Raw genomic sequence first — 57,671 nt, forward strand, 5'->3', positions numbered from 1 at the left:
AATTGTCAAAAAACAGACCACACTAAGCAGTCAATCAATCAATCCCCCAAGGCTCAAAACCCCGGAAACAAACAAGCATTCAGCTCATCTTCTTGATTTATTTAGAACGAAAGACTTCGTCGCCAGCAGCGCCGCCGCCCTCGTTCAGTGAGCGGACTTATAAGAGAACCACACCAAACAAGTCAACACACCTATCGTCAAAAAACTGACATTTTTCGTAAGTTATTGTTATTTAATGAGAGTTTTGAGTTTCATCTAATAAATAGGGTCCAACGGCCTCCTTTACCTGCCGACTGGCCCTGCTTCGGGAAACATGCAATAGGAACGGACAGGAGTTTCAGTCAGATCGGGGCGTCCAACGTCCCTATAAAGCCAAGAATTGGAGAGCCCGTGCGCATTCTTGATGAAGCCGTCATTCCCGAGCTGCCGAATTACTACCGCGGAAAGGTCCGGGAAAACTACGACCTGCCCGACGGTAACCGCGTCATCATATCCACCGACCGCCTGAGCGCCTTCGACCGTATCCTCACATGCATCCCTTATAAGGGACAGGTGCTCACCCAGACGGCGCGCTACTGGTTCGAGCATACCAAGGATATCTGCCCCAACCATGTGGTCAGCTATCCCGATCCGAATGTCGTTATCGGCAAGAGGCTCGACATATTGCCGGTCGAAGTCGTGGTTCGAGGATATCTGGCCGGCACGACGGGCACCTCGATCCTCACCCTTTATAAGAAGGGTGAAAGGCAGATGTATGGCATGAGCCTGCCTGATGGAATGAAGGACAACCAGATTTTGCCCGAACCGGTGATCACACCAACGAGCAAAGCATTCGATGGCGGCCACGACGAGCCGCTGACGCCCACAGAGATCGTCGGGAAGAAACTGTTGACGCAGGAGCAATGGGACACGCTTTCCCGTTACGCCTTGGCGCTGTTCAAGCGTGGACAGGAAATTGCCGCAAAGCAGGGGCTCATTCTCGTCGACACAAAATATGAATTTGGGACGGACGAGAACGGTACGATCATCCTGGCTGACGAAATCCATACGCCGGACAGCAGCCGCTATTGGATGGCTGACAGCTACGAGGAAAGTTTCCGCAACGGAACGCGGCCGGCAAGCTTCGACAAGGATTTCGTAAGAGCCTGGGTCGCCGAACGCTGCGACCCTTATAAGGACGACGTTCCCGAAATTCCGCAGGATCTCGTCCTGCAGACCTCCAAGGTTTATATTGATGCTTATGAACGCATCACCGGACAGCGCTTCGTTCCCGACGATAGCGGCGAAACGCCGCTTGCAAGGATACGCCGGAATCTGGAGCCGTTCTTCCCCGGAGTCTGACCCGTGAGCAAAACGATCGAACAGGCGAGAAAGGGCGACAGGAAGAATGACCTTCCCGTGCGGCGCCGGCCTCGTCGTTCCGCCGAGGAAACCCGGCGGGACATTCTCGCCAAAGCCGAAGAGCTTTTCCGCCAGCGCGGTTTCAATGCGGTGGCGATTGCGGATATCGCCGCGGCGCTCGGCATGTCGCCTGCGAATGTCTTCAAGAATTTCAGTTCCAAGAACGCACTCGTTGATGCGATCGCTTTCGAGCAGATCGGCGCGTTCGAACGGGACATCAAGCCGCTGGATAAAAGCCACGAGCCGCTTTCGAGACTGCGCCATCTAACACGCACCCTGATGGAACAGCACCACCGGGATTTAAACGACAATCCCTACATATTCGAAATGATCCTGATGACGGCAAAGCAGGACATGAAATGCGGCGACTATTACAAATCCGTCATTGCAAACCTTCTGGCCGACATTATCCGTGACGGTGTCGCTGCGGGAATCTATGCCCCCGCCGACATTCCGCCCCTTGCGAACACCGTGCTCCACGCGCTTACAAGCGTAATCCATCCCGTCCTCCTGGCACGGGAAGACATCGGCAATTTAGCAACACGTTGCGATCAACTCGTCGATTTAATCGATGCGGGGTTGCGCAATCCGCTTGCTAAGTGACGATTCCCAATTTACGTCACCTTCTCGCAATTGCTTGCGAAGCGCATAAGCCTGCGCTTCTATGGGCGTGGCGGTCCGGGCAGAATGAGCGAAATGGGTCACTTCCAAGGCCTTCGCCTTTTGTGTCTGTTTCCGGACGCGCATCCGCCGAGCGACATTGCGCTTATAGTTGAATGCGATCGATACGCAGGGAAGAACAATGAGCCGACGTATTTTGCCCCTATTTGCTTCTCTGTGTGTAACCGCCCTTCTGGCGGGTTGCAGCGATGGCGGCGAGAGCAGCCAGAACGCCGCCCAGAATACGGAGCGTCCGCCGTCTCCGGTCAGCGTCATCCTGATGAAGACCGGGGAATACCCCTTGACCACGGTCCTGCCCGGTCGCGCCAGCGCGTTCCAGACAGCGGAAATCCGCCCGCGCGTCACCGGCATCATCCGCGAAATTCCCTTCAAGGAAGGCAGCGAGGTCAAGCAGGGCGATGTTCTCTACCAGATCGAGGACAATACCTATCTGGCAGAAGTGGCGCAGGCCAAGGCGAGCGTGGCGAAGGCGGAAGCAAGCGTTCCGAGCGCCGAGGCGAACCTTGCCCGTTACGAACGTCTGGTCAACAGCGGCGCGACGCAGATCGAATATGAAAACGCCAAGGTGACGCTGCTGCAGGCGCAAGCCGATGTGGCGCAGACCAAGGCTGCGCTGGAAACGGCGGAAATCAACCTCGATCTCACCAAGGTCCGCGCCCCCTTCGACGGCATCACCAGCGCAACAGCCTTCAGCATCGGCAACGTGGTGACGGCCAACCAGACGACGGCTTTGACGACGCTGCGCCGCATCGATCCGATCTATATCGACCTGATGGAATCCAGCATCAATCTTCTGCGTCTGAAAAAAGCGATCTCGTCGGGCCAGCTCGGCGGCGACACGAAGGAGACCGGTATTCACCTGACGCTGGAAGACGGCACCGAATACAAGCATGACGGCAAGATCGACATGTCCGACATGGCGGTGAGCGAAACCACCGGCACCTTCTCCATCCGCGCCCTGTTCGAGAACCCGGACGATCTCCTGCTTCCCGGCACCTATGTTCGCGCCACGTTGACCATCGGCAAGGAAAAAGGCTTCCGCATTCCGCAGCGCGCCGCGAGCCGCAACGCCAGTGGCGAACTGACGGCGAAGTTCGTGACGGCGGAAAACAAGGTGGAAACCCGCACCTTCCCGTCCAGTCAGCAGTCGGGCAACGCCTGGCTGGTGACGGAAAACGTCAAGGATGGCGACAAGCTGATCGTTGATGGCTTCCAGTGGATTGCCGAAGGCGCGACTGTCGCACCGGTTGAAGTGACCATCGACGATCGCGGTATCGTCGTTCTGCCGCAGCAAGCTCCGCCTGCCGCCGCCCCCACGAAATAAGCATGAGCACGAAACCCTCGGTCGAAGCTCGTAAAAGGTAAGGCAGGACTGCCATGGCCCATTTCTTCATCCGGCGCCCCGTATTTGCATGGGTTATCGCCATCGTCATCATGCTGGGCGGCGCCCTCGCGATCTGGACATTGTCCATTTCGCAGTACCCGGATATTGCGCCGACGACGGTTCGCGTCAGCGCGACTTATAACGGAGCCAGCGCCGAAACCGTCGAAAAATCGGTGACGACCATCATCGAGGACGGCATGACCGGCCTCGATGACCTCACCTATATGACATCGTCGTCCTCGACGGGCAGCGCCGAAGTGACGCTGACCTTCGGCAACAGCATTCTGCCTGACATTGCGCAGGTTCAGGTGCAGAACAAATTGCAGCTTGTCCAGTCGCAATTGCCCGATACCGTGCAGCAGCAGGGTATCCAGGTCAGCCGCTCGACATCGAGCATTCTGATGGTCGGGGCGCTGATCTCGACCGATGGCAAACGCAACTCGGCCGATCTCGGCGACGTGTTCTCCTCGCGTGTCGAGGACCAGATCAAGCGTCTTGAGGGTGTGGGCAGCATCAACGTCTTCGGTTCTGAATATGCGATGCGCATCTGGCTGGATCCGTTCAAGCTCAACAAATACCAGCTGACCACGGCCGACGTCACCAGCGCCATCCAGAGCCAGAACACCCAGGTTTCGGTCGGCTCGCTCGGCGCGGTACCGGCCGTCAAGGGCCAGCAGCTCAACGTGACGGTAACGGCGCAGAGCCAGCTCACCACCGTCGCCGATTTCGAGAAGGTCATTCTCAAAGTCGAGAAGGATGGCGCTACCGTTCGCCTCAGCGACGTGGCGCGCATCGAAATCGGCCAGGAAACCTATGGCGGTGATTCCCGTTCAAACGGCCGTCCGTCCGCCGGTTTCGCAGTCAACCTCGCCACGGGCGCCAACGCGCTCGACACGGCGGCCCGCGTGAAAGCGGCCCTGACGAATGTCGAGGGTTCGTTGCCCGAGGGGGTTTCGATTGAATATCCCTATGACACGACGCCCTTCGTGAAACTGTCGATCGAGAAAGTGGTGCACACGCTGATCGAGGCGATCATTCTCGTCTTCGTGGTACTTCTGGTATTCCTGCAAAACCTCAGAGCCACTTTCATTCCCATGATCGCCGTGCCGGTGGTTCTCTTGGGCACATTCGGCGTGCTTGCGTTGACAGGTTATTCGATCAACACGCTGACCATGTTCGCCATGGTGCTTGCCATCGGCCTTCTCGTGGACGACGCCATCGTCGTCGTCGAAAACGTCGAACGTATCATGTCGGAAGAAGGCCTGTCGCCGGTTGAGGCGACGGAAAAGTCGATGGGCGAGATCACCGGTGCTATCGTTGGTATCGCACTCGTGCTGACCGCCGTGTTCATTCCGATGGCCTTTTTCGGCGGATCGACCGGCATCATCTATCGCCAGTTCTCGATCACCATCGTGTCAGCTATGCTGCTGTCGGCTGTGGTCGCCATCGTTCTGACACCGGCGCTTTGCGCCACGATGCTGAAACCGATCGACCATCACAAGAAGCAGCGCGGACCGGGCGCCTGGTTCAACCGCGGCTTCGGCAAAACGACGGACGGTTATGTGTCCTCCATCGGCTATCTGCTGAAGCGTCCGCTGCGCGTGATGATCATTTTCGCGGTCGTTATCGGAGGCTGCGTCTGGTTCTTCAGCAAGCTGCCTAGCTCGTTCCTGCCGCAGGAAGACCAGGGTGTTCTTCTGACGATCATTCAAACCCCGACCGGTTCGAACATCGAACGCACCAACGAGGTGGTGAAGCAGGTTGAAAACTACTTCCGCGAAAAGGAAGCCGCCAATGTCGAATCGGTCTTCGGCGTGCTCGGCTTCAGCTTCAGCGGTTCTGGCCAGAACAACGCCATCGTTTTCACCAAGCTCAAGGATTTCGAAGAACGCACGGCGCCGGATCAACATGCCGGTGCCATCGTTCAGCGCGCCATGGGCACCTTCTTCGGTTTCCGCGACGCGCAGGTCTTCCCGCTTCTACCACCGGCCATTCAGGGCATGGGCACATCGAGCGGTTTCTCGATGTATCTCGTGGATAGCGGCCGCAACGGCACCGAGGCACTAACCGCCACGTCCAAGGAACTGATCGCGCTGGCGACCAGCAATCCGAAGGTCAGCTCGCTCAGAAGCGGCAACCAGGACAATGAAACGCAGATGAAGATCGTTCTCGATCAGGAAAAGATGGGAGCCATGGGGGTCGATCTGTCCTCAGTGAACCTCATGCTGTCGACGATCTTTGCCGGCCGGGATGTCAACGACTTCACGCTCAACGGCGAGCTGAAGCCGGTCTATGTCCAGGGTGATGCGCCCTATCGCATGCAGCCGGACGACCTCAAGTTCTGGTACGCCCGCAATACCAATGGCGAAATGGTGCCTTTCTCTTCCTTCAGCGAAGTGAAATGGATCAATGCGCCTCCGTCTCTCGCCCGCTTCAACGGCACGGGCGCCATCTCGCTCGAAGGCACCGCCGGTGCAGGCGTTGCATCCGGTGACGCCATGGACGAGATGGAACGGCTGACGGCGAGCCTGCCGGGCGGCTACACGGTGGCGTGGCAGGGCATTTCCTATCAGGAACGCCTTTCCGGCTCTCAGGCGCCGATGCTCTATGCGTTGTCGGTACTGATCGTGTTCCTCTGCCTTGCCGCTCTCTATGAAAGCTGGTCGATCCCCTTCTCGGTCATTCTGGCCGTTCCGGTGGGTGTCCTCGGCGCTTTGACTGCGGCCCATTTCTTCGGCCAGACGAATGACGTTTACTTCAAGGTGGGCCTGCTGACGACTATCGGTCTCGCGGCGAAAAACGCGATCCTGATCGTCGAGTTCGCCAAGGAGAGGCAGGAGCACGGGTTAAGTCTTGTGGAAGCGGCGCTGGAGGCAGCCAAGCTGCGCCTGCGTCCGATCATCATGACGTCGCTGGCTTTCATCCTGGGTGTCGTGCCTCTGGCAATCGCAACTGGAGCGGGTTCCGCCGCGCAAAATGCAATCGGAATCGGGGTTCTGGGTGGTATGCTTTCTGCAACACTGCTCGGAATTTTCTTCGTTCCGTCCTTTTTCGTCATCATTCGCCGCCTTTCAAGGCGTTAACAAAACAAAAATGGGCTGTGCCAACCGTTAATACGCTGCTAGAAATGTTGCCGATTTGGCTAATGCACGTTTCTAGGGCATATCGACCGCGCAGCCCGTTTGTCAGCAAGCCGCGCTCGGTAAGCCAACCTAAGAATTGGGAAAATTACATGCTGTCTATTCGCGCTACTCTTCCCCTGACAATGCTGCTGCTCTCAGGCTGCGTCGTCGGGCCCGACCACAAAACGCCGGAAATTCAATTGCCGGGAAAGTTTGCGGAAGCCGGAAAAACCAGTAATGGCGACATCAGCACCGTGGCATGGTGGAATGCATTCAACGACAGCCGCCTCAATGGTTATGTTTCCACGGGCCTCACGCAGAACCTGACGGTCCTGCAGGCGATCGAGCGTATCAATCAGGCTCAATCCAACATCACCGTTGCTGGCGCCGGCTCTCTGCCGAGCCTGACCTCCACATTCCGTCATCAGACACAGGGCAGCGGTGGCAGCCTGCCTTCCACGAACGATAACGTCACCAACACGACGAGCAATGCTTTTAACGTCGGCTGGTTGCTGGACCTGTTCGGCCAATACCGCCGCGCTCAGGAAAGCGCGGGCGCATCGCTCGATGCCGCCTATGCAACGGCCAACGTTCAGCGCTTGACCTTGATCTCCGCTGTTACGTCTGCCTACATCGACGTGCGCTATTATCAGGAGCGCCTTGAGATCGCCCGTCAGAACCTGGGATCCCGTCGCGAGACGCTCAGCCTGACGAAGCTGCAGCTGGACGCCGGTGCGGCTTCGCGCCTCGATGTCGTTCAGTCCGAAGGCCTCGTAAATTCCACCCTGGCTCAAATGCCGGCGCTGGAAACGAATTTCCGGCGGGCGGCACACCGCATCGCAACCTTGCTTGGCATGCCGGCCGACTCGCTTGTCATGGAACTTCAGAGAGGCGCGCGCCAGCCTGTTGCCCGAACCATTCCGCGCACGGGTGTACCGGCCGACCTTATCCGCAACAGACCGGATATACGCGTTGCTGAACGCCAGCTTGCGGCTGCCGTTGCCGATATCGGCGTTGCCGAGGCACAGCTTTATCCCAGCATCACGCTGAGTGGTTCGATCACGCCGAGCTTTAGCAAGATCAGCAATGGCGCGAGCGGCACGGCCAATGGCTGGGGCTTTGGTCCTTCGATCACGCTGCCGATCCTTGATGGCGGAAGACTGCGCGCTGGCGTCGACATTCAGAAGTCCGTTGCCCGTGAACAATACCTTGCGTGGAAGGCAACCGTTCTGAATGCGGTGGAAGAAGTCGAAAACGCTTTGACTGCTCTTAATCGCGACCAGCAGACGGTCAGTGCCTATCGCAGAACCGTTTCCTCCTATCAGGAAGCGCTCTCGCTCGCGACGGCCAGCTATCGCGATGGCGCGTCCTCGCTCCTCGATGTTCTCGACGCCCAGCGTAACGTCTCCGACGCCCAGTCCCAGCTTGCAACGGCCATCCAGCAGGCCGCGCAGGATTACGTGGCATTGAGCGTTGCACTCGGTGGTGGTTACGCCGTCGGCCAGACGACCACATCGAAGGGCGGTCCGACGATCGCCGCCGCGGTTGCTGCCAAGCGCATGTAATCAGATCAAAAAGACAAACAAAAACCCGCGTCTTGACGCGGGCTTTTTTGTTGCAGACATAAAAAAGCACCGGTCACCCGGTGCTTTTTGTCTACCCTGTCGTCAGGCTCAGTTCTTGGCGCGCTCGACGTAGGAATTGTCTTCGGTCGCGATGACCACGCGGATACCGGCATCGATATGCGGTGGCACCATGGTGCGGATGCCATTGGAGAGAATTGCCGGCTTGTAGGAAGAAGACGCCGTCTGGCCCTTGACGACCGGTTCGGTTTCCGTGATTTCCAACGTGACGTGACGCGGTAGTTCAACGGCCAGCGGATTGCCTTCGTGGATGGAAAGAACGCAGGTCATGCCTTCCTGAAGATAGGCCTTCTGGTCACCCATCGTCTCGACATCGACCACGACCTGATCGTAGTTTTCCGGGTTCATGAAGTGGAAGCCTTCGCCGTCTTCATAAAGGAACTGGAAGTTCAGGTCTTCGACGAAAGCCCGCTCGACCTGCTCGGTGGTGCGCCAGCGCTCGGAGACCTTCACGCCGTCAACGATGCGGCGCATGTCCACCTGCGTGACCGGCGTGCCTTTGCCGGGGTGAAAGTTCTGCGCAGTGAGAACGACGTAAAGCTTGCCGTCCACGTCGAGAACATTGCCCTTGCGGACGGATGAGGCGATAACCTTGACCATATGACTTCCTTGTAACTCGATGAAATGCGTCGTAAAGGACTGCGTGGCAGCACCGGCCCCGGCAGACGTTTTGTCTTTTTTCTGGGGCGCAACTACCTTAAATCCGCACGAATTGCCAGCCTTCTACAGCAATTCGCGGAAGAGTGCCTAGCGGTTTTCCGCCCGGAAATGCTTTAAATGATGCGATCAGGCGTTTTGCGGGCCATTTATCCGCAATTGAGCGCCGCAGAGAAGACGGAAAAGAACTGAGAATGCGCGCAAGCAAAGAGACAATGTCGCCATGGTGGACGCCTGATGTCCACTCGGATCGACGCGCGTTTCTCATTGGGCGCAATGCGATCCAGTCGGCCTTTCGCGGCTATTTCGCCAGCGCCGATTTTCTTGAGGTCGATACCGCGACATTGCAGGTTTCCCCCGGCAACGAGGCTCATCTGCATGCTTTCGCTACGCAAGGCCTGACGCCGGCCGGCGACGCCGCGCCGCTTTATCTTCACACTTCTCCCGAATTTGCCTGCAAGAAGCTGCTCGCCGCAGGTGAAAAACGCATCACCTGTTTTGCCCATGTTTACAGAAACCGGGAAAGAGGCCCTCTGCACCATCCGGAATTCACCATGCTGGAGTGGTATCGGGTCGGCGAAAACTATGAGAGCCTGATGAAGGACAGCGCCAATCTTCTGGCGCTGGCAGCTGAAACCGCAAAGGCGAAGAGTTTCACCTATCGTGGTCGCAGCGTCGATCCGTTTCTCGAACCTGAGCGGGTAAGCGTCGCCGAAGCCTTCGAGCGATATGCCGGTGTGGACCTGCTGGCCACCATCAGCCGAAACGGCGAAACCGACAGTCGCCATCTTGCCGCGAGCCTCACCAATGCCGGCATTCGCGTGGCCGATGACGATACCTGGGCGGATATGTTCAGCCGTGTCATCGTGGAAAGGGTGGAACCGGAACTGGGTTTCGGCAGAGCGACCATTCTTGACGAATATCCGACCGCAGAAGCGGCCCTTGCCCGCAAGTCCTCTGGGGATGCGCGGGTGGCGGAGCGTTTCGAGCTATATGCCTGCGGCGTTGAACTCGCCAACGCCTTTGGTGAATTGACCGACGCGACTGAGCAGAGACGGCGTTTCGAAATGGAAATGGCCGAGAAGCAGCGCATTTACGGCGAGACCTATCCGCTGGACGAGGATTTTCTGGCCGCACTCGCCATCATGCCGCCTGCAAGCGGCATAGCACTCGGGTTCGATCGGCTGGTGATGCTGGCGACAGGCGCGCCCCGTATCGATCTCGTCATGTGGGCCCCAGTCGCGGAATATGGACGATGACAGGGCTTGAGATCATCAACACACCCGAAGCGCTTCTCGAAGCGGGGCTGATTGAAGCCGAAGCGCTGGAGAACCTGCGCGCGGTGACGCAGCGTTACGCACTCGCCATCACGCCATCGATTGCCGGGCTGATCGACAGCCGCGACCCGCAGGATCCCATTGCCCGGCAATTCGTACCGGACGCGGCCGAACTCGTTCACCTTCCCGAAGAGCGCGACGACCCGATTGGCGACGACGCACACAGCCCCGTCCACGGCATCGTCCACCGTTATCCCGACCGGGTTCTTCTAAAGGCGGTGCACGTCTGCCCCGTCTATTGCCGCTTCTGTTTCCGCCGGGAAATGGTCGGACCGCAGGGCAATGGCATGATGAGCCCGGCTGAGCTTGACGCCGCATTCGACTATATAAATGCGAACCCCGCCATCTGGGAGGTCATCCTGACCGGTGGCGATCCGCTGGTGCTTTCCCCCCGGCGCCTGTCTGACCTGATGACGCGCCTGAAAAACATACCGCATGTGAAGATCGTCCGATTCCATACCCGCGTGCCGGTGGTCGATCCCGACCGTATCGACGTGGCACTGATCGATGCGCTGAAGGCCAGCGGCAAAACCACCTATGTGGCCCTGCACGCGAATCATGCCCGTGAACTCAGCGAAACCGCAAGGCGCGCCTCGGCGCGCCTGATCGACGCCGGCATCGCGATGGTCAGCCAGACCGTCCTTTTGAAAGGCGTCAATGACGACCCGGCGGTTCTTGCCGAGTTGATGCGCGCCTTTGTCGAGACCCGTATCAAGCCCTATTATCTGCATCATCCCGATCTTGCGCCCGGCACCAGCCATTTCCGGCTAACGATCGACGAGGGCCAGCGAATCGTTTCGGCGTTACGCGGAAACGTCTCCGGGCTCTGCCAGCCGACCTATGTTCTCGACATTCCCGGCGGTCACGGCAAGGCCGCTATCAGCCGAAATGCGGCCGAAAAGACCCGCGATGGCTGTTACTCCGTTTCCGATTTCAACGGAAACGATCATATTTACCCACCGCCCGATACCGGCGGCAATTAAAACAAACATAAAAAGCCCGCTGCACCGGGCTTTTCGTGGCGGCCTCGGCCGAAAACAAAAATTTCACAATTCCGCCCCTCTCCTGTCATCATAAAGAAAAATATTCTACCTATAACAATCAGCATTGATTTTAGTGCTGGTCTGGATTATCAGTGTGGAACTGGAGAACGAGTCTCCTGATTCTGGGCCAACACCAATACAGGGAGTGTGTCATGTCAAAACATATCAACATCAACGCAATCCTTGGTCTTGAGTCCTGGAATGCTGGATTTAAATCCACGTGTTCCCGCTGCTGTCGAATGTGACCTGACGGTCTCAATTTCCTAAAAATCAGTTCGACAACATGCTGTGTAAATAAGCCACAGCGGGAGTATACCTATGCAAAAGCAAGTTATTGAATTCGCTGGCGAACCCGTCGGCATCGTCATACCGGACAACGACCGGCTGAAGTTCATCGCGGTGAAGTTCCACGTTCACGATCTGGACGAACAGAAGTTCGACAGCGCCGACGACGTGCGGATTGCCATCCGCGATCTCGTGCGCAACCGGAATCTGGCCGCAGTCGCCTGATGCGGGAAAACTTTCGCCCGCTCACAGAACCGTCAAAATTAGGCCGCGCCAAATATCGGACCCCGAACAGCGGTCCGATGGCGCGCTCTTCTCTTGCATGCCTCTTCTCTTGCATGTCTTGCGCGATAATCCGGCTGCCTGCATTTCGCTGACCGCAGATCGCCAAATCTGCCCTGAAGAATAGAGCATAAAGGCACCCCACCTGCTTCCCATCCTCAGGCAGAAAACATTCCAGCAAAATCAAAGTGGCGCATGGCCCCCGTGCAAAATGGCACTCCTGGGGCTCTACCCCGCGGCCCGCATGTATCGTCAGATAGGCTGCATCAAAACGCGGTAAACGTCAGCGTCGTCAGCGAGCGCACGATTCCCGGAATATTGACGATGTTCTGGTTGATGAACTTGCCGATATCCTCTTCCTGCGGCAGATAGATTTTCAGCAACAGATCATATTCACCGCTGGTGGAATAAAGCTCGGAAACCAGTTCCGTTTTGTAGATAGCGTCGGCGACATCATAGGTCTTGCCGGGCTCACATTGAAGCTGAACAAAAATGGGCTTCACGGACATCTCCCGTATTTGAACTTTCGGTGCATGGCTGCTCGTGCCACGCGTCATGGCGCACTATTGGCTGAGCTGCGTCCGTCTTGCAAGGCCGGTTACCGGATTACGCCGAAAACTGGCCCGGCATGCCGTTCGCCCCAATTGCGGCCTCGGAAACGATCCATCGCCGAAAACTCTCAAGCGGAGCATAACCAGCGCGATCCGGCATACAAGCGAGATAATAGGCTTCCTCGCTCTCCACTTCCCCCGCGACAGCCGCAACCAGACGACCGCTTCGCAACTCTTCCTCGATCATGAAGGACGGAATGAGCGACGCCCCGACACCGGCGCTCGCCGCCTCGGCAATCGTCGTGAACTGATCAAAAAGCATGCCATGCACATTGTCGAAACTGACGCAATGACTGCGAAACCATTGTTCCCAGGCGTCCGGCCGGGTCGTCATGTGCAGCAACGGGACATGCAGCAGATCGTCCGGCTTTGAAAGTCCGTGTCGCTCCTTGAAGGCCGGGCTGCAGACCGGAATGACCTTTTCATGCATCAGGAAAACCAGCTCGGTGCCCGGCCAATGCGGCAATCCGAAATGGATCGCCGCATCAACAGTGTCCGTGCGGAAATCGAATAGCGATGATCGCGTCAGAAGATTGACCGAAACGCCCGGGTGTCTGGCAATGAAATCGGGAAGACGCGGCACCAGCCAGCGCGTGCCGAAGCTCGGCAGGACGCCGAGATTGAGCGTGCCGCCATCCGGATTGGCGCGCAGGTTGAGTGAAGCCGTCGATATTCGCCGCAGCGCCTCGCGGATTTCCCTTGCATAACCCTCCCCGGCCCTTGTCAGCCGGATCGTCTGCCTCTCGCGCAGGAATAGCGCCGCGCCAAGCTGCTCTTCAAGCGCCAGAATTTGGCGGCTGACCGCACCCTGCGTCAGCCCCAGTTCCCTCGCCGCGGCGGTGACGCTGCCCGTGCGAGACGCAGCTTCGAAAGCCGCCAGCAGCGAAAGCGACGGCAGAAAACGGCGTGGCGGCAGCACCATATTCCCTCACGGAATGAACTCTTGACGATATGTCGATATTCAACAGGCAAGACCGCTTGTAAAGTCCTATAAACAAGGGCTTGTCACTCATACGAAGAACAAATGAACTGGCCCGGAACATGGTGGAACGATGTATAATGACCCCCGCTCGCATGGCCTCTGGGAAAAGACCGCGCCACAGCCGCCCGTAACGCCCGCCTTGGAGGGCGCAACGGTTGCTGATGTCGTCATTGTCGGAGGTGGCTTCACCGGCCAGTCCGCCGCCCTTCATCTTGCCGAATGCGGTGTGGATGTCGTTCTTCTCGAAGCAAGGGAAATCGGCTTCGGCGGCGCCGGCCGCAATGTCGGTCTCATCAATGGCGGCATGTGGGTCATGCCGAAAGAACTGCCCGGCGTGCTGGGTTCGACTTACGGCGAACGGCTTCTCGATCTTCTGGGCAATGCGCCCCTCCTCGTTCGCGAGTTGGTGGAGAAACACGCGATTCCCTGCGAAATCGAAAAAAACGGCACGCTGCATTGTGCCGTCGGCGACAAAGGGCTCGCCGAAATCCGCGAGCGCTGCGAACAATGGGCTGCGAGAGGCGCACCTGTCCGCATTCTTGATGCCGAGGAGACAGCGAGACGTACCGGCAGCACGGCCTATTCCGGTGCGCTTCTGGATACACGCGCCGGTACGATACAGCCGCTCGCTTATGTTCGAGGCCTTGCCGCAGCCGCCCGGAAAGCGGGTGCACGTCTGCACACCGAAAGCCCCGTGGTAGCGACCGAACGCAGCAACGGAAAATGGGTGGTGAAGACGCCGCAAGGGTCTGTAACCGCCAACTGGATCGTTGTGGCCACCGAAGCCTATAGCACCGGCCCATGGCAGATCGTTCGCGATGAACAGATCTACCTACCCTATTTCAATTTCGCGACGAGACCGCTCGGCGACAACCTGCAAAAGAGCATCCTGCCCGGCCGTGAAGGTTGCTGGGATACGAAGGAGATTCTCTCATCCTTCCGCATGGACAAAGCCGGCCGGTTGGTTTTCGGCAGTGTCGGTGCGCTACGCGGCACCGGCGCCGCCATTCATCGTGCCTGGGCAAAACGATCGCTGAAGCGGCTTTTCCCGCAGCTTGGAGACACGGAATTCGAATGTGAATGGTATGGCCAGATCGGCATGACGGACAATGCCGTTCCACGGTTTCACAAATTTGCGGAGAACGTCGTCGGCTTCTCGGGCTATAACGGCCGCGGCATTGCGCCGGGCACGGCCTTCGGCACGGTGATCGCGCAGTATATTCTCGGTGAGATTGCTGAAGCCGAGTTGCCCCTACCCGTGACGGAGCCGAAAGCGCAGAATTTGCGGGGGATTAAGGAAGCCTATTACGAGGCAGGCGCACAGATCGCCCATTTCGCCGGCGAGCGTTTTTGATCGGACTTCCAACGCACGACACGAACGTTCGGGCCGATGCTTCATTACGACGTTCGCCGTTATCAGATGCGCTCACCGTCCCTCATCCCTATGCTTCTCACCAGGATTCAGCCAGCCCGCTAAGGGCTTTTTTCCACCCCAGCGATATATCCTTGAAAATATAATGATTGCCCTATAGGCCTATCGATATATTCATAGGAATATTTTGAAACGGGGTAACACACCATGAGACTTTTGCGTCGCAGCTTTCTCAAAACCATTGCCGCAGCCACATCCTTCTGGATGGCGGCCTCACTCGCGGCCGTTCCGACCCATGCAGCCGAAAAAGTCACGGTGTTTGCCGCCGCGAGCATGAAAAACGCCCTCGACGCCATCAATGCCGAATGGGCAAAGGAAAGCGGTAACGAAGCAACCGTTTCTTATGCAGCAAGCTCGGCGCTGGCCAAGCAGATCGAGCAGGGCGCACCGGCGGATATCTTCATTTCCGCCGACCTTGCATGGATGGACTATATCGCCGAAAAGAAGCTGATCAACGCTGACAGCCGCTCCAATCTTCTCGGCAACCGCATCGTTCTCGTCGCTCCGGCTGACAAGGCAAAGCCGGTCGAGATCAAGCAGGGCTTCGATCTTGCTGCTCTGGTGGGCGACGGCCGTCTGGCCATGGGCGCAGTCGATTCCGTACCGGCGGGCAAATACGGCAAGGCCGCTCTGGAAAAACTCGGGGTCTGGTCCTCGGTCGAACAAAAGGTCGCCGGCGCGGAAAGCGTGCGTGCCGCGCTGCTGCTCGTCTCGCGCGGCGAAGCCCCCTATGGCATCGTCTACCAGACCGATGCCGCCGCCGATCCGGGTGTGAAGATCGTCGGCGCCTTCCCGGAAGACAGCCATCCGCCGATCATCTACCCGGTCGCCATTCTTTCGGAAGCCAAGTCCCCGGCAGCAAAAGCCTATCTGGATTTCCTGAAATCGGCCAAGGCAACGCCCTTCTTCGAAAAGCAAGGCTTTACCGTTTTGAAATAAACTGCCTTTCGTGAGCCCAGCCTATTGGCCGCGAGAGATGACGATTGCAGGATATGGCATTGCCTTGGTGGACACTCAGCCCTGAAGAATGGACGGCAATCAGGCTCAGCCTGTGGGTGTCCTCCATCGCCATGCTCGCCAGCCTGCCTTTCGGCATTGCGGTTGCCGTGGCGCTGGCGCGCGGCCGCTTCTGGGGCAAGTCTCTCCTCAATGGCATCGTCCACCTGCCGCTCATCCTGCCACCCGTCGTCACCGGCTTTCTGCTACTCGTCCTGTTCGGGCGCCGGGGCGCGATCGGGCAATTTCTCGATAGCTGGTTCGGCATCGTCTTTTCCTTCCGTTGGACCGGGGCGGCGCTCGCCTGCGCCGTGATGGCCTTTCCGCTGATGGTGCGTTCCATCCGGCTCTCCATCGAAGCGGTGGACCGAAAGCTGGAGGAAGCGGCGGGCACATTGGGGGCAAGCCCGTTCTGGGTTTTCCTTACTGTCACGCTTCCTTTGACATTGCCTGGCATCATCGCCGGCATGATCCTGGCTTTCGCCAAGGCCATGGGCGAGTTCGGCGCGACCATCACCTTCGTGTCCAATATTCCCGGCGAGACCCAGACTTTGTCCGCCGCCATCTATACCTTCACCCAGGTTCCGGGCGGCGATGCCGGTGCGTTGCGGCTAACCATTGTCTCCGTCGTGATTTCCATGCTCGCTTTGCTCGTCTCGGAGTTTCTGGCCCGCATCATCGGCAAACGGGTGAGCATGGAATGACACTTTCGGTCACCACCCGCCATCGCCTCGGCTCCTTCGAACTCGATGCGTCATTCACCTCGCAAGGCGGCGTCACCGCGCTGTTTGGACGCTCCGGTTCCGGCAAGACCTCAATGATCCGTATCATTGCCGGCCTGCTGCAACCGGATGAGGGGCAGGTTTTGCTGGACGGCGAAGTGCTGGCCGATAGCGAAAAGCGACTGTTCGTGCCGGCCCATAAACGCCGTTTCGGTTATGTCTTTCAGGAGGCGCGGCTTTTCCCGCATCTCAGCGTGGCGCAAAATCTGCACTACGGTAGCTGGTTCACCGCAGACAAAACGAAGGTCGCGCAGGAAGACCATATCATCGACATGCTCGGCATCGGCCATCTCTTGCAGCGGCGTCCAAACAAACTCTCGGGCGGCGAAAAACAGCGCGTTGCCATCGGCCGCGCACTGCTTTCTTCCCCCAGACTGCTGCTGATGGACGAACCGCTCGCCTCGCTGGACGAGCAGCGGAAAGCCGAGATCATTCCTTATCTCGAACGGCTGCGCGACGAGACGAAAATCCCTGTTGTCTATGTCAGCCACTCTATTCAGGAGGTCGCCCGCCTCGCAGACCGCATCGTGGTGATAAAGGACGGCAAGGTGGAGGCGCAGGGAAAAGCGGCCGACGTGCTTTCTAGACCGGATTTCAGCACGCATCTCGAACGGCGCGAGGCGGGTAGCATTCTTTCCGGGCACATTGAAAGCTTTGATGAGCGGCACGGACTTGCCGCTGTGCGGCTAAAGACCATGCTGCTCCATGTTCCGGCCAAAAGGGGAACATCCGGCAGCCCGGCGCGCGTGCTTATACCGGCGCGTGACGTGATGCTGGCAACCGTAAAACCCGAAGGCTTGAGCGCCCTCAACATTCTCGAGGGTCGTGTCGCAACTGTCTCAGCCAGTGAAGACGGCATGGTCACGGTTCAGGTGGATTGCGGCGGCGACATCATCCAGTCGCGCATCACCGATCTGTCACGCGAGAGGCTGCAGCTGGAACCCGGAAGACCAGTGCATGCGATCATAAAGTCGGCGGCGCTTGATCCCTATTGAGGGCCGCGTCGGGATTACGATTGGCCTCCAGCCAGTCGATATCGGCGCGCAAGGCCTCGTTCATCCGTTTTTCCATGCCGCGATAACGCTCCAGCACCTCAGTGCCGAAAGCGGTCAGCGCCGCACCGCCGCCCTGTTTGCCGCCGCGCTGCGATTCAATAACCGGTTTCCGGAACATATGGTTCAGCGCATCCACCAGCAGCCATGCGCGACGATAGGACATATCCATCGCCCGCCCGGCGGCAGAGATGGAGCCGGTCTCGACAATCCGCTCCATCAATTCGATCTTGCCGTGCCCCAATCGCTCTCCGGGCGGAAAATCGATACGAAGAACAGGTTTCAGTGGAGCGAGGGCCTCACTCATTGTTCAAAGACTCCGTCCATGAAGATCGCGATAGGCCTTTTGCGCTCCATCCACCGGCAAGGCCGTCGCCTCATAGACGCCACGCGCCACCGCGCGCGCCATCACGATGGTGGCAAGATGGCAAAGTTCGGCGAAATGAACGCCGCCCTCAAGCGGCTTTTCACCGGTCGCGGCCGCGAACATGGTGTCGCCGTCGCTTGGCAGATGGGCGGGCAGAACGGCGCGCGCCAAACCGTCATGCGCCATGATGGAAAGGCGATGCGTCTGCGCCTTGGTGAGCGCGGCATCCGTCACCACCGCACCGATGGTCGTTGCCGTGAGATTGACCCCCTTGAGGCGCAGCGCGGTATGATCCCGCTCGAAACGATCGGGAAAACCGCAATCGCCATATTCACTCCGCACTTCAAACGGCGCGGACCAGAAATGGCGGCTCGTTCCAACCGTTGCGGAGCCGAGCGCATTGACGGCAACGATGGCCGCCACCTTATAACCGCCGGAACTGACGGTGCTTGCGGAGCCGAGCCCGCCCTTGAAGGTGGCGGTCGTCGCACCCGTTCCAGCACCGGCTGTTCCGAGTTCGAAGGGCGTCGCACGCGCCGCCTTGAAGGCCGCATATCCCATCTCGCGATAGGGTGAATGCAGACCCCAGCCCTTATCACCGCCATTCAGCAGATCCATCAGGATCGCCTGCGGCACGATGGGAACGCGGGTGGACCCCACCTGCAGGCCACGCCCGATTTCGCGCAGCCCGGCCTGAACGCCGCCCGCCGCATCCAGTCCGAAGGCAGAACCGCCCGACAGCACGAAGGCGTCCACCGTTTCCACCGTCATCGCGGGGTCGAGCAGGCCGGTATCGCGCCCGCCCGGCGCACCACCCAAAACAGAACCGGAAGCGATGACGGGCTTTTCGAAAACAATCGCCGTAACACCGGAGCCAAGGGCAAGATCGGTGACATTACCGACCGAAACGCCGCCTATGTCAGTCAGAAGATTGGTGAGTGCCGCCATGCCGTTTCCCTTTTCTCCCGGTATCCCGCCACCATCAGGCACTGTCAACGCAAAACGTGACGTGCCTGATGTCGACGACAAGCCGCGATCAGGAAAAAACAGCCGTTCCGATCACCGGCGTCGAGGGAACGGCCATGTCCCTCGGCTCCAGCGGCCCGGAGAGATATGCCTGATGGCCGGCTTCTATGGCGCGAGCGAAAGCCTCCGCCATGCCGACCGGATCACCCGCGCCCGCAACCGCCGTGTTGAGCAGAACGGCATCGTAACCAAGCTCCATCACCGTGACCGCATGGGACGGGCGGCCGATACCGGCATCGACAATCATCGGCACATCCGAAAAACGCGCCCGCATGGATTTCAGCGCCGTTAGATTGAGCGGTCCCATGGCGCTGCCGATCGGCGCGCACCAGGGCATCAGTACCCTGCAACCCGCCTCCAGCAGCTTCTCAGCGACGACCAGATCGTCCGTCGTATAAGGAAAGACCTCGAAACCATCGTCGCAGAGGATTTTCGCCGCCTCGACAAGTGCGAAGACATCGGGCTGCAACGTATCGTGATGGCCGATAACCTCCAGCTTGATCCAGTTAGTGCGGAACACATCGCGGGCCATCTTTGCCGTCAGCACCGCTTCCTTGACCGTGTGGCAGCCGGCGGTATTAGGCAGAATTTGGCAATCCAGCTCGCGGATAAGCTCGAAAAACTGACCGCCCTTCTTGCCGCCCGCCGTTTCCCGGCGCAGCGAAATTGTCAAAATATCCGTGTTGCTCGCCCGCACGGCGTCGGCAAGCACGGCAGGAGACGGATAGCGCGCGGTGCCGAGCAGGAGACGGGATGAGACCTCGCGGCCATAGAGCGTCAGCATGGTTTCAGCCTCCCTGCATCGGCGAGAGGATTTCGATACGGTCAAAGGCCTTCAACCTATAATCGGCGCGCTCTTCCGAATGCACCAGGTCACCGTTCACCGCCGTCGCCAGCCACTCACCCTCGTATTCGAGGCTGGCAAGCAGGCCGGCCAGCGTCTCGGCGGCGAGATCAAGCTCGTCGCCATTCACCAGAAGTTTCATGATCCCGTTCCTTTTGAGAGAGAGTTTGGCAAACGACTTCAGCCGCCTGCCGCGCCATCGCCGGCGACAGCAGAAAGCCGTGCCGGTGCGCGCCGTTGATGAAAATGGTCCGGCCATCCTGCGTGACATCAGGCAGATTGTCAGGATAGGCGGGGCGCACGCCGGTGCCCGTCTCGATGATTTCCGCCTCCGCGAAAGCCGGATGCACGGCGTAGGCGGCATTCAGGAACTCCATCATCGAGCGGGCGGAAATGGCGCCCGCATCTTCCGTCTCGATCATCGTTGCGCCCACCATGAAACGACCCGGCTCGCGCGGCACGATGTAAAGCGGAATGCGCGGATGCAGCAGCCGGACAGGACGAGACAGGGAAACCTCCGGCGTGGCGAGATAGAGCATTTCTCCCCGCACACCGCGAAGATCGGAAATCCCGCCGATTGCCGCAGAGCCAGTGCAATCCACCACGCGGTCGAACGGCTCTTCATCCAACGGGATACCCATATGGAACCGTACACCCATGGTGCAGAGCCGCTCATGCAGCGATTTCAGTGCAAGACGCGGATCGAGGTGCCCCTCGCCCGGGAAATAAAGCCCAGAACGAAATCGCCCGGCAAGATCAGGCTCCAGCGCGGCGATTTCGCCCTCATCCACCCAGCGATAGCCAGCGGTCCGCGATGCGAAACGCGAAAGCTCCACCTTGTCGCGGGCTAGCGCAACGACCAGCGTACCGTGCCGCACGACAAGGCCGGGTGTCGCGTCATCCCACCAGTCGAGCGCCGCCTGACCGAACGTCAGAACCGCCGCTTCAGCGCTTTCACGCTCGCACCAGGGCGCCAACATGCCGCCCGCATACCAGGATGCACCGCGAGAGGGTTCGGCATTGCGCTCGCAGACCTCGACAGTAATGCCGCTCCGCGCCAGTTCGAAGGCCGCCGTCAAACCGGCGACCCCCGTTCCCTTGACTAGAATGCGCATGCTATTCGGTATTCGCAGGCGTTGCGAGCGGCATATAGAGTTCACCGCCTTCCTTGAAGCGTGCGGCCATGGCCTCCAGCCCCTCCTTCTGCGCCTCGGCGCGGATATCGTGGGAAATCCGCATCGAGCAGAATTTCGGCCCGCACATGGAGCAAAAATGCGCGACCTTGTGCGCTTCCTTTGGCAACGTCTCGTCATGGAAGGAGCGCGCCGTATCCGGGTCCAGCGACAGGTTGAACTGGTCCTCCCAACGGAACTCGAACCGCGCGCGCGACAGCGCATCGTCCCGCACCTGTGCTGCCGGATGGCCCTTGGCGAGATCGGCGGCGTGGGCAGCGATCTTGTAGGTGATGACGCCGACCTTCACGTCGTTACGGTCAGGCAGGCCGAGATGTTCCTTGGGCGTGACGTAGCAGAGCATCGCCGTTCCGAACCAGCCGATCATCGCAGCACCGATGCCCGACGTGATGTGATCGTAACCGGGCGCAATATCGGTGGTAAGCGGCCCGAGCGTATAGAAGGGCGCCTCGCCGCAGGTCTTCAACTGCTTGTCCATGTTTTCCTTGATCTTGTGCATCGGCACATGGCCGGGGCCTTCGATCATCACCTGGCAATCCTTCCCCCAGGCGATCTGCGTCAACTCGCCGAGCGTCTCCAGCTCGGCAAACTGAGCCGCGTCATTGGCATCGGCAATCGACCCGGGACGCAGGCCATCACCAAGCGAGAAGGAGACGTCATAGGCGCGGCAAATGTCGCAAATCTCGTCGAAATGCTCATAAAGGAAACTTTCCTTGTGGTGATGCAGACACCATTTGGCCATGATCGAACCGCCGCGCGAAACGATGCCGGTGACGCGGTTGACGGTGAGCGGGATGTAATGCAGCCGCACGCCGGCATGGATGGTGAAATAATCCACGCCCTGTTCCGCCTGCTCGATCAGCGTGTCGCGGAACACTTCCCAGGTGAGGTCCTCGGCAATGCCGTTGACCTTCTCAAGCGCCTGATAAAGCGGCACCGTGCCGATCGGCACCGGCGAGTTGCGGATGATCCATTCGCGGATATTGTGGATGTTGCGGCCGGTCGACAGGTCCATGACGGTATCCGCACCCCAGCGGATGGCCCAAACCATCTTCTCCACCTCTTCAGCCATGGAGGAGGTGACGGCGGAATTGCCGATATTGGCGTTGATCTTGACGAGAAAATTGCGGCCGATGATCATCGGCTCAAGTTCCGGGTGGTTGATATTGGCCGGAATGATGGCGCGGCCCGACGCCACTTCCTGACGCACGAATTCCGCCGTGACATAATCAGGAATATGCGCGCCAAAGCTTTCGCCGTCACGCGCGAGCTTTTCTTTCACGGCCTCGCGCCCGAGATTTTCGCGGATGGCGATGAATTCCATTTCCGGCGTGATAATGCCCGCCCTGGCATAGGCAAGTTGCGTAACCGCCTTGCCCGCCGTCGCTTTCAGCGGCTGGTGACGCACACCGAATTCAGGCGTCAGGCGCTCGCCTGTGGCAAAGCCGTTATCCTCCGGCTTGACGTGTCGCCCCTCATAAGCCTCGACATCACCGCGGGCCACGACCCAGTCTCGACGCAGGCGCGGCAGACCCTTTTCAATCAAAACGGCATGGGCAGGATCGGTATAGGGGCCGGAAGAATCATAGACCGTCACCGGCGGTTCGCCGGCTGTGGGATGAACGGCGATCTCGCGCATCGGCACACGAATATGGGAATGTAGAATGCCGGCTTTGTGGATTTTCGTGGAGGCGGCATGCGGCCCGGTGGTGACCGTAAGCGGGATAGTCTTGGCAGCGATATTCATCTTGAGGCTCCAAAGTTTGACAGTGGAGACCCAGTTCGAGCCGGAATGATGGAAAATACCGAATTGCCGAAACGCAACGTCATGCGCCCGCCCGACATCAGGTCTTTGCACCGTCCCTACGCCAGTATGAACTGGATCAGGTTCAACGGGTCACTGCGCATGAAAGCAGAATCTCAGCCCCTTGACGGGACACCCCTGGTGAATGATCCCAGCAAAAAACACCGCCCGGCATTTGTCAAGGCCGACGATCCGTACTTGGCAAAGGTGCGGGAATGTCGCATGCTGCCGTTAGTTGTAATTAACCTAACGGTTTAGGCGAATATTATCGTTTGCGGCATAACGATAAGCACAAACCTACCTAATGTTGATTTCATTGGAGATACGTCGGAATGAATGCGACTATTCGTGAAATACTGGCAAAATTCGGCCAGCTTCCAACCCCCGTCGATACGATTGCAGACGAAGCCGATCTTTATGCAGCGGGCCTTTCTTCCTTTGCGTCGGTACAATTGATGCTCGGCATCGAAGAGGCATTCGACATCGAATTCCCCGACAATCTCCTGAACCGCAAATCCTTTGCGAGCATCAGGGCGATTGAAGACACCGTTAAGCTCATTCTGGATGGTAAAGAGGCAGCCTGATGAACGTCACCGTAGCGCCGCAGGATGAAACGCTGTCCGCGCGCGCGGGCCGTGTCGCGGCAATTGCCGCCAGACATGCGGATGCGGTAGATGTCACCGGCCGCTTTCCGCAGGAAGCTGTTGATGCGCTGCGACAGGAACGTCTGCTCGGCATTCAGGTCCCCTCTTCGCTGGGCGGCGAAAGCGCTTCCTTACAGGAAATCGCCGATATCTGCGCCCGGCTCGGGCAGGCATGTTCGGCAACCGCGATGATTTTCGCCATGCACCACATCAAGCTGTCAAGCCTTGTGGAACATGGCGTCGAGAGCAACTGGCATCCGGGCTTCATGCGTCGCGTTGCCAACGAACAGCTCCTGCTCGGCTCCGCCACCACGGAAGGCGGCATCGGCGGCAATCTGCGCAACTCCATCTGTGCGATCGAAGTCGAAGGCGATAGCTGCCGGCTGGAAAAGGATGCCACCGTCATTTCCTATGGCAGCAATGCCGATGCGATCCTCATCACCTCGCGCGCCCACAAGGATGCCGCGCCCGCCGACCAGGTGATGACCGTCTTCCTGAAAAATCAGTACACGCTCGAAAAGACCCATGTCTGGGATACGCTCGGCATGCGTGGCACCTGTTCGGACGGCTTCCTGTTCCGCGGCGAAGCGCCGGCGGCGCAGATATTCCCGAAACCCTTTGCCGAAATCGCCGCACAATCCATGCTTGCAAGCTCGCATCTCCTGTGGAGCGCCGTCTGGTACGGCATCGCGTCGGACGCCGTGCTGCGCGCCCAGTCTTTCGTCAGAGCCGCGGCGCGCAAATCGCCGGGCACCGCTCCTCCCGGCGCAATCCGCCTTGCTGAAGTTTCCACCAAGCTGCAGGTCGTGAAATCCAACATCATCGCCGGCATCAAGGCTTACGAGGACACCAAGAGCGACCCCGAAAAACTGATGTCGATGGCCTTTGCCGTCGCCATGAACAATGTGAAGATCTGCTCTTCGGAAACCATTCTCGAGATCATCGACCACGCCATGCTGGTCTGCGGCATCATGGGCTACAAGAACGGCACACCCTACAGTCTCGGCCGGCATCTGCGCGACGCACATTCCGCCCGATTGATGATTTCCAACGACCGCATTCTCGGCAATTCCGCCAATCTCCTGCTGGTTCACAAGCAGGACACCAGCCTCTTGGGATAAGACCATGGACATGCAAACATCGTTTCTCGATCGACTGTTCGAAGAAGGCCTGCTGATTGAAACCGGTGTGGACGGTCTTTATGGACGCAGCGGCCAGTTCGAGGATGTGATTGCCGCCTTCGAGCGGCTGATCGACCGCACCGGTGGCGCTGACGGCGCCGAAGCGATCCGCTTCCCGCCCGGCATCAACCGCGCCTATTTCGAAAAGAGCGGTTACATGAAGAGCTTCCCGCAGCTCGCCGGCACGGTCCATTCCTTCTGCGGCTGTGAGCTCGACCATGTCAGCCTGCTGAAGACGATGGATGAGGGCGGCGACTGGACCAAGGACCAGAAAGCAACCGACATCGTGCTGACGCCGGCGGCCTGCTACCCGCTCTATCCGACGATTGCCAAGCGCGGCGCGCTACCTGCCGGCGGCGGCCTCTATGACATCCAGTCCTATTGCTTCCGCCATGAGCCTTCCAAGGACCCGGCCCGCCAGCAGCTTTTCCGCATGCGCGAATATGTCTGCATGGGCACCGAATCCGACGTCACCGAATTCCGCCAGACCTGGATGGATCGCGGCGTGGAAATGATGAAAGCGGTCGGGCTCGACGTCACCATCGATATCGCCAACGATCCCTTCTTCGGCCGCGCCGGAAAAATGCTCGCCAACAACCAGCGCGACCAGAACCTGAAATTCGAACTCTTGATCCCGGTCACATCGACGACGAACCCAACAGCCTGCATGAGTTTCAACTACCACCAGGATGCCTTCGGCCAGAAGTGGGGCCTGAACCTCGATAATGGCGATGTTGCCCATACCGCCTGCGTCGGTTTCGGCCTTGAGCGCATCGCGCTGGCGCTGTTTGCGCATCATGGTCTCGATGTGAAGAAATGGCCTGCGAAGGTCGTGGAAACGCTCTGGGGCTGATCATTCATGCGGCAGATTTTTCCCGGTCTCGATCCCCAAAATTATGTGCAGCATCCGCTCCATTCCTCCGAGAGAATGTGGCCGGAAACCAATTGCTACATCGATTTGTGGATCGAAGTGCTGGCCTCGAAGGGCCTGCCGCCAGAGGCCATGTTCGGTTTCACGCTGACGCAGGATTTCGAAGGCGACCAGTTCACCTTCTTCAAGGTGCCGCTGGAAGACCTCGAGGCGCTTTATGGCGTTCGCACCACCGAGCTTGCGATCTTCGACAGGGTGGAAAATCACATCGACGCGCAGCTCGCACGCGGCCGCATCTGCCTGATCGAGATGGACAGCTTCTATATGCCTGATACCCATGGGGTGGGCTATCGGAAAGAACATGGCAAGACCACCGTCGCCATCAACCGGCTCGACCTCGAAAACCGCGAACTCGACTATTTCCACAATGCCGGCTTTTTCCATCTTGCAGGCGAAGATTTTGACGGTCTGTTCCAGCATCATCTCGCCGAGACCGACCCACCCTTCCTGCCCTATACCGAATTTGCAAAATTCGCGGATAGCAGCCCCTCGCCCGCACATATTCGCAAGACGGCCGAACGGCTCCTGAAGTTCCATTTTTCCAGACGGCCCTCCACCAATCCGGTCCGCGCTTTTGCCGGCGTTTTTCCGACGCAGGTGGAAAAGGTCGCCGACCGACCCTTCGGTTTTTTTCACAAATACGCGTTCAACACGCTGCGCCAGCTCGGCGCCAATTTCGAACTGGCGGCAAGCCACTTCGAATGGCTGGACGCGGACGGTTTTTATGAAGCAAGAGACCACGCGCTCAAGATTTCCGAGGTTGCCAAGACCGTGCAGTTCCAGCTTGCCCGCGCCGTCACCCGCCGCAAATTTGATGCGCTGGCCACCGTGCTCGATCCAGCAGCGGATGCATGGGACGGCGTAATGGAAGCGCTTTCGACTAAACTCACTGATGCCAGCGAGGCCGCGTGAGGACTTATCTTCCCGGCGAAAGCGAGGAATCGCTGAGTGAAGGCTGGACGCTGACGCTGACACCGGCCGATGCCTATGAGACGCCGGCCGATATTCCCGCATCGCTCGAAAGCCTTCACGTTTCCGTTCCCGGCACCGTGGCGCAGGCTCTGGAGGCGGCCGGAAAATTCGACCGTCTCGCTCCGCGCCCCCTCAATGACAGGGATGCCTGGTACCGACTGACAATGATTTCCGATGCCCGGGAGCGTGCCGCCCTGCGCTTCGATGGTCTCTCCACCATTGCTGAAATCTTCTTCAATGGCGAGCTGATCGCCGCGAGCCAGAGCATGTTCGAAAGGCTGGAAGTGCCGGTCGAACTCACGGGCGCGGACGAGCTTTGCATCTGCTTCCGGGCGCTTGCGCCGAGACTTGAAAAAACCGGCCCCCGCGCCCGCTGGCGGCCGCAGATGATGAATACCCAGGGTTTGCGTCTGATCCGCACCACCGCACTCGGTTACATGCCCGGCTGGTGCCCGGAAATCCACGCCGCCGGCCCATGGCGGCCCATCAGTCTGATCAGACAGGAAGCTGTACTTTGCACGCTCCGATCTTCACTGGACGAGGCTGGAACGGGGATTGTCGCCATCTCGCTGGAAACCAGCCGGCCCATACAATCGGCACGGCTTGGCTGCGCGGGTTATAGCGCCGATCTTTCCAAGGATGAGAACGGCAAGTTTTCCGGCGAGCTCCACATACCCGATGTCGAAACATGGTGGCCGCACACCCATGGCAGGCCTGCGCTGCACGACACGCTTTTGGAACTGGACGGCGAACAACATAGGCTGGGGCGCACCGGCTTCCGGCGGGTCGAGATCGATCATGGCGAAGACGGTAACGGTTTCGGCCTCAAGGTGAACGGTCAGCCGGTCTTCAGCCGCGGTGCGGTCTGGACGACGGCCGATATCGTGCGCCTGCCGGGAACACGGCCGGACTACGAGCCCTGGCTGAAAAAAGCCGCGGAAGCCGGCATGAACATGATCCGCATCGGCGGCACCATGGCTTATGAGACGCCGGATTTTTTCGCGCTTTGCGACGAATTGGGCATTATGGTCTGGCAGGACGCCATGCTCGCCAATTTCGATTACCCGGCAAAGGACGAGAGCCTGCGCCAGCATATCGTCACGGAAATCTCGCAGTTCCTCGAAGCCACCGCGCTTTCTCCATCGCTCACCGTCTTTTGTGGCGGCAGTGAAATGTACCAGCAGGGCGCGATGCTCGGTCTGCCGGAACAGATATGGAAGGGAACGCTCACCGAGGAGGTTCTGCCGGAACTCCTTGCCGAGAAACGGCCGGATGCAGCCTATGTCGCCAATTCCCCCTCCGGCGGTGCATTGCCCTTCTTTCCCAACGCCGGGGTCGGCCACTATTACGGCGTGGGCGCGTATTGCCGCCCGCTGGAAGATGCGCGCCGCGCCGATCTGCGCTTCGCCGCCGAATGCCTCGCCTTCGCCAATATTCCCGAACAGGAAACACTGGACAAATATCTACCCGGCGTGGCCGTGCACGATCCGCGATGGAAGGCGTGCGCGCCGCGGGATCGTGGGGCATCCTGGGACTTCGAGGATGTTCGCGGCCATTATCTGAACCTGCTCTACGGCGTCGAACCGGATGTTCTGCGTCGCGAAGACGGCGGCCTTTATCTCGACATGTCCCGGGCCGCCACAGCCGAGGTCATGGAGGCGACTTTCGCCGAATGGCGGCGCAGCGGCTCCTCCTGTCAGGGCGCTCTGGTCTGGACCCTGCAAGATCTCGTTCCCGGCGCAGGCTGGGGTGTCATCGATGCCACCGGCCGGCCCAAATCTGTCTGGCACGCGTTGAAAAGGGCGTTCCGTCCCATTCAGGTTACTTTTTCCGATGAGGGCACGAACGGGCTGGATATACACCTCATCAACGAGACCGGCGGCGGCCTCGAAGCCATGCTGGAACTGAGCTGCCTGCGCGAAGGTGTGCAACCCGTTGTCCACGCCAAACGACCGCTCACGCTTTTACCCCGACAGAGCCAGACCATTGCCGCAACAGATTTGTTCGGCGCCTTTTTCGACACGACCTATGCCTATCGTTTCGGCCCTCCATCCCATGACGTTACCGTCGCCCGGCTTCGCGACGTTGCGACAGGACATGTGATCGCCGACGCATTCCATTTCCCTCTCGGCCGTAAAAAGGCGCTGCACGCCGCAAACCTTCAGGCCGCGATCAGTGAAACGAGCGGCAACTGGTCTCTTGAAATCGGCACGGACCGACTGGCGCAATCCGTCCATGTCGAAGTGCAGGGTTATTACGCCTCGGAAAACTGGTTCCATCTCGGCCCCGGCGAAACCAGAAAAATCAGCCTCCTGCCGGAGACCCCGGCGACGGAAGCTCCTCCTTCCGGAGAGGTCGTCTCACTGGGTTCCAGCCGGCGATTTTCCTTCTAGGGGATGACGGCCAGGCATTTTACTGCAAATGCTCGAGAGCCAGCCGCTTCACCGCGTCGATATAGACTTGTCTGGCTTCCGGCGTTGAAAGATTGTGATCGGCATCGGGAATAATGGTCAGCGACACGTTCTTATAGGCCGCCAGTCCTTCGCCATTGGCGTCGAAGTAATATTGGAAGTGCTCCAGACCATCGTCGTTGTCGCTGTAGAGCAGATGAACGGCGGTATCATTCGCTTTCAATTTGTCGAATGCGCCATAGACGGCACGCCCTTCCTCGCTGCCCCTGCGGAACAGCCTCGCCGTTTTTGTCGAAAGCCTCTTGATCGTCGCCTTGACGATATTCAGCCCCGCACTTGCCACATCGACATCACCGCTGATGAGACGCCTGAATGTCGCGCCCTGTCGAAAGCGCTGGCTGTATTCCCCGAAGGAACGCGGGCGTTTATGCAGGGCCTCATCCACCGAGCGGCCTTTGCGCCAATGGAAGACAACCGGATTGACCGCGACCACGGCGCCGATCCGCTCATCGGCGATTGCGCTGTTGAAGGCGAGATAAGCGCCGCTGCACCGGCCCGCCGCAATGAAAGGTCCCTTACCACGCTTGCCGAGAAAATCGAGTGCGGCGGCCACGTCGTCATTTTGCGCGGTATCGTAAAGAACCTGCTCGGGCACGTTTTTGACCGGAGGGCTGTCGGCAATATTGGCGGCGTCGAAGCGAAGAGATGCCACCCCCTCGCGCGCCAATGCACGGGCCATCTGCACCGAAAGCCTGCCCCAGCCCGCATGCCGGTCATAAGCGGCGCCAAGCAGAAGAACCGAAGAAACCACCTCCCGACCATCCGGCCCGCAAAAAACACCGAAAAGCCGCCCGCCTTCGCCAAATTGCACCGGCTGCTCGATAAAACCGCGCCCACGCTGCGGAGCATTGACGGTGAAATCCTCCTCGGGGGTCACCGCACTCTCGGCATGGGTCTGGGAGAGGATCCAAACGACGAGCCGGTTGACCACATCGTCGGATATTTTCGAGAGCGTGGGGCTGGAGACGAGATCGTCGTAACCTGAAAACTCCGCCTCCTCCACCGAACCGCCAATCGCAACGAGATGCCTGGTGAAATCGGCATCCGTTACGCGGCCTGGCCGGGAGAGCACCAGAATGGTGCGCGCCGGAGCAGCGGTCAGACTTGAAAGATTGGCCTTCCTGATCGCATCCGCAACACCGGCGGGCATGGCCATGCCGGCAATCGATCCCGCCTCCGCCATGCGTTGCGTAGGCAGAAGACCGAGGCCGTCATCGATCATGGAGGACCACATCGCCAACTCACGCAGATAGGCGCGGCCGGAAACGACCGGCGCCAGAAGCGCCATGGAACTCACAGCGGGGACATCGGCAAACGCCTGCGCAGCGATAAGGCAGCCGAGGCCCTGAGCGACAACGACCACTTCGGCGCAGCCGGAAAGACGCTTCAGACAGTTGAACGCCGCGCGCGCGTCGGAAATCCAGTCCGCTGCACGGCCCGCATCATCAGGATCGAAAGCGTCGCCCGCGCCCAAATAATCGAATCGCAGGCTGGCGACACCGCAAGCGGCCAACCGCTCGGCCAGCAGCCGTTGAAACTTGCGGCTGCACAGCTCCTCCATGCCCCACGGGCTGACGAAAAGAACGGCATGGCGCTGTCTGACGTCCTTGCGCGCCGGATGGAAAATCCCTGTAAGCCCATCAAAAGAGACCGGATGCGCAACCGCCCCGTTCGAGGCAATGCCGGAAAGCGACAATGCATCAAGAGACGGATCGCTTGCTGTACGCTCTGAAATATCTATCGCCATCGACCTTGCCATCATTGCGCCAGTGTCTGGCTCAACCATTACGGGATCCTTATATCGAAACGTCTTACCGCCTGATCTACAATAAAAACAACAACATTAGAGAAGTCTAAAAATATAGTCGCATTTATATCCATTGCCGCCCACCCGTTGTAAAACCGAACGCCGGGATGGCGGGCTAGTCGCGACGGGGCCGCTATTTCGCTCGAAACCGCTTGAATATACTGATAAATAGCGAGTCCCATACCTATTTGCAGGAGGAGGTTGCGCCACCCAGCCGCAGGATCGTCTAGACACCGCGCAAACCAACACCCCGGGCCACGCCCGACAGGTCATAGAAGTTTTATATGGAACAAAGCCTTACGCGTTATATCTGGTCGCACACGAGGCGGCAGCAGCTTTTCATTCTGCTGATCGTGGCTCTGTCGATGATTCCCTATTTCCTCGCCTTCGATCTGCCCAAGCAAATCGTCAACGGCCCAATTCAGGGGGATGGTTTCGAAGGGGCGAATGCGACACAGCTTTTCATGCATCTCACGGTCGATATTCCCTATTGGGGCACTGTGACATTATTCCCCGGGCTCGAACTCGACCGCATGTCGATGCTGATGGCGCTAAGCCTGACGTTTCTTGCGCTTGTTATCGTCAACGGGCTCTTCAAATATTACATCAACACATATAAGGGCCGCCTTGGCGAACGGCTCCTGCGACGTATCCGCTTCGAGCTCATAGACAAGATTTTGCGTTTCCCGCCCTCGCATTTCAAGCGGGTCAAGGGCGCTGAAATCTCCAGCATGGTGAAGGACGAGGTGGAGCCGCTCGGTGGATTTACCGGTGACGCCTTCGTGCAGCCGGCCCTTCTCGGCGGCCAGGCGCTCTCTGCGCTCTTCTTCATTCTCGTTCAGAATTTCTGGCTGGGCCTGATCGCGGCTTTCATGGCGGCGATCCAGGTGGGTATCATTCCCAAAATGCGCCGCCGCCTTATCGAACTCGGACGTCAGCGGCAGCTGAGTGCGCGCCAGCTTGCCGGACGCATCGGCGAAATGGTTGACGGTATCGGCACCATCCACGCCTATGACACGTCCAATTACGAGCGCGCGGATGCTGCGCACCGGCTCGGTGACATTTTCAAGATCCGCTACGATCTCTATCAGTGGAAGTTCCTGGTCAAATTCATCAACAACTTCCTCGCCCAGCTCACGCCGTTCTTCTTTTATGCGCTTGGCGGTTATCTGACCCTCAAAGGCAGCCTTGATGTCGGGCAGCTGGTCGCCGTCATCAATGCCTACAAGGAATTGCCGGGGCCGCTGAAAGAACTGATTGACTGGGATCAGGCGCGTCAGGACGTGCAGGTGAAATACGAGCAGGTCTTCGAGCAATTCGACGCCCCGAACATGATCGACGAAAAGGTGCAGAAACTGTCTCCCGGCGCAGTCGCGGCGATCACCGCCCCGATCGTCGTCGCCAATCTGACGCTCGAGGACGATAGCGGCAGCCGGCTTCTGGAACAGGCATCGCTGAAGGTCGAGCCGGGCGAGGTTATCGCCATCGTCGGCGGCTCAGGCGCCGAAGCGCTGGCGGATGCAATCGGCCGCACGCTCTGGCCGACCTCGGGCAAGATCAGCATCAACGACGTCGATATATTGGAACTGCCGGAATCGCTGACCGGAAGACGCATTTCCTATGTCTCCTCGGACAGCTATTTCTTCCACGCCAGCCTGAAGGACAATCTGCTTTACGGCCTCAAACACGCCCCCCTTGCGGACAAGAACTATGAGGGCGCCGCGTTGGAACACCGTAAGTGGGAAATCCGTGAAGCCAGGATGGCGGGCAATCTGCTGATCGATATCAACAGCGAATGGATCGACTACGCCTCAAGTCCTGCAGGTGATGGCAAGCCGGAGAATCTCATCCAGGCCATTCTGGCCGTCCTCGACAGCGTGGAACTGTCGCAGGATATTCTCGAATTTGCGCTGCGTTCGTCTATCGATCCTTTGACCGACCTGCATCTTGCCGCCCGCATGGTGGAACTCAGGCATGTCCTGCGCACCGAGCTGGAAAAGGAAAATCTGAGCGGTCTCATCGCACCTTTTGAACTGGAGAGCTATAACAGCGAGGCGACGGTCGGCGAAAACCTGCTGTTCGGCACCATGCGGGACTCCTCCCAGACAATCAGAACCGTCATCGAGAGCGACTATTTCCGTTCGCTGATGCGCGAAACCGGCCTCGTCAAAACCCTGTTCGAAATGGGCTACACGATTGCCGAGAACATCGTGGAAATCTTCGCCGACCTGCCGGGAGACCACCCCTTCTTCCAACAGCTCACCTTCATGACGCCAGACGACATTCCGGTCTATCAGCAGATGCTGCAACGACTTCAGGGAAAGGGTTTCGACGAGGCCAATGAAAGTGAAAAGCGCGCAATGTTGCGGTTGAGCTTTTTCTACATAGAACCTCGCCAGCGTTTCGGCCTGCTGTCACCGGAAATCATGGAGCGGATCGTCGAAGTCCGGCACATGTTCCACGAGAACCTGCCCGACAGCCTGAAAAACGTAATCGAAATCTACGATCCGACCAAATATATGAGCGCCACCAGCCTGCTGGACAATATTCTCTTCGGCAAGGTCAGTCACCGCTATACTGACGCCTCGCGGCGCATCACCCGCATTGTCGCAGATGTCATGCGCAAGCAGGGTGTCTATGAACGTGTGCTGGCCGTGGGGCTGGACTTTAACCTCGGCGCCGGCGGCAAGCGCCTTGGCCCGCTGCAGCGCCAGAAACTCAACCTTGCCCGCGCATTGATCCGCAAATCCGATTATTACGTCTTCAACCGCCCCCTCCCCGGCCTCGACCCCCGACAGCAGGAAGAAATTGTCGAACGGGTCATCACACTCCTGAAACAGAACAACAATAACCCCTCGATCATGTGGGTTCTCTCGAATGCACATCTTTCACGCATGTTCGAGCGGGTGATCGTTGTTCACCAGGGCCTGATCACGGCTGACGGAAGTTACGAGACTCTCGCCGAGGAAAACGGTACATTCAAGGACATGGTCGCGACATAAATCCAAGAATGTGACCGAGGTGGAACAAGAACAGGGTAAGGCAATGCTGTTTAAAGACGAAATTCAGATGTTGAAGAGGGTCCCGTTTTTTTCGGAAATGGAACCGTCCAAACTCAAGCTGCTCGCATTCGCATCCGACCGGGTGTCCTATCACGCCGGGGATATACTCTTCCGCCAGGGAGATGTCGGCGATGCGGCCTATGTTCTCCTGACCGGAAAAGTGGATGTTCTGGTCGATTCTCCATCGGGCACACTGAAAGTGGCCGAAATGACCGGTAACGCCATTGTCGGCGAAATCGCCATCCTCTGCGACAGCGTCAGAACCGCAACCGTTCGCGCCTCCACCAATGTCGAGGCTCTGCGCATCGGAAAAGAGCAATTTTTCAAGCTCATGTCAGATTTCCCCGACATCACAATCAAGGTCATGCGCGTTCTGGCGGAACGCCTCACCCAGACGACGACCGAACTGACCAAAGCACGGGCGAGCGCCAAAACATAATCAACAATTCCTTGCTACCGTGAATGGCGATATTGGAAAAATAAATGTCGTACTATTGCAATATAAATGAAATGCTGACTGAATAAGGGGTAAAGGCAGCCGCTCCTACGAGGGCGGATAATAAGAATCTATAGAGACAACGGGCTTCATGGGAGGAAGCGTGCAAGATTCCGTTGTTATTGGGGTGTGCTATGGCGTTGGATTCCGACACAACACGTCGGGAAAGTAATAGAAATTTTCGGGTAAAGATCTGGGGTGCGCGGGGAACGCTTCCTGTTTCAGGTGAAAACTTCCGAAAATACGGCGGGAATACCATCTGCATTGAGGTGAGATGCGGCGATCACGTTCTTTTGTTCGATGCGGGTTCGGGCTTGCATCCTGCCGGCCTTGCTCTGCGGGCGGAAGGCATTACTGACGTCAACCTGTTTTTCTCGCATTGCCATTACGACCACATTGTCGGCTTCCCCTATTTCAAGCCCTTTTATAACAGCTCCAACGATGTCGCCATCTGGTCTGGTCACCTCGCTGGCACCATGACCACCCGGGAAATGCTCAAGGACTTCATGAGCCCGCCTTGGTTCCCCGTGCCGCTGGAAATTTGCTGCGCAAAAATCGACACGCGGGACTTCATGCCGGGTGACGTGCTCGATGTGCATCCCGGCCTTTCGATCAGGACCGGAATGCTCAATCATCCAGGCAACGCCATCGGATACCGGTTGGACTGGGAAGGAAAGTCCCTCGCCATCATCACCGATACCGAACATGAGCCGGGCAGCATCGACGAAACTGTGCTCGATCTGATCAGGGACGTCGACCTTTTCCTTTATGATGCCATGTTCACCGATGAGGAAATGGGCCTATACCGTGGTTACGGCCATTCCTCCTGGCAACAGGCGATCCGCCTCGCCAAGCTTGCAGGTGCAAAAAATGTCGGCTTCATCCATCACGCCCCAAGCCGCAGCGACGAAGAACTGGATAATATCGAAAAACAGGCGAAAGCCGAGTTCAGCGGTGCGTTCGCGGCCATGGACGGGCAGATCATAGTGCTTTGACGCAATCTGGCTCCGGCGAAGTCAACTTGCGAGACCGCCTTCTCGAAATCCTGATTTCAATATCCTATGCGACGCGGGCATTCGAACACGCACAATTGACCGTTCCCGATCGATTGCTCCACGATATTGCCACGAGACGGCCTGCAATAAGGGTGCCACCACTTACGACATGATGATTCTGCGCCGAATGACCACATGATGGGATTTGCATGATCCGTTTCTTTTCGGAGACCAATTTGAGACGCGCCCGGATTTTGTCCGGCCTCATCATATTTGCTTTCGTATTTTCCCACCTTTTCAATCACTCCCTCGCACTCATCTCCATCGATACCGCCGAACGGGCGCGAAAATGGTTCAGCCTGATCTGGCTCAATCCCGTCAGCAGCCTGCTTTTTTACGGTTCGGTCGTGCTGCATGTCTGTCTTGTTCTACGCTCGCTTTATTTGCGCAGAACACTGCGAATGCCGCTCCGCGAAGCACTTCAGATCATCTTCGGTCTGTCTATCCCGTTCCTGATCATCGGCCACGCCGTCAATATCCGTGTGTCGCATATGCTTTATGGCATTGATGTCGGCTATTATTCGGTCATCCGCAGGCTGTGGATCAACAACCCGATACAGGGCGCCTGGCAAAGCCTCGCCTTGATCGTGATCTGGGTCCACGGATGCATTGGCCTCTATTTCTGGCTGCGTTATCGAGACTGGTATCCGCGAATAGCCGGGCTGTTCATGACGGTGGCCGTGATGCTGCCGCTTCTGGCGCTGCTGGGCTTCAGCGATGCCGGTCGATGGCTGGCGGAAATAGACAAAAAATACGCGCTTCCGCCCGGACTTGTCGACAATACGATTCAAAAGGACGAGCTGCCACTGCAGCGGGAAATGGAAACACGGATCCGTTTCATCACCGGCACAGCGGAGACGCTGTTCGTCGGCGCGGTGATGCTGGTCTTCGCCATGCGTGGCGTACGCAGCTTTCGGCAACGATTGACGGCGATAGAAATCCGCTATGAACACGGCGCGCAGGCGCATGTACCGGCCGGTCTCAGCATTCTGGAAGCGAGCCGCCTTGCCGGAATTCCGCATTATTCCGTCTGCGGCGGCAAAGGGCGCTGCTCAACCTGTCGTGTCAAGGTTCTGAACAGCAAAGGCCCGCTGCCGCCACCGGGAGACATTGAGCAAACCACATTGAGGCGCATCCATGCCGATTCCGATGTCCGGCTCGGCTGCCAGCTACGCCCCACCAGCGATATTGATATCGCGCTTCTCGTTTCGCCGCCCCAGCAGAGCGACCTGCCAGCCGATGCACAACCGGCCCGCCCCGGCCGGGAAGAAGAAATAGCCATACTTTTTTGCGATTTGCGCAACTTCACCACGCTTTCCGAAGCGAAGCTGCCCTATGATGTCGTCTTCCTTCTGAATCGCTATTTCACCATCGTCGGGCAGGCGGTAGAGCAGGCGGAAGGCCATCTCGACAAATTCATCGGCGATGGCGCCATGGCGCTTTTCGGACTTGGCGAGGACGCGGAACATGCCTGCCGCAAAGCCATGAAGGCGGCCGCAACCATATTGCGGGATATCGCAATCCTGAACGAGGGGCTGGAGAAACAATTCACCGTCCGCCTGGAAGTCGTCGTCGGAATTCATTCCGGTCCGAGCATCGTCGGCGTCATGGGATATGGCGCGGCCAAAACCCTCACGGCCATCGGCGATACCGTCAACGTGGCAAGCAGGCTCGAATCCAAGGCCAAGGAATTCGGCGCCGCCATCGTTGTTTCCGAACCGGCCATCATTCAGGCGGGACAGGAGATTGCCGATCTCAGAAGCGAAGAAATCGCCATCCGCGGCCGCAACTCGCAAATGAAGGTCTTCCTGCTCTCGAAAGAAGAGAGCGAGCGCTATTTATGAGATAGCCCAGACACGAGTGTCGGAGCGTCCAATCTCAAATCTTGCGATACAGAAAATAGCGGTCCGTCGGTACGCTTGCCGGCACCGGCAAAGGCTTCAGCATGGGATGATCCAGAGGCAAGCCGCTGACCGCGATGCCGCCTTTCGCCAACATGCCCGCCGCAAGATCGGGCAACCATGTGAGGGTGACAGCATCCTTTTCCGGATAACCCGTGCCGATATCGGCATGCACGAACGCCGCTTCCTTGCCAATGAAAGCTGGAGCGGTTTGCGATATTTCACCGATCACCAGATCTTCCTGCACCGGAACGGAGGAAGCGTGCGCACCCATGGCCCTGTCGAAAGCGACAATGCGGCGGTTGGGAAACAGCTCCCGCAGATGGTTGAAAGTGCGCCCGTTGCCAAGGCCAATTTCCATAAGCGCGCCTTCACCCGGCAGATCAAGATCAGCTGCAACATGGTTGAGAATATCCCGCTGCGCGGTCAGCCGGCGGATGAAACTATCGAGTCTGCTCATATTATCAGGCCTTGATGATGTGTTTTGCAGCCATATCCCGACGCGCGAAAACATTTCGCGTGTCAATGATAAGCGGCGCCCATTCGCTTAGAGCGGCATAATCGACGTTGTCATGGTCGGTCGCAACGAGAACGGCGTCGAAAGCGCCGATCGCCTCCCTTTCCCACGGCACGGATTTCATGCCCATCAGATGGCTATACTCCCGGGTTTTCGGGATTTCTGCAACAAAGGGATCGAAGTAGGCCGCTTCGCCGCCACGCTCCTGAATAATCTCGATGAGCTTCAGCGAGGGGCTTTCGCGAATGTCAGGCACATTCTTTTTATAGGCGAGCCCGACGACCAGCACCTTCGAGCGGCTGAGCGCCTTGCCGGAATGAATATCGAGCGCCTCCGCGACCCGCCCGATGACATGACGCGGCATGCCGGTATTGATCTCTCCGGCCAGCTCGATGAATCGCGTCGGCAATTCATATTCACGCGATTTCCAGGTGAGATAGAACGGGTCGATCGGTATGCAATGGCCGCCGAGACCCGGACCGGGATAAAACGGCATGAAACCGAACGGCTTGGTCTTCGCCGCATCGATCACTTCCCATATGTCGATGCCCATTGCCTCGTAGACGACCTTGAGTTCGTTGACCAGCGCGATATTCACGGCCCGGAAGACGTTTTCGGTAATTTTTACCGCCTCGGCCGTGGCGTTTGTCGAGACGGGGACGATCTTTTTGACCACCGAACCGTAAAATGCCGCCATCAGCTTTCCGGCCGCCTCGCCATCGCCAGCGACAACCTTCGGAATGGTCGAGGTCTCGAAATCGCGATTGCCGGGATCTTCCCGTTCAGGTGAAAAGCCGATGAAGAAATCGACGCCGGAGACAAGCCCGGCACTTTCCAGAATGGTCTTTACCACCCCGTCAGTCGTACCGGGATAGGTGGTCGATTCCAGAACCACGAGCTGCCCCTTGCGCAGATGGGCGGCAATATCGCGGCAGGTCTTTTCGACATAAGAAAGGTCCGGCTCGCGATATTTCGTCAGGGGCGTGGGCACGCAGATGGCGATGACATCGCATTCGGCCAGCTTGGAGAAATCCGAGGTGGCGACAAAACCTTCATCCTGTCTCACACTCGCCAGCACCTCATCGGAAACGGCCTCGATATAGCTGCGGCCGGCCTCGATCGCGGTAATTTTGCCGGGATCGATATCGAAACCGACAACCTTGAAACCGCCCCTGGCGATCGTCATGGCAAGCGGCAGACCGACATAGCCGAGGCCGATCACCCCCGCTTTGGCGCTTTTGTTTTCAATACTGGAAAGCAGGTTCCGGGAGATGTCTGGGGAAGTCAAAGCGTGTCACGCTCCGCGCATGTGCAAAAGATGCCTCTCAGTTGGGCAAGAATGACGGACCTGTCAAGGCTCGGGCCTTTCAAATTCCGGTTGACGCGCGAGCCCCCGGCAACGCACAACCTTCGCCATGAAGATCGCCTTTTATGCGCCGCTCAAATCTCCCAACCATCCGGTTCCCTCCGGCGACCGGCTGATGGCTCGCCTGTTGATGAAAGCGATGACGATTGGCGGTCACGATGTTTCCGTTGCCTCGGAATTGCGCAGTTTTCTGAAACAGGCGGATGCCCCGGCAAGAGTCTTGCTCGCCGATGAGGCAGAGCGGGAAATCGAGGTCATCACGCGACGCTGGGAGCGGGAGGGCGTGCCGGATCTCTGGTTTTGTTACCACCCCTATTACAAGGCACCGGACTTGCTTGGACCGGAACTGGGCAGACGTTTCAGCATCCCCTATGTCACTGCCGAAGCGTCCTACTCACCGAAGCGAAACGGGATGGGATGGCAGGCGGTCCAGGATGGGTTGCTGGCCGCATGGAACGCCGCCGCCATCAATATCTGCTTCACCGCACGGGATCGTGAAGGCCTCTTGCGGGCCTCGCCCGCCCTTCGCTGGGCCATGCTGCCACCTTTCATCGATGCCGAGGCCTTTCTCAGAAACTCACCCCAGCCGACACCTGCAAGGCTCATCACCGTCGCCATGATGCGGGCGGGTGACAAGCTCGACAGCTACCGCGCCCTTTCCGAAGCGCTCGCCCTGTTGCCGCAGGATCTCGACTGGACGCTGGATATCGTCGGCGACGGACCGGAACGCACGGCCGTGCAGGCCATATTCAGCGCGTTTCCCAATCGCCGTCTCGTCTGGCACGGGGAAAAAACCGCGACCGAGATCGCCATGCTTCTTTCAAAAGCCTCTCTCTATGTCTGGCCGGGCCATGGCGAGGCCTATGGTCTCGCCTATCTCGAGGCGCAGGCTGCCGGCTTGCCCGTTGTGGCCGAAGAAGTGGCTGGCGTCCCCGAAGTGGTAAAATCCGGCGCCACAGGATTACTGACACCAGAAAATGATAGAGCCGCCTATGCCGACGCGATTAAAACCCTGCTCGGCGACGACACACAGCGCAAAGAACTGGCGCAGACGGCCCGGCAGTTCGTCAGGAATGAACGGTCTCTGGAAAACGCCGCAAAAGAACTGAACCATATACTGCTGCAAGCAAAGGCGCGAACATCATGAGTCTGGAAAAACTCGTTGCGGCACTCGACGAATGCGGGCGGCGCGGCATATCCGCCGATCTCTGGCTCCGCGACGACGATGCGGTGGAGCCGACGCCCGCGCTCGACACGTTGCTCGATCTTTGCGGCGGCTTTTCCGCTCCGGTCACGCTCGCGGTCATCCCCGAGATGACGACCGATAAGCTCGCACGGCATCTGGATGTGTCGGACATTGCCCAGGTCGCCGTGCATGGCTGGTCCCATACGAATTATGCCAGCGAGAAGGAAAAGAAACAGGAACTCGGATCGCATCGCGATCCCGCTGTCGTTCTCGATGAATTGCAATCCGGCCTGGATAAACTCCACGACCTGCATGGCGGGCGTTTGGTGCCGATGCTCGTGCCGCCGTGGAACCGCATAGATCCCGGTATCGTGAAGGCACTCGCGGGCCTCGGATATCGCGCCCTATCCGTTTTCGGGCCGGAGAAAAGCACCTTGCCGCCCTGCCTGAACACCCATGTCGATGTGATCGACTGGCACGGCAGCCGCGGTGGCCGCGACGACGACGTGCTCTTTGCGGAAACCGCCGCCCGCATCCTGATGACCGCCGAAAACGGCGGCACGACCGGCATCCTCACCCACCATCTCGTCCATGATGACAATGTCTGGCGCTTTCTGAGACGGTTTTTCAAGGTGACCACCGATCATCCCGCCGCCCGCTGGCGCTCTTCAAGAGACCTCATCGACGAAATCTCACCATGATTTCCAGGCAATCAGCAACCCGCTCGCCTCGGTAGAAAGTTCCCGCCTGACCGCTTCCACCGCCTCAAAAGGCGCGCGATCGGGAAGGGACGCGGCAACGAACCCCGCCGGCGCGAGGCTGATGCTCCCTGCCCGGGCGATGACGGTGAAGATCAAGGGGCCGGTCGACCACCAGGCGGGCGCGCGCGGCATGTCTTCGATAATTCCGGGGAAGGCTTCCAGCATCCTGCTGAAAACAGGATGTCCGGCAGGCGCTGCTATGAAGGAATTGGCAAGCAGCATGCTACCCTGCCCCGTGTCCCGCGGGGTTTTTTCGTCAAACGCCGTCAGCCCCGTCAGAGGCAGGAATGTATCGAAACTCGCGTCGTCCCGTGCCGGATACCAGTCGCAATCGAGATAGATTCCGCCAAACCGCTCCAGCAGCATATAACGGGCCACATCCACCGCGCCCGGATAATCGCCCTTTTCCAGCATGATTTTGAAGACGCCGTTGGAAAACACGCCTTGCCGCTCAAGATCGGCCTCCCGCCAGAGCCGATAGCCGTAACCGTGGTTCGAAGCGTGGGCGGCCCATGCCTCAACCGACACTGGCGGAGCTTTCTCCCCGATCCATATCTGGTGGATGAGCCTTGGCACATCTTCACGGCTTTTGACACTGATCGCGCGACGGTCTTGCGTGGAAAACCGCGCATATTTCTCCAGCACCTGCGGCGGTGGAACCAGCGTATATTGATAACCGATCTTGGCGATCACATCGCCCTCGGCCTTGGCGAGGCGCAGCCTCGCCGCATGCAAGCGGCGCGGCAGGCCGAGCACCGTCCGCTCACCCATCAGGTGGCTGTCCTTTGCTGCAACCAGCGATAAGAGAAGCGCATTGGCTTCTACATACTGGCCGCCATTTTGCAACTGCCGGGCTTTATCCAGCTGGGCGTCGTAATATTTCTTGTCGGACATGGACCCTCATCCAGAAACGCACGTTAACATATCGCCAAACAAAAGGCGTCAGGCAAGCCGTCGTGTTTCGGAAGCCGGCTTCGAATTTGCTAAACAATTCGATGTTTCAGAGGCATAGACAGACAACAAACCCTGCGATAACGTTGATTTAAGCCCTCCTAAGCAAATTGTCACAACGCAACGATAAAGAGACGGCAAGGAACCCTTTGGCATGAGCGCAGGCGCAGATTTGCTCCGTATTGAAAATCTGCAGGTCTCGTTTTCTCTCATGGGCGGCACCATCAATGCCGTCAGGGGCACAAGCCTTCGCATTCTTCCGGGGAAAGTCACAGCGCTCGTCGGCGAGTCCGGTTCGGGAAAATCCGTCATCGGCCAGACCATCATGGGCATCCATCCCAAGACGGCGCGTGTGAATGGACGCGTGCTATTCACCGATCCGGAAAATGGCGCGGCCGGCCCTGTCGATCTGCTGCAATTGCCGAAGGACGGCCGAGAAATCCGTTCGATACGCGGAAATCGCATCGGCCTGATCTTTCAGGAGCCGATGACATCTTTTTCGCCGCTGCACACCATCGGCAACCAGATCGACGAGGCGCTCAGGATTCACAGCATCCTGTCACCGGCCGAACGCGCGGAAAAAATGCATGAAACGCTCGACCTTGTGGGGTTTTCCAACCCCAAGAAGGTCGTGAACATGTATCCCTTCGAGCTGTCGGGCGGCATGCGCCAGCGCGCCATGATCGCCATGGCGCTCATCTGTCGGCCTGCACTTTTGATTGCCGATGAGCCGACGACGGCGCTGGATGTGACGATACAGGCGCAAATCCTCAAGCTGCTGCGCGATCTCCAGAGCCGGCTGAACATGAGCATGCTGCTCATCACCCACGATCTTGGTGTTGTCGCCAACATCGCCGACGAAGTCGCCGTGATCTATCAGGGCGAGATCATGGAAGCAGGCACCGTCGATGACATTTTCAAGGCGCCGGCGCACCCCTATCTCAAGGGCCTGATGGCCGCCGTACCGCATTTCGACATGAAGCCGGGCGAAAGACTGAAGGCGCTGCGCGAAATCAAGGTGGACCACGAAAGCCTCGTTGGCAAAAAAACCGCCGCGGTCAACAAAACCCCCGGTCCGCTTCTGACCGTCGACAACATCAGCAAGACCTTCACGACCCGCAAATCCAGCTGGTTCCGCAAAAGCGACGCCAACGCCACGAAGGCGGTCAACAGCGTCAGTTTTGAAATCCGTCGCGGCGAATGCCTCGGGCTGGTCGGCGAAAGCGGCAGTGGCAAGACCACCGTGAGTAAAATTCTTATGCGCGCCGTGCGGCCGGATGAGGGTTCGATAACCTTTCACCGTAAAGAGGGCGATATCGACGTCCTCAATGCGAAGGATGGTGATCTCAAAGAACTGCGCTCGAAGATACAGATGGTCTTCCAGGACCCGATTTCATCGCTGTCCCCCCGCATGACCGTCGGCAATATCCTGAGCGAGCCACTCGAAATCCACGGGCGGGGAGATGCGAAATACCGCGCGGAAAAAGTCCGCGGTCTTGTCAGGGCGATCGGCCTCGGCGAAAGCGCGCTGAACCGCTACCCCCATAGTTTCTCCGGCGGCCAGAGGCAGCGTATCGGCATTGCCCGCGCCCTGGCGCTCGGCCCCGAACTTCTCATCTGCGACGAACCCGTTTCCGCCCTCGATGTCTCCGTACAGGCGCAAATCCTCAATCTTCTTAAGGATTTGCAGCAGGATCTCGGGCTGACCTATCTCTTCATTTCGCACAATCTCGCGGTGGTGGACTATATGGCCGACCGCGTGGCCGTGATGTGCGAAGGCCGTATCGTGGAACTGGCGCCGCGCGAAATCCTGATGCGCTCTCCGGTTCATCCCTATACCAAATCCCTGCTGGCGGCCGTGCCTTTCCCCGATCTCGACCGCCCGCTCGATTTCCGCACCATCGGCAAGATCAGCGCGACGGGCAAATTCGACTGGGGTAAACAGTTTCGTGACGAGGGTGATGGCGACATGATTTCCGCCGATCTCGGCGAAGGCCATTTCGTCCTTGCAAACGGCAATGCCGATATCCGGGAGCTTCGCCCTTGATCACGCGTCGCACCACCCTTGCCCTCTTGGCTTCCGTCTTCCTGCCGGCCTATGCGCGGGCCGCCTACACCGACCCCAGCTATTTCAAGGAAAAACGGGAAAAGGGTGAATTGCCCGACGTGGCCGAGCGCCTGCCGAAAAAACCGCGCGTCATTGACATGAAAGCGCTTGGCCGCGAGCCGGGAAAACATGGCGGCTCGGTGCGTATGCTCATTGGCGGCCAGCGCGACATTCGCCTGATGCCGATCAGCAGCTATGCCCGTCTTGTCGGTTATGACGAAAAATTCGAACTGCATCCGGATATCCTCGAAAGTTACGAGGTTCAGGAAGAGCGCATCTTCACCTTCAAGCTGCGCGAGGGCCACAAATGGTCCGACGGCAGCGATTTCACCTCCGAGGATTTCCGCTATTTCTGGGAGGACGTCGCCCTCAACAGGGAAATCCACAAGGGCGGCCCGCCGATCGAACTTCTGGTCAACGAGAAGCCGCCGCTTATCGAAGTCATCGACCGGCAGACGGTGCGCTACACCTGGGATGGCCCCAATCCGGATTTTCTGGCGAAACTCGCAGCGGCCTCACCGGCGCGGCTGTTCCTGCCCGCCGCCTATATGAAACAGTTCCACATCAAATATCAGACGGCGGAAAAGCTCGCCAAGCTGATCAAGAAAAACAAGACGGATGACTGGAGCGGGCTGCATATCAAGATGTCGCGGCAGGTGCGGCCCGAAAATCCCGATCTGCCGACCCTGGATGCTTGGCGCAACACCACCGCGCCGCCCTCTGAGCAGTTCGTGTTCGAACGCAACCCCTATTATCACCGGGTCGACGAAAACGGCCTGCAGCTGCCCTATCTCGACCGTTTCCTGCTCAACGTCACCTCCTCCGATATCATCTCGGCCAAGACGGCATCGGGCGATAGCGACCTGCAATATTTCGGCCTCGATTTTGCCGACTACACCTTCCTGAAGGATGCCGAAAAGCGGTTCCCCCTGAAAGTCAATCTCTACAAGCGCTCCCAGGGTTCACGCATCGCGCTGCTGCCCAATCTCAATTGCGCCGACGCGGTCTGGCGCAGCGCTTTTCAGGATGTGCGCGTGCGCCGGGCGCTGTCGCTCGCGATAAACCGGCACGAAATCAACATGGTCTGCTTTTACGGGCTGGCAAAGGAAAGTGCCGATACCGTGCTCCCGGAAAGCTCGCTTTACCGGCAGGAATTTGCCGATGCCTGGAGCGCTTTCGACCGGGCGGCGGCCAACAGGCTGCTTGACGAAGCAGGTCTCGACAAGCGCGACGATGCCGGCCTTCGGCTTCTGCCGGATGGTCGTCCGGCCTATATCATCGTCGAGACGACAGGCGAAAGCACGCTCGAAACCGACGTGATGGAACTGGTGACGGATCACTGGCGACATATCGGTATTGCGGTTTCCGTCCGCCCCACCCAGCGCGATGTCTTCCGCAAGCGCGCCATGGGCGGCGAAGTGCTGATGTCCGTTTGGATGGGCATGGACAACGGTGTTCCGACACCAGACATGCTGCCTTCCGGCCTCGCCCCCACCGGCGATGACCAGCTGCAATGGCCGGTCTGGGGTGTGCATTATCTTTCGGGCGGCCGCGAGGGCAAGGAGCCCGATCTGCCGGAGGCGGCGCACCTGCTCGATCTGCTGAAAAAATGGCGCAGAAGCGTCACCGAGGAAGAGCGCGAGGCCATCTGGCTGGAAATGCTGGAGATTTATACGCAGCAGGTATTTTCCATCGGCATCGTCAACGGCGCGCTGCAACCCGTCGTTCACGTCAAACGCATGCGAAACGTGCCGGAAAAAGCGCTTTTCGGTTACGAGCCCACATCCTATCTCGGCGTCTATATGCCGGATAGCTTCTGGTACGACGGAGACGCCTGATATGCTGCGGTATATTTTAAAGCGCGTCCTCGTCATGATCCCCACGCTAATCCTGATCTCTATGCTGGTTTTCACCATCATCGAGCTGCCGCCGGGCGATTATTTCGAAAGCTATGTCGCCGAGCTACGCGCCATGGGCGAAACGGCAAACCTTGCCGAAATCGAGGAGCTACGCGCCCGTTACGGTTTCGACCAGCCAGCCCCGATCCGTTATTTCCGCTGGGCAACCGGCATGCTGGTCGGCGATTTCGGTTATTCCTTCGAATATCAGCTGCCGGTCAGCGATGTGGTGGGAGACCGCCTGTGGCTGACGGTGCTCGTCTCCTTCGTCACCATCATCGTCACCTGGCTTATCGCCTTCCCGATCGGCATCTACTCCGCCACGCATAAATATAGCTGGGGCGATTATGGCCTCACCTTCCTCGGCCTGCTCGGCATCGCCATTCCCAACTTCATGCTGGCGCTGATCCTGATGTATTTCGCCAATATCTGGTTCGGCATCTCCATCGGCCATCTGATGGACCGGGAATATCTGAACCAGGCGATGAGCTGGGCGAAGTTCAAATCGATCCTCGAACATATCTGGATTCCCGTCCTCATCATCGGAACGGCGGGCACCGCCGGCATGATTCGCCGCCTGCGCGCCAATCTGCTCGACGAATTGCAGAAACAATATGTGGTCACCGCCCGCGCCAAGGGGCTGCACCCCTTCAAGGTGCTGACCAAATATCCGCTGCGCATGGCGCTGAATTTCTTCATCTCAGATATCGGTTCGATCCTGCCCGCTATCATATCAGGCGCGGAAATCACCGCTGTCGTCCTATCACTCGAAACCACTGGCCCCATGCTCATCAGGGCGTTGCAGAGCCAGGATATGTATCTGGCCGGTTCGTTCCTGATGTTCCTGGCATTCCTGACGGTGATCGGCGTTCTGGTGTCGGATATTGCCCTTGCCATACTCGACCCGAGAATCCGCTTCGGAGGTGGTAACGTCAAATGACTTCGTCCATTCCGAAACCCGGCGAAACGCTGCCCCATTACGTCTCGACCGCACCCTTCGATCCTTCGCTGATCGAACCCAACACATCTGGAATGGCCGCCTTCAGCAAGGCCTCGCAGCTGCGCCTCATGTGGTGGCAGTTCCGTCAGCACAAGATCGCCGTGTGGTCCGGCGTCTTTCTGGTGGTGCTTTATCTTTCGATCCTGATCTGCGAGTTTCTGGCGCCCTATAATCTCCACACCCGCAATATTGAAAATATCTACGCCCCTCCGCAGGCCATTCACCTGTTCAATGATGGAAAATTTGTCGGCCCCTTCGTTTACGGCCGGGAAATGACGCTCGACATGGACAATCTGAGACGGATCTATCGGGATGTCCCGACGGATATCCAGCCGCTGCGTTTCTTCTGCAAAGGCGATACCTATCGCTTCTGGGGCATGTTCGAGGGCAGAACCCATCTCGTCTGCCCAGCGGAGGGTGGTGAATTGTTCCTGCTCGGCACGGATCGTCTCGGGCGTGACGTGCTGTCGCGCATCATCTATGGTGCGCGCATTTCGCTGACCATCGGCCTTCTCGGCGTCGCCATGAGCTTCGTTCTCGGCATTGTGATCGGCGGTCTGGCGGGCTATCGCGGCGGCACGTTTGACCTGATCGTCCAGCGCATCATCGAAGTGCTGCAATCCATTCCCAGCATTCCGCTGTGGCTGGCGCTTGCCGCAATCATGCCGGTGACCTGGAGCCCGATCCTTGTCTATCTCGGCATCACCATCATTCTCGGCATGCTGGACTGGACGGGCCTTGCACGCGCCGTGCGCTCGAAACTTCTGGCGCTTCGCGAAGAAGACTATGTTTTGTCTGCACAATTAATGGGTGCCGGCACGCCGCGCATCATCGGCAGACACCTTATTCCCGGCTTCATGTCACACTTGATCGCATCGGCCACTCTGACGATACCCGGCATGATTCTCGGCGAGACCGCACTGAGCTTCCTCGGCCTCGGTCTCAGACCACCGATCACAAGTTGGGGAATTCTGCTCACGGAGGCGCGCAGCGTCAGCGTCATTGCGCTATATCCATGGCTTCTCATCCCGACGATCCCGGTCGTTCTCGTCATTCTGGCCTTTAATTTCTTCGGTGACGGACTACGTGATGCTGCGGATCCCTTCAGATAAAATGGAACACCCTTTGATAAACTGCCCTTCCGCCATCGCCTTTTTTGTGAAAGGCAAAAAGAGGTGTGGCCCATGACCTCCCGTTTGAATGACGCGCGTATTCTCATGTACAGCCACGATTCCTTCGGGCTCGGGCATCTGCGGCGGTGTCGCACCATCGCGCATGCGCTGGTGGAGGATTATCGCGGCCTCAACGTCCTCATCATTTCCGGCGCGACGATTGCCGGCGCTTTCGATTACCGCGCCCGCGTCGATTTCGTGAAAATCCCGAGCGTCATCAAGCTGCGCAACGGCGAATATACGTCCATGGACAGGCATATCGATCTTCAGGAAACGTTGAAGATGCGCCGCTCCATCATCTACCACACCGCCGAAAGCTTCCAGCCGGATATCTTCATCGTCGACAAGGAGCCCATGGGCCTGCGCGGCGAGGTGGAGGAAACGCTTGCCTATCTCAAGGGACAGGGCACCAAGCTCGTCATCGGCCTGCGCGACGTCATGGATGCGCCGCAGTTGCTCGAGGCGGAGTGGAAGCGCAACAATGTCATGACAAAGATCGGCCAGTTCTATGACCACGTCTGGATTTATGGCCCACCCGATTTCCACGATCCGCTGACGGGACTCGACGTTCCGCACACCGTTCGCGACAAGATGGATTTCGTCGGGTTTCTGCAAAGGTCCAAGACCCAGGCCGAAACCGTATCGCATCGGCCGGAAGGCGATTATCTTCTCGTCACCACGGGCGGGGGCGGCGATGGCAGCGAATTGATCGACGACGTCATCAACGCCTATCGCCATGACAGCGAACTGACGCACAAGGCGCTGGTGGTGCTCGGCCCCTATATGCCAGCGGATCAACGCCAGCGCTTCATGAGCAGTGTTGCCGACATTCCGCATATCGAGATCATCGAATTCGACAATCGCATGGAAGATCTCGTCGCCGGCGCACAGGCCGTCGTCTCCATGGGCGGATACAACACCGTCTGCGAGATATTGTCCTTCGACAAACCCGCCCTCGTTGTACCGCGCACGGTGCCGCGCGAAGAGCAGCTTATCCGCGCCAGTCGCGCCTCGGAGCTTGGTCTTTTCGACATGCTTCTGCCGGAAGATGCCGAAAACCCGGCAAAAATGGCCGCGGCTCTGAAAGCCCTGCCGCACCGCGCGCCGCCCTCCGTCAATGCGTGCGGGCTGAAGCTGGACGGTCTTGAAAACATATCGCGCCGGATAGCCGAATGGCTGCCGCCCGAAAGCGATAAGGCACCGATTACGCTCTCCGCGTGACCGGTTCCCCGACAAACACGGCTTCAAAAGAGACACGCGCAACGTGACCGATACAAAAAAAATCGTGGTGCTCCTCAAGGGCTATCCGCGCCTGTCCGAGACTTTCATCGCCCAGGAACTTCTGGGACTGGAGAAGGCCGGGCTGAAGCTCGAACTCATGTCGATGCGCCGTCCGACGGATAAAAAGCGCCACCCCGTTCACGATGAAATCCGCGCGGCCGTGACATACTTGCCGGAATATCTGCATGAGGAGCCGCTACGGGTTTTGAAGGCGCTTTGGGCGTGCCGCGGGAAGCCGGGCTTCACCAAGGCGCTTCGCCGCTTTTTCAACGATCTGCCGCATGATCTCAGCCGCAATCGCTTCCGCCGTTTCGGGCAGGCTGCGGTGCTCGCGCATGAATGGCCTGAAGATGCCGAATGGCTGCATGTCCATTTCATCCACACCCCCGCCTCGGTCGCCGCCTATACTCACCTCATCACCGGCACGCCCTGGACGATTTCAGCCCACGCCAAGGACATCTGGACCTCCAGCGACCGCGACCTTGCCGCCAAACTGCAAAGCGCACGCTGGGCGGTGACCTGCACCGCTGGCGGCTTCCAGCATCTGCAAACCCTTTCCGGGCCCCGTCGGAACGTGCATCTGAGCTATCATGGCCTCGATCTCACCCGTTTCCCGCATTTCGACACGCCGCGAACGGCAAGAGACGGTTCAGACGCCAAAGATCCGGTGAGGATTTTGAGCGTCGGCCGGGCGGTCAAGAAAAAGGGCATCGATATTCTCCTGCGTGCGCTCGCCTCGCTGCCGCAGGATATGCATTGGCGCTTCACCCATATCGGCGGCGGCGATGAACTGGGCGGACTGAAGAAACTCGCAGACGAACTCGGCGTCGCCGACAGGATCGTCTGGACCGGGGCCATGGACCAGAAACAGGTGCTGGAGAACTATCGCGAAGCGGACCTCTTCGCTCTAGCTTGCCGCATCACCAGCGATGGCGACCGCGACGGCCTGCCAAATGTGCTGGTCGAGGCCGCGAGCCAGGCGCTGACCTGCATCTCCACCAATATTTCCGGGATACCGGAGTTTTTTGTCAGCGGTCAAAACGGCCTGCTGACGGAACCGGAAAATCCGGCCGCTTTCGCAGAGGCGCTGCGCATGGCCATCACCGATCCGCAATTGCGCCAGCGTCTTGGCAGCGCCGCCGAAGACCGTGTGCGCACCGCCTTCGACCATCGCACCAGCATTATCGAGCTGAAGGCCCTGTTCGAGAAAGAGTGGGAAAAAACGCCATGACCGATACGGAAAAACGCCCCTGCGTCTTCTTCTACGTCCAGCACCTTCTCGGCATCGGCCATATCGCCCGCGCCAGCCGCATTGCCAACGCCCTTCAGGCGAACGGTTTCGATGTCGTGCTGGTCACGGGCGGCACGCCTGTTCCGGGCTTTCCGGGCGAGGGTATCCGCCATGTCGAATTGCCGCCCATCGCCGTCAGCGACGGCAGCTTTGCTGGCCTGGTCGACAGCTCCGGCAAACCGGTGGACGACGACTTCAAGAGGCTGAGAACCGATATGCTGATCGGGGCCTATCACGGCGCCAAACCCGATATCGTTATCATTGAAGCCTTCCCGTTCGGCCGCAGGCAGGTGCGTTTCGAATTGCTGCCGCTTCTCGATGAGATAGAAGGCAGCGAACCGCGCCCGCTCGTCATGGCGTCGCTGCGCGATATCTTGCAAGAAAAGACGAAACCGGGACGGGATGAAGAGACCGTGTCGCTGGTTAAGAAACATTTCGATGCGGTGCTCGTCCATGGCGATCCGGATTTTGCCCGGCTGGAAGACACTTTTCCCCTCGCAGGCGAGATCAGGCAGCGCATCGTCTATACCGGCCTCGTCGCTCCTCTTCCGCCGCCGGAACCGGCGGAAAAATTCGATATCGTGGTTTCCGCAGGCGGAGGCGCCGTTGGCGCCGAACTCATCCGGGCCGCTCTCGAGGCTGCCCCTCTACTGGATGGCATCAAGAACTGGTGCCTCGTGACCGGTCCCAACATGCCGCAGGCGGATTTCGATGCAATCTCGGCGCAGGCGGCGGGCAATGTGTCCGTCTTCCGTTTCCGCAAGGATTTCGCAAGTTTGCTCGCCGGCGCACGGCTTTCGATTTCACAGGCCGGCTACAACACCGTCTGCGATATTCTTCAGGCAAAATGCCGCTCGCTTCTGATCCCCTTCGCAGCCGGAGGCGAAACCGAACAGAGCGCCCGCGCCGAACGGCTGGCGCGGCTGGGGCTGGCGTATGTGCTGGAGGAGAAGGATATTTCGGCGCAAGCGATGGCCGATGCCATCAAGACGGCATTCTCCCTACCGGCGCCCGGCACGATCGCGCTCGATCTCGATGGCGCGGCCGGAACAGCTAGAGCGCTGCGCCGCCTTTATGATGAGCGGTGAGGATCGTCTTCAACTCGCGAACCGCCGCCTCATCGGTAATCTTGCGCCCTGCGCCGGTGAAACCGAGCTTCGCCACCCTGCTGTCTAGATCATAGGATGGAACGGCGGAACAGGATGCGTGGATTTCCGTTATCGGAAAGCGATCCAGCAATGTCTGAACGCTCTGCGGACGCACCCCGGCGCCGGGCATGATGACGATCCGGCTTGCCGCCGTCTCGGACAGGTGGGCCAGAGCCTCAATCCCTTCAAGCGCCGAACGCGCCCCGCCTGAGGTGAGAATTCTTGAGAACCCCAATGCGATGGCGGCTTCCAGCGCCTCTTCCATGTCAGGCACGACATCGAAAGCCCGGTGCAGCGTAACATCCAGCCCGTCGGCATGACGACGCAGTTCTTCAAGTAAGCCGATATCGAGCGAACCATCGCCATGCGACGCGCCGAGCACCACGCCGGAAAGGCCGGCGGCACGCGCCGCGTCGATATCGCGTTTCATCACATCCGCTTCGTCGCGGGTGAAGACAAAATCACCGGCGCGCGGCCTGATCATGACGCTCACCGGCAACCCGCAGGACGCCGCACGCTGCATGAAACCCGCCGAGGGCGTCACACCGCCGCCGGAAAGAGCCGCACAAAGTTCGATGCGATCGGCCCCGCCGCTGACCGCCGCTTCCAGACCGGCGACATCGTCCACGCAAATTTCGAGAATCATCGTAACCTCTTTCATTTGGGTGGCCGTTACCTGCGGCGGCCCTTTCCATCAAGCGCGTAAAGCATATAAACGCCGCCCAGCCCCACCATCGCACCCAATATGGAAGTCCCCGAATAGCTGGAAACCAGGGTTCCAATGGCAAAAATCAACGCACCCAGACCGGCACCGAGGAAGATATTCACGGCGATCAGGGAGCTTCCGAGTCCCGGCCGGTCCGCGATCAGCTCCTGCAGGTAGGTAATTGGAATGCTGATGATCGCGGCAGCGCCCAGCGCACTGATGACCGTTTGGGCGTAGATATGCCACGGCGCTGAAGCAAGCCCCTGCAGAATGAGATAGATGGCGTAGAGCCCCGCTCCCGCCGCAAGTGTCAGCGTCTGCGGAACCTTTTTCTCGATCCAGCCCCACAGGAGAATGAAGACGATTTCCAGCGCAGCGACGATGCCCGCGACAATGCCGATATCCGCCACCGTGCCCTTGGCCTGTCCGGTTATGATGAGCGAACGCACGGAATCGTTGAGATGCAGCATCGAGCAGATGAGCGCGATGGCGATGATCCGCAGCAGCACCCGCCGGGATCCGATTTCCGCAAGCGAGGCGCGCAGGCCGAACCGCGCTTCGGTATTTGCCGATGCAGGCGTGGCGGCCCGCGGCAGGCAGAAGGCGACGAGCAGAAAGCAGACAAGCGCGCAGATGCCCGAAAACAGGAACGCCATCAGCATATTGCCGGAATTCACCAGAAAAACACCGACAATGCCCGGCACCAGCACCCAGGAAAGCGAGATGGTTGCCCGCATGATCGAATTCACCGCGATCATCTCACCCGTCGAAAGATTGCGCGCGTCGGCACGCACATGGGCGAAGATCAACGAATTCATCGCTCCGAAAATCGGCAGAAGCACCAGCTTTGCAGCGACGAAGGCGGTGGCGTTGCCGGCCAGATAGACCAGCAGATAACCGCTGACGCCGAAGAGCGCGATATAGAGCATTGGCTTGCGATATTCACCCAGCCTGTCTGCAACAATACCCATCAACACGCTGGCGCTGACGTTGATGACGGCAGCAAATAGCATCAGCAGCGAATAGACGCTGTTGCTCAGCCCGATTTCGCGAATACCGATGACCGCCTGATAGGGGGCGGTCGCCGCATTCGAAAACCCGAAGAACAGGATGGCGAGCGCCCCGATGCGGATCGACGGATTGTTGATGACGATGGAAAGAGCCGACGGCATGGATATTCGCCTGAGATGATCCGGCAGGGCCGGATCGCTGGGTAAAGCTACCGAACCGCTGTCATCGCCAGCGGGCCGAAAGGATGGGCTGAGGGGTATAATCGAAATGCGGCTTCCATGGGTAAAAATCGCCGTCCCGGCGGCGATTGGGAAGATTTTCGATATCCTGATTGATGACCCCTTCCGTCAGCGCCATGAGGTTGGGATTGGCGATAGGCGCAAGCTCCGGCGAAAGATAACCGGACTTGACGACCAGTAACCGCACCTCCTTTGGATTAAAGCCGAGACGGGTGAAATCGGAGATCATGTGATAAGGCCTGCGCCGCGCCGCCAGAATGACCGTGACGCCGCCGATGGCGACCACTGCCTGACGCTGGTCAGCAGCACCTGGGTCGTCCAGTTTCACAACACGGGCCTCGACGGTCACGGACGAGCTCTGCGGATCGAGACTGCCGCCGATCTTCAGGGAAAGGCTCGCACCTTCGCCGGCCGCAAAACAGGCTTCGACCGCCGGCCTGTCGGTAATGCCGCCCTGCAACGCGCCCTGCCAGTTGCGCGCAATCAGCGCGGCCAGAACATCGGCGCGATCGCCAACCCCACCACCGGTCGGGTTGTCGCCGGAGTCGGCGAGAATGATCGGTCGGCTGGTCGTCTTTTCCGCAATATCCATGATGGCGTCGAGCGGCTCCGTCACAGGCCCGAAACGAAAATCCTGCCGGGCATTCCAGTAGGATTGCGCAATCTCGGCCGCGACCGCCTGTGCGGCCGCTTTGTCCGTTCCCGTCACCACGGCGCAGGCCGTCGCCCGGGGTTCGTCCGCCCAGACGTAGCCGATCATGAAATTCGCATCCCATATGCCGGACCGCGCATCGTAATCAGGCAGCACGGCATAGAGGCTTTTGGCGGGTTCATCCTCCGTGGAGGTTTTTTCACCCGGCAGCAGAACAGGGATTTTCGCCCAGGTCACGCCGGGTCTTTCTCCCGACTTCAGAGCCTTGAGCAACATCGTCCATGCCCGCACCATCGTCTCGCGCACATCGATATGCGGCGCGGTTCGGTAGCCGGCAAAGATATCCAACTGATCGATAATCGTCTGGCTGACATTGCCATGCAGATCATAACTCGCGGAGACCACGACATCCGGCCCGACGACGGCGCGGGCGCTTGAAATCCAGTCACCTTCCGCATCGTCCATGCCTTCGACATTCATCGCACCGTGCATGGCGAGATAAAGCCCGTCCAGCGGCAACGACGCCTTCAGGCGTTCGAGGAACTCCCGCTTGAAAGCGTCATAGGCCACGCGTGACACCGGACCACCCGGCACCGCCCGCGCATGCAGAAGCGGCAACACGTCCGCCCCGCCTTCACCGAGGAAACTGAAATACTCGGCCTCCAGCATTTCGGCGCCGCGAAAGACGCGGAAGTCCTGCTCGCCCATCAGCACCGGCGAGTAGGTGCTGCATTCGGTATGAATTCCACCAACGGCAATACGCATGTCGGTTTCCCCTCAATAAACCGGGCTCAAGGGGACGATGGCCGCAAAACGCAGCCAGTCCTTTTGCGCCTTTGGCGTCCACGCCGCCTCGGCAATCGCTGGCAGACGTGGGAAAACCAGATGGTTGAAATAGGCGCGATTGAGGAAATGTTCGGACCAGATGCAAGCCTGAACGCCCTTCATCCGCTCCTTCAACTCCTCGGGAAATTCACCAACGGCTTCATAGGCATAAGTATGCGAAGGCGGAACGGTGCCGGCCCAGCTTGCCCCCGGCTCCTGCCAGGCTTCATCCTGCACCATGTCGAGATAATAGGCCTGACCCGGGGTCATCACCACGTCGTAGCCCTGCTTTGCAAGCTCAAGGCCGACTTCCGGCTTCTGCCATGCCATCAACAATGTTCCGGCCGGATCGACGCCACCACCATGGGAAACTTCGTCCCAGCCGGCAAGCTGGCGGCCGCGCTCATGCAGCATGCCCTGTATGCGCTTCATGAAATAGGACTGAATGCCGAAGGTGCCGTCGAGCCCTTCCTTTTCCATCAGCGCCTTGGCAAGCGGCGAGGCCAGCCACGACCCATCCGCAACCTCATCGCCGCCAATATGGATCAGCCGCGACGGGAACAGCTCCACCATCTCGTCGAATATCTTGCCGAGGAATTCATAGGTCGGATCGATGGCCGGGTTGAGTGCATTGTTCGGATATCCCTGCACAGAGCGGTAGCTGTCCGGCGCCTCCTGCCCATCCGTCAGCTCCGGATAGGCCACGAGAGCCGCCGTGCTGTGGCCCGGAATATCGACTTCCGGCACGATTTCGACGTTCAATGCCGCCGCATGCGCGACGACCATGCGCACCTCATCCTGCGTGTAATAGCCCGACACCGGCTCAGCCCCGTTACCGAGCTGCGGCAGGAGCGGCGCATCCGGGCCGCGCGTGGCGCCGACGGTGGTCAGCAGCGGATAGGCCTTGATTTCGAGCCGCCATGCCTCGTCATCCGTCAGGTGCCAATGGAAGCGGTTCATGCGCAGCCATGCGAGAATATCGATAAGCCGCAGGACATCGCCTGTCGGATAGAATTGCCGCGAAACATCGAGGTGGCAGCCACGCCAACTGTAACGCGGCGCATCGCTGATGGTGCCGGAGGCCGGGAAACGGAATTTCGGATCGATGCGCGCACCATGCAGCAGCTGCGCCAGAACCGTCAGACCATATTGCAGGCCGGCAGCGGCCGAATATTCCACGACAACGGCTTCTTTGGAAAAGCTGAGGCGATAACCTTCCGCTTCCAGTCCGCTATGCCGCTTGAAACGCAGCGGTTTTCCCTCGTGAACCGGCGCGAGGCTGAAAGGCACGTGGCCGACGGCAAAAAGCCGGCGGAACAGCGAAAGCACGGTTTCCACCGCAAGCACTTCTTCTGCGCCCGCATCTTCCGCCGGGAAAAGCGCGACGGGAAAACCCTCACCCGGTTCTGCATCGATTTCAGCGGGCCATGGCTGGATCGAAAAGGGCAGATCGAGCTTGCCCTCCGGCAGCAGCACCGGCGCCGGCTCGCTGTGGCGTCCATCCATCATCAGGTCACCGACATCGACGGCGCGATGTGTGCCATCGGCAAGACTGATATAGGCAGATTTCGCGCCGTCTGTGCGATGTCGGGCGGACCGCAACAGGCCATCGACGGTGAAGCACCAGGATTTTCCGGACTCCAGCACAAAACCCGGCGGCGGTGCAAATTCATGGAAATTGGCATTGCGGCGCAGATAAACGGCATTGTCGCACGTAGGTTTGTCTACCGTCCGCGTCAACGACGTGTAGACGATGCGAAAATCCTTCAGCGGCTCGCGGGAAAGATTGACCAGCGTGAAGGTGAAGCCGCCGGATGCGGAGTCTGCGAGCGGATGCCACGAATTTTCAAGACGATACTGTGCGAGCGCCATGATGCTCCCCTTTATTGCGCATTGAACCCGTCAGCGGGTTTCGGTCAGTAATGTTCGGATTGCGAAAATGTCCGGGCCAGCGGCGCCTGCCCTGCCGTGAGACCACAATCGACCGGCAGGCACACGCCGCTGATGGCGGCGGCCTGCGGGCCGGCCAGAAAGGCGACGGCATTGGCCACGTCTTCAGGTTTCACGATGCGCTGCAGCGGATACCAATGCTTTGCTTCCTCAAAGACCTGAGGAT

The 57,671-nt window shown here is 58.9% G+C and carries 48 protein-coding genes and 1 riboswitch (1 of these 49 running past the window's edge); of the genes, 30 read left to right on the forward strand and 18 right to left on the reverse strand.

Annotated elements, in window-relative coordinates:
• Nucleotides 1-390 precede the first annotated feature (390 nt).
• From PL597_RS20645 to PL597_RS20665, 5 genes are all read left to right on the forward strand, one after another.
• Nucleotides 391-1,341 carry a phosphoribosylaminoimidazolesuccinocarboxamide synthase gene (locus PL597_RS20645; RefSeq protein ID WP_271366161.1) on the forward strand — a complete coding sequence of 317 codons (951 nt, stop codon included), beginning with the start codon at nucleotides 391-393 and terminating at the stop codon, nucleotides 1,339-1,341.
• A 3-nt stretch (nucleotides 1,342-1,344) separates the two neighbouring features.
• Nucleotides 1,345-2,004: a TetR/AcrR family transcriptional regulator gene (locus PL597_RS20650; protein ID WP_271366162.1), complete on the forward strand. Its 660-nt coding sequence runs from the start codon at nucleotides 1,345-1,347 to the stop codon at nucleotides 2,002-2,004.
• 199 nt (nucleotides 2,005-2,203) lie between these two features.
• Complete coding sequence (locus tag PL597_RS20655) at nucleotides 2,204-3,406, forward strand: efflux RND transporter periplasmic adaptor subunit (protein ID WP_077985574.1); 1,203 nt, start codon at nucleotides 2,204-2,206, stop codon at nucleotides 3,404-3,406.
• Between the two features lie 53 nt (nucleotides 3,407-3,459).
• Entirely contained in the window at nucleotides 3,460-6,549 is a 3,090-nt protein-coding gene (locus PL597_RS20660; RefSeq protein WP_137412217.1) for an efflux RND transporter permease subunit, read from the forward strand.
• Nucleotides 6,550-6,698: 149 nt separating this feature from the next.
• Nucleotides 6,699-8,153 (forward strand): efflux transporter outer membrane subunit, encoded by a 1,455-nt coding sequence (locus tag PL597_RS20665; RefSeq protein ID WP_271366163.1) that lies wholly within the window; start codon nucleotides 6,699-6,701, stop codon nucleotides 8,151-8,153.
• Nucleotides 8,154-8,261: 108 nt separating this feature from the next.
• On the opposite strand, the gene efp is transcribed toward PL597_RS20665, so the two are convergent.
• Nucleotides 8,262-8,831 carry an elongation factor P gene (efp, locus tag PL597_RS20670; RefSeq protein WP_065114199.1) on the reverse strand — a complete coding sequence of 190 codons (570 nt, stop codon included), beginning with the start codon at nucleotides 8,829-8,831 and terminating at the stop codon, nucleotides 8,262-8,264.
• A 251-nt stretch (nucleotides 8,832-9,082) separates the two neighbouring features.
• Between efp and epmA the strand changes: the two genes are divergently transcribed.
• The 3 genes from epmA (at nucleotide 9,083) to PL597_RS20685 (ending at nucleotide 11,778) form a co-directional block, all read left to right on the forward strand.
• On the forward strand, nucleotides 9,083-10,147 hold the full coding sequence (gene epmA, locus PL597_RS20675; RefSeq protein WP_271366164.1) for an EF-P lysine aminoacylase EpmA: 1,065 nt from the start codon (nucleotides 9,083-9,085) through the stop codon (nucleotides 10,145-10,147).
• Nucleotides 10,144-11,208, forward strand: a complete 1,065-nt coding sequence (locus tag PL597_RS20680) for a lysine-2,3-aminomutase-like protein (RefSeq protein WP_271366165.1) — start codon at nucleotides 10,144-10,146, stop codon at nucleotides 11,206-11,208. Before epmA ends, PL597_RS20680 begins: the two co-directional genes overlap by 4 nt.
• A 378-nt stretch (nucleotides 11,209-11,586) precedes the next feature.
• On the forward strand, nucleotides 11,587-11,778 hold the full coding sequence (locus PL597_RS20685; protein WP_003492264.1) for a hypothetical protein: 192 nt from the start codon (nucleotides 11,587-11,589) through the stop codon (nucleotides 11,776-11,778).
• Between the two features lie 323 nt (nucleotides 11,779-12,101).
• Here the strand turns inward: PL597_RS20685 and PL597_RS20690 are convergent, their stop codons facing one another.
• Nucleotides 12,102-12,338 (reverse strand): Lrp/AsnC ligand binding domain-containing protein, encoded by a 237-nt coding sequence (locus PL597_RS20690; RefSeq protein WP_003521320.1) that lies wholly within the window; start codon nucleotides 12,336-12,338, stop codon nucleotides 12,102-12,104.
• Nucleotides 12,339-12,441: 103 nt separating this feature from the next.
• The gene (locus PL597_RS20695) at nucleotides 12,442-13,368 is read right to left on the reverse strand and encodes a LysR family transcriptional regulator (RefSeq protein WP_269824723.1); all 927 of its coding nucleotides are present in this window, start codon (nucleotides 13,366-13,368) and stop codon (nucleotides 12,442-12,444) included.
• 130 nt (nucleotides 13,369-13,498) lie between these two features.
• Here PL597_RS20695 and PL597_RS20700 point away from each other — a divergent pair, with 130 nt between their 5' ends.
• The 4 genes from PL597_RS20700 to modC all read left to right on the forward strand — a co-directional run bounded on the left by PL597_RS20700 (nucleotide 13,499) and on the right by modC (nucleotide 17,633).
• Nucleotides 13,499-14,782, forward strand: coding sequence for an NAD(P)/FAD-dependent oxidoreductase (locus PL597_RS20700; RefSeq protein ID WP_271366166.1), 1,284 nt, complete (start codon nucleotides 13,499-13,501; stop codon nucleotides 14,780-14,782).
• 225 nt (nucleotides 14,783-15,007) lie between these two features.
• A complete protein-coding gene (gene modA, locus PL597_RS20705; RefSeq protein ID WP_191217261.1) occupies nucleotides 15,008-15,799 on the forward strand; it encodes a molybdate ABC transporter substrate-binding protein in 792 nt (263 codons plus the stop codon).
• Nucleotides 15,800-15,852: 53 nt separating this feature from the next.
• Nucleotides 15,853-16,560: a molybdate ABC transporter permease subunit gene (gene modB, locus PL597_RS20710; RefSeq protein ID WP_137412224.1), complete on the forward strand. Its 708-nt coding sequence runs from the start codon at nucleotides 15,853-15,855 to the stop codon at nucleotides 16,558-16,560.
• Nucleotides 16,557-17,633 (forward strand): molybdenum ABC transporter ATP-binding protein, encoded by a 1,077-nt coding sequence (gene modC, locus PL597_RS20715; RefSeq protein ID WP_271366167.1) that lies wholly within the window; start codon nucleotides 16,557-16,559, stop codon nucleotides 17,631-17,633. Before modB ends, modC begins: the two co-directional genes overlap by 4 nt.
• On the opposite strand, the gene PL597_RS20720 is transcribed toward modC, so the two are convergent.
• From PL597_RS20720 to thiC, 6 genes are all read right to left on the reverse strand, one after another.
• A complete protein-coding gene (locus PL597_RS20720; protein ID WP_271366168.1) occupies nucleotides 17,602-17,997 on the reverse strand; it encodes a winged helix-turn-helix domain-containing protein in 396 nt (131 codons plus the stop codon). The genes modC and PL597_RS20720 overlap by 32 nt on opposite strands.
• 3 nt (nucleotides 17,998-18,000) lie before the next feature.
• Nucleotides 18,001-19,005 carry a P1 family peptidase gene (locus tag PL597_RS20725; protein WP_271366169.1) on the reverse strand — a complete coding sequence of 335 codons (1,005 nt, stop codon included), beginning with the start codon at nucleotides 19,003-19,005 and terminating at the stop codon, nucleotides 18,001-18,003.
• Nucleotides 19,006-19,093: 88 nt separating this feature from the next.
• The gene (locus PL597_RS20730; protein WP_077985562.1) at nucleotides 19,094-19,867 is read right to left on the reverse strand and encodes a thiazole synthase; all 774 of its coding nucleotides are present in this window, start codon (nucleotides 19,865-19,867) and stop codon (nucleotides 19,094-19,096) included.
• A 4-nt stretch (nucleotides 19,868-19,871) separates the two neighbouring features.
• Nucleotides 19,872-20,069, reverse strand: coding sequence for a sulfur carrier protein ThiS (thiS, locus tag PL597_RS20735; protein ID WP_077985561.1), 198 nt, complete (start codon nucleotides 20,067-20,069; stop codon nucleotides 19,872-19,874).
• Nucleotides 20,038-21,042: a glycine oxidase ThiO gene (gene thiO, locus PL597_RS20740; protein ID WP_271366170.1), complete on the reverse strand. Its 1,005-nt coding sequence runs from the start codon at nucleotides 21,040-21,042 to the stop codon at nucleotides 20,038-20,040. Before thiO ends, thiS begins: the two co-directional genes overlap by 32 nt.
• A gap of 1 nt (nucleotide 21,043) precedes the next feature.
• Nucleotides 21,044-22,867, reverse strand: coding sequence for a phosphomethylpyrimidine synthase ThiC (thiC, locus tag PL597_RS20745; RefSeq protein ID WP_271366171.1), 1,824 nt, complete (start codon nucleotides 22,865-22,867; stop codon nucleotides 21,044-21,046).
• A 95-nt stretch (nucleotides 22,868-22,962) separates the two neighbouring features.
• Nucleotides 22,963-23,074: riboswitch (TPP riboswitch) on the reverse strand.
• 182 nt (nucleotides 23,075-23,256) lie between these two features.
• Here thiC and PL597_RS20750 point away from each other — a divergent pair.
• The 5 genes from PL597_RS20750 to PL597_RS20770 are packed head-to-tail and all read left to right on the forward strand — an operon-like array spanning nucleotide 23,257 to nucleotide 29,045.
• Nucleotides 23,257-23,508, forward strand: a complete 252-nt coding sequence (locus tag PL597_RS20750) for an acyl carrier protein (RefSeq protein WP_003521307.1) — start codon at nucleotides 23,257-23,259, stop codon at nucleotides 23,506-23,508.
• A complete protein-coding gene (locus tag PL597_RS20755) occupies nucleotides 23,508-24,689 on the forward strand; it encodes an acyl-CoA dehydrogenase family protein (RefSeq protein WP_137412231.1) in 1,182 nt (393 codons plus the stop codon). The genes PL597_RS20750 and PL597_RS20755 overlap by 1 nt, the downstream gene beginning before the upstream one ends.
• 4 nt (nucleotides 24,690-24,693) lie before the next feature.
• Entirely contained in the window at nucleotides 24,694-25,602 is a 909-nt protein-coding gene (locus PL597_RS20760) for an amino acid--[acyl-carrier-protein] ligase (protein WP_271366172.1), read from the forward strand.
• Between the two features lie 6 nt (nucleotides 25,603-25,608).
• On the forward strand, nucleotides 25,609-26,592 hold the full coding sequence (locus PL597_RS20765) for a DUF1839 family protein (protein ID WP_271366173.1): 984 nt from the start codon (nucleotides 25,609-25,611) through the stop codon (nucleotides 26,590-26,592).
• Nucleotides 26,589-29,045 carry a beta-mannosidase gene (locus PL597_RS20770; protein ID WP_271366175.1) on the forward strand — a complete coding sequence of 819 codons (2,457 nt, stop codon included), beginning with the start codon at nucleotides 26,589-26,591 and terminating at the stop codon, nucleotides 29,043-29,045. Before PL597_RS20765 ends, PL597_RS20770 begins: the two co-directional genes overlap by 4 nt.
• Before the next feature lie 19 nt (nucleotides 29,046-29,064).
• Here the strand turns inward: PL597_RS20770 and PL597_RS20775 are convergent, their stop codons facing one another.
• Nucleotides 29,065-30,870, reverse strand: coding sequence for a serine aminopeptidase domain-containing protein (locus tag PL597_RS20775; protein ID WP_271366190.1), 1,806 nt, complete (start codon nucleotides 30,868-30,870; stop codon nucleotides 29,065-29,067).
• Nucleotides 30,871-31,214: 344 nt separating this feature from the next.
• Between PL597_RS20775 and PL597_RS20780 the strand changes: the two genes are divergently transcribed.
• From PL597_RS20780 to PL597_RS20795, 4 genes are all read left to right on the forward strand, one after another.
• Nucleotides 31,215-33,932 carry an ABC transporter ATP-binding protein gene (locus tag PL597_RS20780; RefSeq protein WP_269824732.1) on the forward strand — a complete coding sequence of 906 codons (2,718 nt, stop codon included), beginning with the start codon at nucleotides 31,215-31,217 and terminating at the stop codon, nucleotides 33,930-33,932.
• Between the two features lie 43 nt (nucleotides 33,933-33,975).
• On the forward strand, nucleotides 33,976-34,431 hold the full coding sequence (locus PL597_RS20785) for a cyclic nucleotide-binding domain-containing protein (protein WP_077985597.1): 456 nt from the start codon (nucleotides 33,976-33,978) through the stop codon (nucleotides 34,429-34,431).
• 191 nt (nucleotides 34,432-34,622) lie between these two features.
• On the forward strand, nucleotides 34,623-35,483 hold the full coding sequence (locus PL597_RS20790; RefSeq protein WP_142913006.1) for an MBL fold metallo-hydrolase: 861 nt from the start codon (nucleotides 34,623-34,625) through the stop codon (nucleotides 35,481-35,483).
• Nucleotides 35,484-35,692: 209 nt separating this feature from the next.
• Nucleotides 35,693-37,387 carry an adenylate/guanylate cyclase domain-containing protein gene (locus PL597_RS20795; RefSeq protein WP_271366176.1) on the forward strand — a complete coding sequence of 565 codons (1,695 nt, stop codon included), beginning with the start codon at nucleotides 35,693-35,695 and terminating at the stop codon, nucleotides 37,385-37,387.
• Nucleotides 37,388-37,421: 34 nt separating this feature from the next.
• Here the strand turns inward: PL597_RS20795 and PL597_RS20800 are convergent, their stop codons facing one another.
• Together PL597_RS20800 and PL597_RS20805 are read right to left on the reverse strand one after the other, a co-directional pair.
• Nucleotides 37,422-37,904, reverse strand: a complete 483-nt coding sequence (locus PL597_RS20800) for a class I SAM-dependent methyltransferase (protein ID WP_077985552.1) — start codon at nucleotides 37,902-37,904, stop codon at nucleotides 37,422-37,424.
• A 4-nt stretch (nucleotides 37,905-37,908) separates the two neighbouring features.
• Complete coding sequence (locus PL597_RS20805) at nucleotides 37,909-39,249, reverse strand: nucleotide sugar dehydrogenase (RefSeq protein ID WP_162520511.1); 1,341 nt, start codon at nucleotides 39,247-39,249, stop codon at nucleotides 37,909-37,911.
• Nucleotides 39,250-39,376: 127 nt separating this feature from the next.
• Here PL597_RS20805 and PL597_RS20810 point away from each other — a divergent pair, with 127 nt between their 5' ends.
• Nucleotides 39,377-40,474: a glycosyltransferase family 4 protein gene (locus tag PL597_RS20810; RefSeq protein ID WP_271366177.1), complete on the forward strand. Its 1,098-nt coding sequence runs from the start codon at nucleotides 39,377-39,379 to the stop codon at nucleotides 40,472-40,474.
• Nucleotides 40,471-41,214, forward strand: coding sequence for a polysaccharide deacetylase family protein (locus PL597_RS20815; RefSeq protein ID WP_077985550.1), 744 nt, complete (start codon nucleotides 40,471-40,473; stop codon nucleotides 41,212-41,214). The genes PL597_RS20810 and PL597_RS20815 overlap by 4 nt, the downstream gene beginning before the upstream one ends.
• On the opposite strand, the gene PL597_RS20820 is transcribed toward PL597_RS20815, so the two are convergent.
• Complete coding sequence (locus PL597_RS20820) at nucleotides 41,206-42,168, reverse strand: glycosyltransferase family 32 protein (protein WP_269826509.1); 963 nt, start codon at nucleotides 42,166-42,168, stop codon at nucleotides 41,206-41,208. The two genes, PL597_RS20815 and PL597_RS20820, sit on opposite strands and share 9 nt — an antisense overlap.
• Nucleotides 42,169-42,379: 211 nt before the next feature.
• Between PL597_RS20820 and PL597_RS20825 the strand changes: the two genes are divergently transcribed.
• From PL597_RS20825 to PL597_RS20855, 7 genes are all read left to right on the forward strand, one after another.
• Nucleotides 42,380-44,272 (forward strand): ABC transporter ATP-binding protein, encoded by a 1,893-nt coding sequence (locus tag PL597_RS20825; RefSeq protein ID WP_271366178.1) that lies wholly within the window; start codon nucleotides 42,380-42,382, stop codon nucleotides 44,270-44,272.
• Nucleotides 44,269-46,170: an ABC transporter substrate-binding protein gene (locus PL597_RS20830; protein WP_271366180.1), complete on the forward strand. Its 1,902-nt coding sequence runs from the start codon at nucleotides 44,269-44,271 to the stop codon at nucleotides 46,168-46,170. Before PL597_RS20825 ends, PL597_RS20830 begins: the two co-directional genes overlap by 4 nt.
• A 1-nt stretch (nucleotide 46,171) precedes the next feature.
• Nucleotides 46,172-47,170 carry an ABC transporter permease gene (locus PL597_RS20835; RefSeq protein WP_269833634.1) on the forward strand — a complete coding sequence of 333 codons (999 nt, stop codon included), beginning with the start codon at nucleotides 46,172-46,174 and terminating at the stop codon, nucleotides 47,168-47,170.
• A complete protein-coding gene (locus tag PL597_RS20840; protein ID WP_077985546.1) occupies nucleotides 47,167-48,342 on the forward strand; it encodes an ABC transporter permease in 1,176 nt (391 codons plus the stop codon). The genes PL597_RS20835 and PL597_RS20840 overlap by 4 nt, the downstream gene beginning before the upstream one ends.
• A gap of 72 nt (nucleotides 48,343-48,414) precedes the next feature.
• Nucleotides 48,415-49,623, forward strand: coding sequence for a glycosyltransferase family protein (locus PL597_RS20845; protein WP_137412242.1), 1,209 nt, complete (start codon nucleotides 48,415-48,417; stop codon nucleotides 49,621-49,623).
• A gap of 43 nt (nucleotides 49,624-49,666) precedes the next feature.
• Complete coding sequence (locus PL597_RS20850) at nucleotides 49,667-50,914, forward strand: glycosyltransferase (RefSeq protein WP_269824738.1); 1,248 nt, start codon at nucleotides 49,667-49,669, stop codon at nucleotides 50,912-50,914.
• Nucleotides 50,911-52,062 (forward strand): glycosyltransferase family protein, encoded by a 1,152-nt coding sequence (locus tag PL597_RS20855; protein ID WP_269824739.1) that lies wholly within the window; start codon nucleotides 50,911-50,913, stop codon nucleotides 52,060-52,062. Before PL597_RS20850 ends, PL597_RS20855 begins: the two co-directional genes overlap by 4 nt.
• Here the strand turns inward: PL597_RS20855 and PL597_RS20860 are convergent.
• The 5 genes from PL597_RS20860 to PL597_RS20880 form a co-directional block, all read right to left on the reverse strand.
• Nucleotides 52,028-52,768: a copper homeostasis protein CutC gene (locus tag PL597_RS20860; RefSeq protein WP_269824740.1), complete on the reverse strand. Its 741-nt coding sequence runs from the start codon at nucleotides 52,766-52,768 to the stop codon at nucleotides 52,028-52,030. The two genes, PL597_RS20855 and PL597_RS20860, sit on opposite strands and share 35 nt — an antisense overlap.
• Nucleotides 52,769-52,794: 26 nt before the next feature.
• Nucleotides 52,795-54,000, reverse strand: a complete 1,206-nt coding sequence (locus PL597_RS20865; protein ID WP_077985543.1) for an MFS transporter — start codon at nucleotides 53,998-54,000, stop codon at nucleotides 52,795-52,797.
• Between the two features lie 61 nt (nucleotides 54,001-54,061).
• Complete coding sequence (locus tag PL597_RS20870; protein WP_271366181.1) at nucleotides 54,062-55,495, reverse strand: M81 family metallopeptidase; 1,434 nt, start codon at nucleotides 55,493-55,495, stop codon at nucleotides 54,062-54,064.
• 12 nt (nucleotides 55,496-55,507) lie between these two features.
• Entirely contained in the window at nucleotides 55,508-57,427 is a 1,920-nt protein-coding gene (locus PL597_RS20875) for a beta-N-acetylhexosaminidase (RefSeq protein WP_269826514.1), read from the reverse strand.
• Nucleotides 57,428-57,471: 44 nt separating this feature from the next.
• Nucleotides 57,472-57,671 carry the end of an SDR family oxidoreductase gene (locus tag PL597_RS20880; RefSeq protein ID WP_077985540.1) on the reverse strand. It continues 583 nt past the right edge of the window, so 200 of the gene's 783 nt are visible here — the last part of the coding sequence; the start codon falls outside the window, past its right edge — the gene reads right to left on this strand; the stop codon is at nucleotides 57,472-57,474.

It is taken from the genome of Agrobacterium sp. ST15.13.013 (assembly GCF_027956525.1).
In the GTDB taxonomy this organism is placed as follows: Bacteria; Pseudomonadota; Alphaproteobacteria; order Rhizobiales; family Rhizobiaceae; genus Agrobacterium; species Agrobacterium salinitolerans.

Coding starts and splice junctions, on each gene's coding strand:
- PL597_RS20680 (WP_271366165.1), top strand. CDS start 10,144: ATGACAGGGCTTGAGATCATCAACACACCCGAAGCGCTTCTCGAAGCG.
- PL597_RS20875 (WP_269826514.1), bottom strand. CDS start 57,427: ATGGCGCTCGCACAGTATCGTCTTGAAAATTCGTGGCATCCGCTCGCA.
- PL597_RS20810 (WP_271366177.1), top strand. CDS start 39,377: ATGAAGATCGCCTTTTATGCGCCGCTCAAATCTCCCAACCATCCGGTT.
- PL597_RS20835 (WP_269833634.1), top strand. CDS start 46,172: ATGCTGCGGTATATTTTAAAGCGCGTCCTCGTCATGATCCCCACGCTA.
- PL597_RS20775 (WP_271366190.1), bottom strand. CDS start 30,870: ATGGCGATAGATATTTCAGAGCGTACAGCAAGCGATCCGTCTCTTGAT.
- modB (WP_137412224.1), top strand. CDS start 15,853: ATGGCATTGCCTTGGTGGACACTCAGCCCTGAAGAATGGACGGCAATC.
- PL597_RS20860 (WP_269824740.1), bottom strand. CDS start 52,768: ATGATTCTCGAAATTTGCGTGGACGATGTCGCCGGTCTGGAAGCGGCG.
- PL597_RS20840 (WP_077985546.1), top strand. CDS start 47,167: ATGACTTCGTCCATTCCGAAACCCGGCGAAACGCTGCCCCATTACGTC.
- PL597_RS20665 (WP_271366163.1), top strand. CDS start 6,699: ATGCTGTCTATTCGCGCTACTCTTCCCCTGACAATGCTGCTGCTCTCA.
- PL597_RS20870 (WP_271366181.1), bottom strand. CDS start 55,495: ATGCGTATTGCCGTTGGTGGAATTCATACCGAATGCAGCACCTACTCG.
- PL597_RS20800 (WP_077985552.1), bottom strand. CDS start 37,904: ATGAGCAGACTCGATAGTTTCATCCGCCGGCTGACCGCGCAGCGGGAT.
- PL597_RS20785 (WP_077985597.1), top strand. CDS start 33,976: ATGCTGTTTAAAGACGAAATTCAGATGTTGAAGAGGGTCCCGTTTTTT.
- PL597_RS20660 (WP_137412217.1), top strand. CDS start 3,460: ATGGCCCATTTCTTCATCCGGCGCCCCGTATTTGCATGGGTTATCGCC.
- PL597_RS20825 (WP_271366178.1), top strand. CDS start 42,380: ATGAGCGCAGGCGCAGATTTGCTCCGTATTGAAAATCTGCAGGTCTCG.
- thiC (WP_271366171.1), bottom strand. CDS start 22,867: ATGAATATCGCTGCCAAGACTATCCCGCTTACGGTCACCACCGGGCCG.
- PL597_RS20760 (WP_271366172.1), top strand. CDS start 24,694: ATGGACATGCAAACATCGTTTCTCGATCGACTGTTCGAAGAAGGCCTG.
- PL597_RS20820 (WP_269826509.1), bottom strand. CDS start 42,168: ATGTCCGACAAGAAATATTACGACGCCCAGCTGGATAAAGCCCGGCAG.
- PL597_RS20685 (WP_003492264.1), top strand. CDS start 11,587: ATGCAAAAGCAAGTTATTGAATTCGCTGGCGAACCCGTCGGCATCGTC.
- efp (WP_065114199.1), bottom strand. CDS start 8,831: ATGGTCAAGGTTATCGCCTCATCCGTCCGCAAGGGCAATGTTCTCGAC.
- PL597_RS20795 (WP_271366176.1), top strand. CDS start 35,693: ATGATCCGTTTCTTTTCGGAGACCAATTTGAGACGCGCCCGGATTTTG.
- PL597_RS20700 (WP_271366166.1), top strand. CDS start 13,499: ATGTATAATGACCCCCGCTCGCATGGCCTCTGGGAAAAGACCGCGCCA.
- PL597_RS20720 (WP_271366168.1), bottom strand. CDS start 17,997: ATGAGTGAGGCCCTCGCTCCACTGAAACCTGTTCTTCGTATCGATTTT.
- epmA (WP_271366164.1), top strand. CDS start 9,083: ATGCGCGCAAGCAAAGAGACAATGTCGCCATGGTGGACGCCTGATGTC.
- PL597_RS20725 (WP_271366169.1), bottom strand. CDS start 19,005: ATGGCGGCACTCACCAATCTTCTGACTGACATAGGCGGCGTTTCGGTC.
- modC (WP_271366167.1), top strand. CDS start 16,557: ATGACACTTTCGGTCACCACCCGCCATCGCCTCGGCTCCTTCGAACTC.
- PL597_RS20865 (WP_077985543.1), bottom strand. CDS start 54,000: ATGCCGTCGGCTCTTTCCATCGTCATCAACAATCCGTCGATCCGCATC.
- thiO (WP_271366170.1), bottom strand. CDS start 21,042: ATGCGCATTCTAGTCAAGGGAACGGGGGTCGCCGGTTTGACGGCGGCC.
- thiS (WP_077985561.1), bottom strand. CDS start 20,069: ATGAAACTTCTGGTGAATGGCGACGAGCTTGATCTCGCCGCCGAGACG.
- PL597_RS20815 (WP_077985550.1), top strand. CDS start 40,471: ATGAGTCTGGAAAAACTCGTTGCGGCACTCGACGAATGCGGGCGGCGC.
- modA (WP_191217261.1), top strand. CDS start 15,008: ATGAGACTTTTGCGTCGCAGCTTTCTCAAAACCATTGCCGCAGCCACA.
- PL597_RS20750 (WP_003521307.1), top strand. CDS start 23,257: ATGAATGCGACTATTCGTGAAATACTGGCAAAATTCGGCCAGCTTCCA.
- PL597_RS20655 (WP_077985574.1), top strand. CDS start 2,204: ATGAGCCGACGTATTTTGCCCCTATTTGCTTCTCTGTGTGTAACCGCC.
- PL597_RS20855 (WP_269824739.1), top strand. CDS start 50,911: ATGACCGATACGGAAAAACGCCCCTGCGTCTTCTTCTACGTCCAGCAC.
- PL597_RS20695 (WP_269824723.1), bottom strand. CDS start 13,368: ATGGTGCTGCCGCCACGCCGTTTTCTGCCGTCGCTTTCGCTGCTGGCG.
- PL597_RS20755 (WP_137412231.1), top strand. CDS start 23,508: ATGAACGTCACCGTAGCGCCGCAGGATGAAACGCTGTCCGCGCGCGCG.
- PL597_RS20790 (WP_142913006.1), top strand. CDS start 34,623: ATGGCGTTGGATTCCGACACAACACGTCGGGAAAGTAATAGAAATTTT.
- PL597_RS20730 (WP_077985562.1), bottom strand. CDS start 19,867: ATGCTGACGCTCTATGGCCGCGAGGTCTCATCCCGTCTCCTGCTCGGC.
- PL597_RS20845 (WP_137412242.1), top strand. CDS start 48,415: ATGACCTCCCGTTTGAATGACGCGCGTATTCTCATGTACAGCCACGAT.
- PL597_RS20765 (WP_271366173.1), top strand. CDS start 25,609: ATGCGGCAGATTTTTCCCGGTCTCGATCCCCAAAATTATGTGCAGCAT.
- PL597_RS20780 (WP_269824732.1), top strand. CDS start 31,215: ATGGAACAAAGCCTTACGCGTTATATCTGGTCGCACACGAGGCGGCAG.